Origin of the sequence: Colwellia sp. MB02u-14 (genome assembly GCF_014076915.1) — a bacterium.
Lineage (GTDB): Bacteria > Pseudomonadota > Gammaproteobacteria > Enterobacterales > Alteromonadaceae > Colwellia_A.
In genome coordinates, this window is sequence record NZ_JACGUX010000087.1 from 461,371 (window position 1) to 512,268 (window position 50,898).

44 protein-coding genes and 2 riboswitches (1 of these 46 only partly in view) are annotated in these 50,898 nt (G+C 37.6%); of the genes, 23 read left to right on the forward strand and 21 right to left on the reverse strand.

The annotated features are described in order from the left end of the window. Positions 1–623, forward strand: partial view of a recombination-associated protein RdgC gene (gene rdgC / locus H4J52_RS18415; protein WP_182181810.1) — the 3' portion only. 298 nt of this gene lie to the left of the window's left edge; only the last 623 of its 921 coding nucleotides appear in the window; the start codon falls outside the window, past its left edge; it ends in the stop codon at positions 621–623. Positions 624–741: 118 nt separating this feature from the next. Here the strand turns inward: rdgC and hldE are convergent, their stop codons facing one another. Then, positions 742–2,166 carry a bifunctional D-glycero-beta-D-manno-heptose-7-phosphate kinase/D-glycero-beta-D-manno-heptose 1-phosphate adenylyltransferase HldE gene (gene hldE / locus H4J52_RS18420; protein WP_182181809.1) on the reverse strand — a complete coding sequence of 475 codons (1,425 nt, stop codon included), beginning with the start codon at positions 2,164–2,166 and terminating at the stop codon, positions 742–744. An 84-nt stretch (positions 2,167–2,250) separates the two neighbouring features. On the opposite strand from hldE, the gene lpxL reads away from it, so the two are divergent. Continuing rightward, a complete protein-coding gene (gene lpxL, locus H4J52_RS18425) occupies positions 2,251–3,189 on the forward strand; it encodes an LpxL/LpxP family Kdo(2)-lipid IV(A) lauroyl/palmitoleoyl acyltransferase (RefSeq protein WP_182181808.1) in 939 nt (312 codons plus the stop codon). A 118-nt stretch (positions 3,190–3,307) separates the two neighbouring features. Further along, entirely contained in the window at positions 3,308–3,988 is a 681-nt protein-coding gene (locus H4J52_RS18430) for a TcpQ domain-containing protein (protein ID WP_182181807.1), read from the forward strand. Positions 3,989–4,022: 34 nt separating this feature from the next. Here the strand turns inward: H4J52_RS18430 and glnE are convergent, their stop codons facing one another. Continuing rightward, on the reverse strand, positions 4,023–6,896 hold the full coding sequence (glnE, locus tag H4J52_RS18435; protein ID WP_182225361.1) for a bifunctional [glutamate--ammonia ligase]-adenylyl-L-tyrosine phosphorylase/[glutamate--ammonia-ligase] adenylyltransferase: 2,874 nt from the start codon (positions 6,894–6,896) through the stop codon (positions 4,023–4,025). 229 nt (positions 6,897–7,125) lie between these two features. Between glnE and H4J52_RS18440 the strand changes: the two genes are divergently transcribed. The 10 genes from H4J52_RS18440 (at position 7,126) to H4J52_RS20170 (ending at position 14,805) form a co-directional block, all read left to right on the forward strand. Further along, complete coding sequence (locus tag H4J52_RS18440) at positions 7,126–8,103, forward strand: hypothetical protein (protein WP_182225362.1); 978 nt, start codon at positions 7,126–7,128, stop codon at positions 8,101–8,103. A gap of 22 nt (positions 8,104–8,125) precedes the next feature. Further along, positions 8,126–9,028, forward strand: a complete 903-nt coding sequence (locus H4J52_RS18445) for a DUF350 domain-containing protein (RefSeq protein WP_182181804.1) — start codon at positions 8,126–8,128, stop codon at positions 9,026–9,028. Positions 9,029–9,397: 369 nt separating this feature from the next. Beyond that, positions 9,398–11,104, forward strand: a complete 1,707-nt coding sequence (locus tag H4J52_RS18450) for a polyamine aminopropyltransferase (RefSeq protein WP_182225363.1) — start codon at positions 9,398–9,400, stop codon at positions 11,102–11,104. A gap of 136 nt (positions 11,105–11,240) precedes the next feature. Beyond that, positions 11,241–11,654, forward strand: a complete 414-nt coding sequence (locus tag H4J52_RS18455) for a YjfI family protein (protein ID WP_182181802.1) — start codon at positions 11,241–11,243, stop codon at positions 11,652–11,654. A 23-nt stretch (positions 11,655–11,677) separates the two neighbouring features. Continuing rightward, the gene (locus tag H4J52_RS18460) at positions 11,678–12,367 is read left to right on the forward strand and encodes a PspA/IM30 family protein (protein ID WP_146796233.1); all 690 of its coding nucleotides are present in this window, start codon (positions 11,678–11,680) and stop codon (positions 12,365–12,367) included. Between the two features lie 98 nt (positions 12,368–12,465). Continuing rightward, complete coding sequence (locus H4J52_RS18465) at positions 12,466–13,104, forward strand: hypothetical protein (protein WP_182181801.1); 639 nt, start codon at positions 12,466–12,468, stop codon at positions 13,102–13,104. Further along, complete coding sequence (locus tag H4J52_RS18470) at positions 13,105–13,434, forward strand: hypothetical protein (protein ID WP_404851866.1); 330 nt, start codon at positions 13,105–13,107, stop codon at positions 13,432–13,434. A gap of 36 nt (positions 13,435–13,470) precedes the next feature. Continuing rightward, entirely contained in the window at positions 13,471–13,947 is a 477-nt protein-coding gene (locus tag H4J52_RS18475) for a potassium channel family protein (protein WP_182181799.1), read from the forward strand. 106 nt (positions 13,948–14,053) lie between these two features. Next, the gene (locus H4J52_RS18480) at positions 14,054–14,314 is read left to right on the forward strand and encodes an Lpp/OprI family alanine-zipper lipoprotein (protein WP_182181798.1); all 261 of its coding nucleotides are present in this window, start codon (positions 14,054–14,056) and stop codon (positions 14,312–14,314) included. Between the two features lie 365 nt (positions 14,315–14,679). After that, a complete protein-coding gene (locus tag H4J52_RS20170) occupies positions 14,680–14,805 on the forward strand; it encodes a hypothetical protein (RefSeq protein ID WP_259366507.1) in 126 nt (41 codons plus the stop codon). Positions 14,806–14,841: 36 nt separating this feature from the next. Here the strand turns inward: H4J52_RS20170 and H4J52_RS18485 are convergent, their stop codons facing one another. Beyond that, positions 14,842–16,110, reverse strand: a complete 1,269-nt coding sequence (locus H4J52_RS18485) for a hypothetical protein (RefSeq protein ID WP_182181797.1) — start codon at positions 16,108–16,110, stop codon at positions 14,842–14,844. Positions 16,111–16,535: 425 nt separating this feature from the next. On the opposite strand from H4J52_RS18485, the gene H4J52_RS18490 reads away from it, so the two are divergent. After that, the gene (locus H4J52_RS18490; protein ID WP_182181796.1) at positions 16,536–17,723 is read left to right on the forward strand and encodes a lipopolysaccharide assembly protein LapB; all 1,188 of its coding nucleotides are present in this window, start codon (positions 16,536–16,538) and stop codon (positions 17,721–17,723) included. A 45-nt stretch (positions 17,724–17,768) separates the two neighbouring features. Here H4J52_RS18490 and H4J52_RS18495 read toward each other — a convergent pair whose 3' ends face one another. The 5 genes from H4J52_RS18495 to H4J52_RS18515 form a co-directional block, all read right to left on the reverse strand. After that, complete coding sequence (locus H4J52_RS18495) at positions 17,769–19,106, reverse strand: PAS domain-containing sensor histidine kinase (protein ID WP_182181795.1); 1,338 nt, start codon at positions 19,104–19,106, stop codon at positions 17,769–17,771. Beyond that, positions 19,099–20,499 (reverse strand): sigma-54 dependent transcriptional regulator, encoded by a 1,401-nt coding sequence (locus H4J52_RS18500; RefSeq protein ID WP_182181794.1) that lies wholly within the window; start codon positions 20,497–20,499, stop codon positions 19,099–19,101. Before H4J52_RS18500 ends, H4J52_RS18495 begins: the two co-directional genes overlap by 8 nt. A 76-nt stretch (positions 20,500–20,575) precedes the next feature. Then, positions 20,576–22,999 (reverse strand): FtsX-like permease family protein, encoded by a 2,424-nt coding sequence (locus H4J52_RS18505; RefSeq protein WP_182181793.1) that lies wholly within the window; start codon positions 22,997–22,999, stop codon positions 20,576–20,578. A gap of 8 nt (positions 23,000–23,007) precedes the next feature. Further along, on the reverse strand, positions 23,008–23,742 hold the full coding sequence (locus H4J52_RS18510) for an ABC transporter ATP-binding protein (protein ID WP_182181792.1): 735 nt from the start codon (positions 23,740–23,742) through the stop codon (positions 23,008–23,010). A 51-nt stretch (positions 23,743–23,793) separates the two neighbouring features. Further along, entirely contained in the window at positions 23,794–25,050 is a 1,257-nt protein-coding gene (locus tag H4J52_RS18515; RefSeq protein ID WP_182225364.1) for an efflux RND transporter periplasmic adaptor subunit, read from the reverse strand. A gap of 328 nt (positions 25,051–25,378) precedes the next feature. Between H4J52_RS18515 and H4J52_RS18520 the strand changes: the two genes are divergently transcribed. Then, positions 25,379–26,053: an alpha/beta hydrolase gene (locus tag H4J52_RS18520; RefSeq protein ID WP_182181790.1), complete on the forward strand. Its 675-nt coding sequence runs from the start codon at positions 25,379–25,381 to the stop codon at positions 26,051–26,053. A gap of 310 nt (positions 26,054–26,363) precedes the next feature. Here H4J52_RS18520 and H4J52_RS18525 read toward each other — a convergent pair whose 3' ends face one another. Then, positions 26,364–27,572: a lytic murein transglycosylase gene (locus H4J52_RS18525; RefSeq protein ID WP_182225365.1), complete on the reverse strand. Its 1,209-nt coding sequence runs from the start codon at positions 27,570–27,572 to the stop codon at positions 26,364–26,366. A gap of 152 nt (positions 27,573–27,724) precedes the next feature. On the opposite strand from H4J52_RS18525, the gene H4J52_RS18530 reads away from it, so the two are divergent. Both H4J52_RS18530 and H4J52_RS18535 read left to right on the forward strand, forming a co-directional pair. Continuing rightward, the gene (locus tag H4J52_RS18530; protein ID WP_182181788.1) at positions 27,725–28,051 is read left to right on the forward strand and encodes a DUF6172 family protein; all 327 of its coding nucleotides are present in this window, start codon (positions 27,725–27,727) and stop codon (positions 28,049–28,051) included. Between the two features lie 24 nt (positions 28,052–28,075). After that, on the forward strand, positions 28,076–28,933 hold the full coding sequence (locus tag H4J52_RS18535; RefSeq protein WP_182181787.1) for a PA4780 family RIO1-like protein kinase: 858 nt from the start codon (positions 28,076–28,078) through the stop codon (positions 28,931–28,933). 5 nt (positions 28,934–28,938) lie between these two features. On the opposite strand, the gene H4J52_RS18540 is transcribed toward H4J52_RS18535, so the two are convergent. The 3 genes from H4J52_RS18540 to H4J52_RS18550 all read right to left on the reverse strand — a co-directional run bounded on the left by H4J52_RS18540 (position 28,939) and on the right by H4J52_RS18550 (position 30,670). After that, on the reverse strand, positions 28,939–29,721 hold the full coding sequence (locus H4J52_RS18540; protein ID WP_182181786.1) for a pseudouridine synthase: 783 nt from the start codon (positions 29,719–29,721) through the stop codon (positions 28,939–28,941). 109 nt (positions 29,722–29,830) lie between these two features. After that, positions 29,831–30,196 carry a hypothetical protein gene (locus H4J52_RS18545; protein ID WP_182181785.1) on the reverse strand — a complete coding sequence of 122 codons (366 nt, stop codon included), beginning with the start codon at positions 30,194–30,196 and terminating at the stop codon, positions 29,831–29,833. Positions 30,197–30,292: 96 nt separating this feature from the next. Further along, the gene (locus H4J52_RS18550) at positions 30,293–30,670 is read right to left on the reverse strand and encodes a hypothetical protein (RefSeq protein WP_182225366.1); all 378 of its coding nucleotides are present in this window, start codon (positions 30,668–30,670) and stop codon (positions 30,293–30,295) included. Positions 30,671–30,957: 287 nt separating this feature from the next. Here H4J52_RS18550 and H4J52_RS20320 point away from each other — a divergent pair, with 287 nt between their 5' ends. The 6 genes from H4J52_RS20320 (at position 30,958) to H4J52_RS18580 (ending at position 39,147) form a co-directional block, all read left to right on the forward strand. Next, positions 30,958–32,523, forward strand: coding sequence for a HAMP domain-containing sensor histidine kinase (locus tag H4J52_RS20320; protein ID WP_182225367.1), 1,566 nt, complete (start codon positions 30,958–30,960; stop codon positions 32,521–32,523). Then, entirely contained in the window at positions 32,520–33,110 is a 591-nt protein-coding gene (locus tag H4J52_RS18560; RefSeq protein WP_182223307.1) for a hypothetical protein, read from the forward strand. The genes H4J52_RS20320 and H4J52_RS18560 overlap by 4 nt, the downstream gene beginning before the upstream one ends. Before the next feature lie 5 nt (positions 33,111–33,115). Further along, positions 33,116–34,525, forward strand: coding sequence for a sigma 54-interacting transcriptional regulator (locus tag H4J52_RS18565; RefSeq protein WP_182181781.1), 1,410 nt, complete (start codon positions 33,116–33,118; stop codon positions 34,523–34,525). 17 nt (positions 34,526–34,542) lie between these two features. Further along, positions 34,543–34,989 carry a MarR family winged helix-turn-helix transcriptional regulator gene (locus H4J52_RS18570; protein ID WP_182181780.1) on the forward strand — a complete coding sequence of 149 codons (447 nt, stop codon included), beginning with the start codon at positions 34,543–34,545 and terminating at the stop codon, positions 34,987–34,989. 408 nt (positions 34,990–35,397) lie between these two features. Next, positions 35,398–35,569, forward strand: a riboswitch (cobalamin riboswitch). Positions 35,570–35,664: 95 nt separating this feature from the next. After that, a complete protein-coding gene (locus H4J52_RS18575) occupies positions 35,665–37,662 on the forward strand; it encodes a TonB-dependent receptor (protein ID WP_182181779.1) in 1,998 nt (665 codons plus the stop codon). Continuing rightward, a complete protein-coding gene (locus H4J52_RS18580) occupies positions 37,663–39,147 on the forward strand; it encodes a cadherin repeat domain-containing protein (protein WP_182181778.1) in 1,485 nt (494 codons plus the stop codon). A gap of 631 nt (positions 39,148–39,778) precedes the next feature. Here H4J52_RS18580 and H4J52_RS18585 read toward each other — a convergent pair. The 9 genes from H4J52_RS18585 to H4J52_RS18625 form a co-directional block, all read right to left on the reverse strand. Continuing rightward, positions 39,779–40,630, reverse strand: a complete 852-nt coding sequence (locus H4J52_RS18585) for a cobalamin-binding protein (protein ID WP_182181777.1) — start codon at positions 40,628–40,630, stop codon at positions 39,779–39,781. A gap of 48 nt (positions 40,631–40,678) precedes the next feature. Beyond that, positions 40,679–42,175, reverse strand: a complete 1,497-nt coding sequence (locus H4J52_RS18590; protein WP_182225368.1) for a cobyric acid synthase — start codon at positions 42,173–42,175, stop codon at positions 40,679–40,681. After that, positions 42,172–42,807: a bifunctional adenosylcobinamide kinase/adenosylcobinamide-phosphate guanylyltransferase gene (gene cobU, locus H4J52_RS18595; protein WP_182181775.1), complete on the reverse strand. Its 636-nt coding sequence runs from the start codon at positions 42,805–42,807 to the stop codon at positions 42,172–42,174. Before cobU ends, H4J52_RS18590 begins: the two co-directional genes overlap by 4 nt. Next, positions 42,807–43,640: an adenosylcobinamide-GDP ribazoletransferase gene (locus tag H4J52_RS18600; RefSeq protein WP_182225369.1), complete on the reverse strand. Its 834-nt coding sequence runs from the start codon at positions 43,638–43,640 to the stop codon at positions 42,807–42,809. The genes cobU and H4J52_RS18600 overlap by 1 nt, the downstream gene beginning before the upstream one ends. Further along, positions 43,641–44,738, reverse strand: a complete 1,098-nt coding sequence (gene cobT / locus H4J52_RS18605; protein ID WP_404851963.1) for a nicotinate-nucleotide--dimethylbenzimidazole phosphoribosyltransferase — start codon at positions 44,736–44,738, stop codon at positions 43,641–43,643. After that, a complete protein-coding gene (locus H4J52_RS18610; RefSeq protein ID WP_182181772.1) occupies positions 44,735–45,754 on the reverse strand; it encodes an iron ABC transporter permease in 1,020 nt (339 codons plus the stop codon). The genes cobT and H4J52_RS18610 overlap by 4 nt, the downstream gene beginning before the upstream one ends. Then, a complete protein-coding gene (locus H4J52_RS18615) occupies positions 45,747–46,631 on the reverse strand; it encodes an ABC transporter ATP-binding protein (RefSeq protein WP_182181771.1) in 885 nt (294 codons plus the stop codon). The genes H4J52_RS18610 and H4J52_RS18615 overlap by 8 nt, the downstream gene beginning before the upstream one ends. A 127-nt stretch (positions 46,632–46,758) precedes the next feature. After that, a riboswitch (cobalamin riboswitch) is annotated at positions 46,759–46,916 on the reverse strand. A gap of 63 nt (positions 46,917–46,979) precedes the next feature. Continuing rightward, complete coding sequence (locus H4J52_RS18620; RefSeq protein WP_182181770.1) at positions 46,980–47,591, reverse strand: histidine phosphatase family protein; 612 nt, start codon at positions 47,589–47,591, stop codon at positions 46,980–46,982. Between the two features lie 205 nt (positions 47,592–47,796). Next, positions 47,797–50,868 carry a TonB-dependent receptor gene (locus H4J52_RS18625; RefSeq protein WP_182181769.1) on the reverse strand — a complete coding sequence of 1,024 codons (3,072 nt, stop codon included), beginning with the start codon at positions 50,866–50,868 and terminating at the stop codon, positions 47,797–47,799. Positions 50,869–50,898 lie beyond the last annotated feature (30 nt).

Here is a 50,898-nt window from a genome sequence, read left to right on the forward strand (position 1 = left end):
AAAAAGAAAGAGAACAGTTTAAAGAAGATATCATCTTTGAATTACTGCCACGTGCATTTTCTCGTGTCACCGACACGCATGCTTATATTAATGCCGAGCATAACCTGATTGTTGTAAATTCAGGGAGTCGTGGTAAAGCTGAAGATTTATTAGCACTTTTACGCAAAGTTATTGGTACGTTACCGGTTACCAGTGTTTCGCCAGAAAAAGCGCCTGATGAATTAATGACAGACTGGCTAAACGAGAAAAATATTGGCGACAACTTTACTTTAGGTATGGAAGCAGAGTTTCATGCCTTAGGTGATGATGGCGCAGTGGTTCGTGTTAAAAATCAAGATCTTGATAGTGACGAAATTAAAACTCACTTAGACGCTGATAAATATGTTGTAAAATTAGCACTTGAATGGGATGAAGCCATGTCGTTTATTCTTTGTGACGATTTAGCCATTAAACGTTTAAAGTTCTTTGATGTCCTTCAAGAACAAAATGACGATATTGATAGTGATGACGTTATAGCAAAACTTGATGCTGACTTTGCTTTAATGGCTGGAGAAATTAATCGTTTGATTAATGACTTACTGGCTGAATTCAATGTTAAAGCGACAGATTACTTAGAGAGCTAATACGCTTTAGGTTACTGATGTATTTAAAGAAAAAAGCAGCTAATATAGCTGCTTTTTCATTGATTCGCTTTATTACTTCAGTATTAATCGAGTTAAAAATATCGCTAAAATAAATGGACTACTTCAACCGAATAGAATTAATAATATCAGTCGTTGAAATACCTTCTTCGAAGTTAAGTACTTTTACGTCACCACCATTGGCCATCACTTCTTTACCACCAGCAATGTCTTCAACTTTATAATCGCCACCTTTAACCAAAATATCAGGCAGAATATTGCTAATAATTCGTTGTGGAGTATCTTCAGAAAAACTCACTACCCAATCAACAGCGCCTAACCCAGCTAACACCGCCATACGTCTATCGGTAGGGTTTACTGGTCGGCCACTACCTTTGAGCCTTTTTACTGAAGCATCATCGTTAACCGCAACAATTAAACGTGTACCTAAGGTACCTGCATGGGTTAAATATGAGACATGACCCGCATGTAAAATATCAAAACAACCGTTAGTCATAACAATGTTTTCACCACGAGCTTTTGCTAATTTAACGGCAATTTTTAATTGCTCTTCGGTGACAACACCAAAGCCACTTTCTTGCCCTGCTGATATTTCAGCGAGTAATTCTGCTTCACTTACCGTTGATGTACCCAGTTTACCTACAACAATACCGGCGGCAATATTGGCTAAAGCACTGGCTTGGGTATATTCAGCCTTTGCTGCAATAGCTAAAGCAAGCGTTGCAATAACGGTATCGCCAGCGCCAGTTACATCATAAACTTCACGTGCTCGGGTCGGTAAATGGAATTCGTCATGGTCACGGCGAAGTAAGGTCATCCCCTGTTCGCTGCGCGTCACTAACATTGCGTCTAAATCAAGTTGCACTAATAATGCCTGACCTTTACTGACAATATCATTTTCTGTTTTACACTCACCCACTACCGCTTCAAACTCTGATAAATTTGGCGTTAATAGTGTAGCACCGCGGTAACGTTCAAAATCAGTTCCTTTAGGATCGACTAAAACCGCTTTCCCTTGTTTTTTTGCTATAGCAATTAAATTCTGTACTTCAGATAGTGTGCCCTTACTGTAATCTGACAACAAAAGTAGATCATGATTTACCAGCTGGGTAGCCACTTTTTCTTCCAGCAATGTTTTATCAACATCACTAAGTGACTCTTCAAAATCTAAACGAATTAATTGCTGATTACGACTCATCACACGTAACTTGGTAATGGTAGGAATATTAGCTTGTTGATCAAATTCACAGTGAATATTTAATGCTGATAATTTTTTTTGTAAGTGCTGTGCGGCTTCATCTTTGCCCGTTATCCCAATAAGAGTAACGCGTCCACCGATAGAAGCGATATTTAATGCAACATTTGCAGCCCCACCAGGACGATGTTCATCTTGGTTAATTTTAACGACAGGAACAGGGGCTTCTGGCGAAATACGCTGCGTGGGCCCATACCAATATCGATCTAACATAATATCGCCAACAACCAATACACTTGCTTGCTCAAAAGCGGGAATCTCTACTTTCATCCTATGCCTCTTAACTCTTTACGGATATACAGATATAATGCTTAATAGTGTATCACATGAATTTCAATGAGTTGACATCATCCCGTGAGTAAAAATAAAGTTTTGCAACCTGATTTTAAAATATCCTTTCTCTTACCCAAGTATTGGCTAACTTGGTTTGGCGTAATCATTCTCTATACCATTTCATGGTTACCGTATAAATTACAACTGATGTTAGGAAGGATCCTAGGGCGTTTGCTGTATAAAATAGGCTCAAGCCGAAAAAGAGTGGCGATGAAAAATTTAGAACTCTGCTTTCCTGAAATGTCGCAGCAAGAACGCACACTCATTTTAAAGAAAAATTTTGAAAATACCGGTATCGCCTTGTTTGAAACAGGAATGGGCTGGTGGTGGCCAGATTGGCGAGTTAAAAGAAAAACAAAAGTAGTCGGCCTTGAGCATTTAGAAAAAGCGCACCAACAAGGCAAAGGTGTTTTATTATTAACAATGCATTATTTAAGTGTAGAAATTAATTGCCGGGGTATTGGCACTGGACACCCTATGGTTGTTTTTTACCGACCTCACAACAATCAACTGATGGAGTTTTTTCAGTTTAGAGGACGAGGTCGCTCTAATAAGTACATGTTAGGTAAACGTGACGTTAAAGGATTAATGAAAGCACTTCGTGATAAGGAAGTCTGTGTTTATTTACCCGATCAAGATTACGGACGACGCCGGAGTTTATTTGTGCCATTTTTTGCGGTTCCTGATGCTGCCACTACCACGGGGACACTCATTTTTGCTCGCCAAAAGAACGTTCAAAATCACATGTTCATTCCAACGAGAAATGATGATGGCAGTGGTTACACTCTCGAAATTAAGCCGATGATGGAAAATTTCCCTACTGGCGATGATGAAGCTGACGTTATTCGTATCAATCAAGAGCTAGAAAAAGCGATATTGTACAAACCTGAGCAATATATGTGGTTACACCGACGATTTAAAACCAGACCTCATGAAGATGATCCCTCTCTGTATAAATAATCTCAGACTAAAAATCATCAACATTGTATAAATAACAACTTTTCAGTATGGTATATACTTATTGTATTTACACCATACTGGAATTTTCCATGTGGCCTCATAAGAAAGAAAGTACTCTATGAATTTTTGGTTACGTAACATTATTTTGGGCTCAATCTTAATTGTTTTAGCTTTTCTATTATTTGACAACCAAGAAGAGCTTTTCTCTACTTTAAATGAAGAAAGTACAGTAACAGAACAAGTCACTGTCATTGACCCTTCAGATAAAGCAACAATAACAAAAGAGATTCCTCGTCCAATAAAAAAAAGTAAGAATGCAGCCGCTGATGGCTTATCTCGTTTTTACGCTAATTTACATGGCGATGATGGCAGTTCAGGTCCGAAGATCCGTAATAACATCGTTTACTTAGAACCTCCAAAAGGCGATATTGTCAAACTACTGGAAGCACGTCGCATGGTCACTCGCCCATTACGAAAAAACTGGCGTGGTACCAATGAAAATCACCCTTTTCGTTTGGGTGAAACGCTGTTTCAAAAACTATCGGAATACGCAAACGATCAAGGCTTAGAAGTGATTTGGTGGCTAAATAGAGACTTTTTAGTTAAAGACCCTTTTCGCATCAATAAAGAAATCGTCCAAACAGCATATCAAGTAGGTAAAGCTGTTGAAGGACACTTTCCAGAAGGTATTAACGTTTATTTTTGTCATCAACAGCGCGCACTCGTACTGATTGATTTGAATATACCTTACCTTGATGAAGAGTGCATTTTACTCCCAGTAAACGCTCAACGAAGATAAGCACTCCCTTAATCAATGATTACCCTGTCATTATTTAGCAAGGTTTTTCATATAAGGATTGGCAAATACCGTTGACATTTTCAGCGATATCCTGGAAATCCACCTTGGTTAATAATTGTTGCTCATTTTTCAATGTGGCGTGATGACCATAATCACGTAAAGTGCAATAACTGATCGTTAACTGCTTTTGCTGCTCGATACTAATAACACCGAAGTGCTGAAGTGCTTTAAGCAAATGAAAATTATCAGAATACTTACATAAATCAGGGTATTTCGAGCTTTCACTAAGTACCAGAAACTGCACTAAAAACTCAATATCAACTAATCCACCTTGTCCTTGTTTAATATCAGTGTTATCAGATGTTGACTTGTCTAAATGGGTACGCATTTTCTTTCGCATTTTTAACACGTCAGTACTGACACTTGCCCGTTCACGTACACGAGTCAGGATCTCTTTCCTTATGGTTGTAAACTTGTTTGCTAACTCAGGATAGCCAAAAACAGTTCGAGCCCTTACTAAAGCTTGGTGCTCCCATGTCCATGCATCATCTCGTTGGTATTGTGCAAAGGTATCAATATGTATAACCAATAAGCCAGAGTTTCCTGATGGGCGGAGTCGCATGTCTAACTCATATAAAATACCACTCGCCATACGCGTGTTAAAAATATGCATGATACGTTGTGCGAGTTTCATATAAAATTGCGCAGCGGGTATTTGCTTTAAACCATTTGTCTCTTCATTACTTTGGCTATTGTGCAGAAAAACCAAATCTAAGTCTGAACTATAACCTAATTCTATTCCGCCCATTTTGCCATAACCAATCGCAGAAAAACCTCTATGGTCTTGACCAACCGTTGATGCTGGCACGCCAAAACGTTGTGATATTTGTTGCCAAGCCAAATGTATAACTTCTTCAATAATAGCTTCGGCAAGTGCCGTTAAATGGTCGCTAACCTTAGTTACAGGTAGTATTCCACAAATATCTCCGGTAGCAATACGTAAGTGTTGTGCTTGTTTGAATTGACGTAATCTGTCCATTTGCGCTTCTTGATCATCTTCGGGTATTCGCAGCATGGCTTGTCGTAAATCAGCGGAGTAACTGCTAAGTTCAGGAGGATTATTTAATAATTTCGGATCAATTAATTCATCTAATAATATCGGGTATTTAGCAATATGCTCTGCTATCCAGCTACTTTGATGACACAACTTAATTAGGTGCTTTAACGCCCCTTCATTTTCAAACAATAATTCAATATAAGCGGTACGCGTTGAAATTTTATTAAAGATGATGAGCACACGTTCTAGTGTGAAATGCTCGCTATATTCTTGTTGTATGTGCCACATTAGAACAGGTACTAATTTGTCGAGTACAGCACGCCCTCGATGACCAATACTGCGTTTTTCCATATCTGCTCTAAATTCAACAAGCAGCCCCCAAATTTTCTTAGCATCAACAAAAACACTAACTTGTTCTATCCAAGCAATACTTTCTTCATCTGACCATTGGCTGTCCCACAAAGCAGTCCAATGTTGATCTTTCGCTTGATGATTTGGGCTTTCTTCACCAATAAGTGCACAAAACTCAAGATGAACGCCATTCATTTGCAGTGCTAAATATTCAAGGAAAGCTAACCACGTTTCACATTTATCATGACGAAGTGCCCATATTAAGCGTGCTTGGTCAAGATCGTTATCAGGTAACGTCTGTGTTTGTTGATCATTTAGCGCTTGAATAATATTCTCTACTCGCCGCAAAAAACAATAGGCATTGGTGAGTACCGCTTCATTCTCAGTGGTAATTTCTTTTTTCTCAACTAAAATAGGCAGCACAGTTAATAAACGTCGGTGTTGCAATTCTTTTATACGTCCACCACGGATCAGTTGAAAAACTTGTACTATAAATTCAACTTCTCGAATACCACCAGCACCTAGCTTTATATTATTTTTTAACTGCTTACGACGTACTTCTTGGGCAATCATCATTTTCATACGTCGTAAGCTATCTATTACGCTAAAATCAATATAGCGACGATAGACAAAAGGACGCAGTAAGGTAGAAAGTTGATCATGATATATTCCTTGCCCAATGAGACGTGCCTTAAGCATGGCATAACGCTCCCAATCACGCCCTTGCTCTTGATAATAAGATTCCATCGCATTAAAAGTTAAAACGAGTGGACCACTTTCACCAAATGGACGTAATCGCATATCAACCCGATAAACAAAGCCATCAGCTGTTTTTTGATGCAAAGCCGTTATTAATTTTTGGCCTAAACGGATAAAAAATTGTTGATTATCAAGACTTCGCCTAGCACCTTGCGTTTCGCCCATTTCAGGATAAGTGAAAATAAGGTCGATATCAGACGAAAAATTTAACTCGCGCCCCCCAAGTTTACCCATGCCGTATACAAGTAGTTGTTGAACCTCTCCACTTTGACTGGTCGGTATTCCCCATTTGTCTTGGCAGAATAACGTTAACCAATTTAACGCCGCTAAAATAAGCTGGTCAGCAAGTTCAGATAAACGCTCTAACGACAAGGTTAACTCAAGTTCAAAAAGTAAATCAGCAACCGCGATATTCACCATTTCTTGCAGACGAAACTGTCTTAAGACCTTATGTAACTGATCTTCACTTTCACAAGGCGTTATTAGCTTAGCAAGCATTTGTTGATAATTTGGACAATCAGTTTGGTACACCCGCTCACTTGAAAATAATGACACCACAATTTCCGGACACTGCAATGTACTGTTTAAAATAAAATCGCTAGCCATTAAAGCGTGTTGAAAATCTGCTAATTGCTGCTCAGACAAATGTGCAGTTGCATCAGGGTATTGCTGATTAAATAATTGAGTACTTTTTTGCTTTTGAAGAGAAAGGAGCGCTGACAAGTTAGTTGATTTATTCATTTAATGGCCACTTTATTGACGATGTAAAAGATAAGGAGAAATAATATAAAATGAAATCACGAATCAATAGACATATTATGTCTTTAATGCTATTAATATCGGGTTATTATATACTCTTACCAATTCAAGACGCAGGTTTTAGCAAATTGAAAAAGGCAACGGATATACATAACAAATTCGTACTCAAACCACCTGAGTATATATTTATTATAGCATTTTTGAGGACACTATGGCAGGAATGCAGCACATCAAATACGCTTTTTTAAGCTTGGTTATTTTCTTAGTCGGTTGCTCTGATCCCTTTGAAGAAAAAATTAATCAACAAACGCCGATCACTGAACTTCGCATTCAACAATTAGCCGACGCTTTAACCGGTGGTCAGGTACGTAATGCCAGTTTAATCCATCAATACGCTGAAAAACTGAAACAGCAAAAACCTCATCTTACACAATTAATTGATCAATTTGACAAAGATGCAACGACAAAAGGTCCGATGTATTTGTCGTTACTCGACCGATTAACAACCGTTAAAAATCAACCCAATATGTTTGCCCGTAAAGAAGATATATTCAATGAACTGGTTAATATCTATCTTGCCGCCGATCCGATACTTTATTCAGATGCTTTAAGCGACCCCCTGAATGTACTTGCTGATATGTCTGATGGTGTCTTACCACGAGTCAATTCATTATCTAAAGCACAAAGCAAACAAGCCAATAACGCTCAAGATTTCGGTACAGGTGAACAACTAATTGGTAACCCAAGTTACGGTAGTTGGACGCAAGGCAGTAATGGTATGTCTTTTTGGGCATGGTATGGCATGTATTCCATGATGGGCGATGTATTTGGCTCTCGTCGTACTTCGTATAATGATTGGGGACGGTCAAGGAACTACAGCTATTATAATGATTATGGTCGCACTCGGTATAGTTCGCCAAGCCAGTTGAAAAAACAGAATAATTTAGATACGCGTACGAAGAAGTCATTCCAAAGTCGCGGACAAAAATACAATAGCACTTACAGTAAAAGTAGAACGGGCTCATCTAGCCTTTCCAGACAAAGTAGCACCGCACAAACAAGTGCCAAGCGTTTTAGCACAAATAGTATCAACAAAAGTTCATATGCAAAAAAATCTAGCTACTCAAAAAACTCAAGCTTTAGAAACAGCAAAAGCACGACATCTCGCAGTTTTAGACGCGGTAAATAACGGGTAGGATATAGGAATTAACATGAATAAATTTTTTGAAATTACAGCCTTAAATCAAGATCTATTAATTTACTTAGTTATTGATATTACCATCGCGATTGTTTTACTGGGCGCCATGCGCTTTATTTCAGGCTTATCCGCTAAAGTTAACTCAACGCAAGAACTCGCCCAAAAAGACAACTTTGCTTTTGGTATAAGTGTCGCGGGTAGTGTCGCCGCTTTAGGTATTGTTCTTACGGGCGCAATAAGTGGTGAAAATGCGCCAAGCTATTGGATGGAATTTGTTGGCATGTTGGCTTATGGGACATTAGGCTTAATATTGATAAAAATTGGCCGTGTTATACATGACAAGTTATCACTACAACATATCAATAAAACTGAAGAAATTTTAAAACAAAACTTAACCATTGGTATAGTTGATGCCGCAGGCGCAATTGCTACCGCGATTATTATCCGCGCCGTTTTATTGTGGGTACATGGTTTAGATGTAGATACATTTATTGCTATTATTGCCGGTTTTATTATTTCTCAAGCTATCTTATTATTGGTTACTCGTTTAAAAGAACGCCAGTATGCCAAAAATAATCAAGGTAATTGCTTACAAGAAGCTTTCTCAAAAGGACAAACTGCCATTGCCATTCGCTATGCGGGTCAGTTAATAAGTACCGCTTTAGCCGTCACTGCAGCGAGTCATTTTCTCACGTACTCACCTGATACCTTATTCACGAATTTAATCTCTTGGTTTGTATTTGCAATTGTAATGACATTACTCGTGGCTGTTTTAACGGCTATTGCCAAACGTATCGTCCTTTGGGGTATCAACTTGGTTGAAGAAGTTGATCAACAGCAAAACATTGGTGTTGCTTGTGTTGAAATGGCAACCAGTATTTCAATTGCGCTTATTCTTACGGCCTTAATGGCTTAATCTTCATTTATTCAATAACTAAAAAGCTTTAAGAGCATAAGCTCTTAAAGCTTTTTTATGTTCAGGATGAACGGTATGTCGTAATGCCATGGATGGCAAAGAACGACGATGTTCAGGATGGCCTTTCTCAGACATCCTGTCTTTCAAGGCATTAGTGCATCTTTGCACGTCAACGGTATGTCGTAATGCTGTGACTTCAGGGATGAAGGAAGTAGAGTAACGCAGGAGCAGTTACCAAGATGGCAAAGAACGACAATGTTCAGGGTGGCCCTGCTCATACATCCTGTTTTTCAAGTCATTAGTGCCCCCCAGCACGTAAACGTTAAGCCGCGATCACAAAAAAGTGAAAGAGCGAGAAATTATATTAATATGAATAAAAAACAATTATTTTGGAACGACACACTACTTATTCTAACCATGGCTGTTTTAGCTGGTTGTGGCTTAATTTATGAATACCTTTTATCTCATTATGCTGGACGTGTTCTAGGCGCTATGGAGAGCACGATTTATGCAATGATTGGTTTGATGATCGTTGCCATGGGGATAGGTGCTTTTGCCGCACGAGGCATTAATTGTGCATTCAAAGGTTTTGTCTGGCTAGAACTGATTATTGCTTTTTTAGGTTGCAGTTCAATTTTGATTATTGGTGGGTTAATAGCGTTAACTCAAACATTCCCACAAGTATTAGCAGACACCTTTAATTTACCCCCCGACTCGCTTCCCCAAGGTGGTTTTTTTAAACAACTTTCGCAGATCGCTTTTAATAGCCCCTATTTTTTTGGCTTTATATTAGGATTTTTCATTGGTATGGAAATCCCTTTAATTGCACGCATTAGAGAATCGATCCACCAAAAACATTTAAAAAATAATTTAGGGACTATTTATGGTGCTGACTATGTGGGGGCTGGAATCGGCGCTGCAGTATGGGTTATTTTTCTCTTATCTATTGATATTAGCAAAGCCAGTGCGTTAACTGCCGCGTTAAATCTTATTGTGGGTGGCGTTTTCATCTTTCATTTTTGGGAAAAACTGACCTGGCGAAAAACCTTAGTAACACTTCATATTATTTTACTCCTTGCCATTGGTATTATTTATCACTCGGGTAATAGCTGGCTAAACCAAATGAGCAACCTACTCTATTTAGATAGCGTTGTTTACACAGATAAAACTCGCTATCAGCAACTTACCTTTACTCAACGCCATATGGGCACTGAACAGCCGAGTGTGATAAATTTTTATCTTAATGGCCGTTTACAGTTTTCATCTTCCGATGAATATATTTATCACAGTTATTTAGTTAATCCGGTTATGGCCGGTTCAGCAAGACACGATAATATATTAATTATTGGTGGTGGCGACGGATTAGCATTACGTGATGTCCTGAAATGGTCACCCAAAAAAGTGACATTAATTGATTTAGATGCCGAATTAATGCAGATATTCATAAATCCTGCTGAAAAATTAAAACCAGCGTTAGCCGCTCAACTTAACCTATTAACACAAAAAAGCTTACAAGATCCCCGTGTCACTATTCTCAATGAAGATGCTTTTTTAGCGATTGATCAGTTATTAAAACAACAAAAAACTTTCGATAGCATCATTGTTGACTTGCCTGATCCTAGCCATCCAGATTTAAATAAACTTTACTCGGTGAATTTTTATGCACGTTTACAACAGTTACTCGCGGGTGACGGCTTGATCGGCATACAATCAGCGAGTCCTTATCACGCCAAAGACGCTTTTATTGCTATTGGAAAAACCGTACGCGCTGCAAAATTCGCTCATGTTGAGCAATATCATGATAACGTGCCAAGCTTTGGTGAATGGGGCTGGACAATAGCCTCAAAACGCGGAGCTAGCCCACTTAATCGTTTGAAGTCTCTAGAAAGTCTACCTATTGAACATCACTGGTTAAGCTTACCGATGATTATTAATTCTTTTGAGTTTTCAAAAAGCTTTTATACAAACCAAGCTGATGTACCTATTAATTATTTAGGTAGCCATAGTATTTATCAATTACACCAAAAGGCATGGCGAGATCAACAAGGTTTAAACAACGCATATTTACAAGAATGATAAAGAAATAGAAAATAATGCAAATTGACGCTTGACATATTATGTCAAACTGCTAAATTTACCTCAACGACATAATATGTCTGAGAGATATTAACTTTTAGATTTATTAACGAAGAAAAACAGACTAAGGAATCACATGAACATTCATAAAATTGCTGATCACTTAAATAGCTTAGCAGACAACTCTGAAACCGGAATGGTTTTCGATTGCCAGCCTATTTCAGGCGAAGTTGACGTTTTACAGATCACTGTTATCGACCGTGAAGAATTACCTATTTTTGTTTCTGTAACCGATGACCAAATACTGTGTATTACCTACTTATGGGGCGAAGAAGAAGTTAAACCCGATTGCCTCCAAGATATGCACGTTAGTATGTTAGAAATGAATATACCGATGCCATTATCATCATTTTCAAAAATTGGTGAGAAATACGTCATCTTTGGTGCCCTTTCTATTAATTCATCATTTCATGACATCGAGCATGAGTTAGGCGTTTTAAATAATAACGCAATGGAGATTATAGATGACATGGGCGAGTACCTAATTTAATTAACCACCCTAAGGAAAAAACTATGAGTATTTTTAAAAAGATAATGACCGCAATTCGAGGTGGCGCTTCAGAAGTTGGAGAATCAATTGTTGATTCAAATGCTACCCGTATTTTTGAACAAGAAATTCGTGATTCAGAAAATCACTTAACAAAAGCTAAACGCGACCTTACCGGTGTCATGGCTCAACAAATGTCATCAAGCCGTGAAGTTGACCGCTTAAAACGTGAAGTGGTTGAACATGAAGGTTATGCCGTTCAAGCCTTAGAAAAAGGTGATGAAACATTAGCGTTGGCTGTAGCTGAAAAAATTTCTACCTTAGAAAATGATCTCGCATCACAGCAGCAAGCGCTTGATAGCTTTTCAGGTAGTGCCAATCGCTTAAAAGAATTAGTGAAAAAGAGTGAACGTCAGGTTGGTGAATATAAACGTCAACTTTCGATGGTTAAAACCACTGAAAGTGTACAAAAAGCAACATCGGCAATCACTGATAACTTTTCATCAAGCAACTCTAAGTTATTAAATGCTAAAGATTCTTTAGAGCGCATTAAAGCAAAGCAACAAAAATTTGATGATCAAATGAAGGCTGCAGAAGTCCTTGAGTCTGAAAATTCAGATAATTCATTAGCTGCGCAACTTAAGCAAGCTGGTATTGGTGGTACGGATAATAGTGCAAACTCAGTATTAGACCGTTTAAAAGCGAAACAAAAGTAATATGTGCCCGCTAGTGAGCCATTATTGGCTTACTAGCACCGTTTTAACCGCCTAGCTGTTATCCTCCCAACAACTAGGCGGATTTTTGGGATCTGAATATGAGCTTTCTAAAACGACTATTTAATAAGAAAGAAGACGAACGCCAAGTTAACTCAGCTGAAGAGTTAAAGATTAAAGATATTATCGTACTTACCGATAGTTTCGCGTTACCTGAATCGTTACGAACACAACAGTTTCAAGTTTCAGCTATCAACTGTTACGAGTTTGAGAGTAAGACAGAGACTGAATGGGTATTGCAGGGTGAAAACAACCTTGAACTTTACTTAACCATCGAAAAAGACGATCAAACTTACCTTAAATTTGCCCTTAAAATTCAGCATGAAGATATCGAATCTCTCTTTGATCTAGATGAGTTTGCAACAATATTTGATGATCCGGGACAAGCATTTCTAGAGAGAAAGTCTGATTCATCATTAACTTCAGGCTGGAGTAGTTCACAATACCAGCAACGCGTTTTTGCAAAAGTAGGTTACTTTCATCGTAAAGATAATCGCACAGAAAGCTTAAGTGCATATGAAGGCAATGAAGCCGGTGAGCAATTTGAACTTTATAGCTTACTTGATGAAGAACAATCACGCGGTATTGATATTGAAGTATGGCAAGATGGTGAAACCGACCTATTTATCACATTATATCGTCCAACTTCTGATATTATTGATATTTTCCCAGGGAGCTAAATTGTGAGCAGAATATTACCTGAGAAATGGCAATCTTCAATACAAGCAGTCAAAGCTGTGCAAGTGGCTTTTGATATGGATGAAAAAATTCAATTAGCGATCCGTACTCAAGCACTACATGCTGGCTTGAGCCCATCTGATCAAATTCGTGATATTTTAGGTCTGCCAACAAATAAAAGACCTAAGCGACCTCGTTTAACGGTAAGCTTAGGACACGATGATTACAAAATATTAGCGTTAAAATATAATCTATCTCCAGAACAACAACTTGAAATAAAGCGTAAATTAATGGATGATTTAATTTTACACGTTACACAATACAGTGAATAGTAAGCGCTATTGCACAACAGCGAATTTATAAAAATTATGATGATTACCCATAGACTTAAACATTACACTATCGATGAATTTGGTATTAAGAATTACAAATCTCGATATATTTTGATCTTAACTATTTTCACCTTGTATTTGATCATGGCAGGGGCTGCACAGCTTTTACTGCATTTTGAATTGCCCGCTCCAACAGCAAATATTAAAACCTATAACGATGCCTTTTGGGCGCTTCAAATGAGCTCTAGCACTATAGGTTTTGGTGATTATTACCCAGTAACAACCTCGGGTCGAGTCGTTGTTATGTGCATGTTTTATATTGGTGTAGGCTTAATGAGTTTTATTGGCGCACAATTTATTAATCGTTTTTTTGGTTTTTCTAACACTAATGTTAAAAATAGAGAATTACGCAGACAAAATAAAGAAATATTAGATCATAATAAACAACTCGAAATAAAAATTGATTTATTAGTCAGTAAGATTGAAGAAGTTATTCACAAATCAGCTAAGTAAATAGTAAACAAATTTTCTATAAAGAGAGATAAGTTACAATTTTAGATTTTTGTATATAATTTTGTGCCATAATACTCTACAAGCGTGATAATAAAGGGAGAACACTATGTTAATCAGAAATATTGCTCTAGTAGCACTGGTAATGACAGTAACAGGTTGTGCTAACACCGACGCTTTAGAAGCAAGTGTAAGTAGCCTAAACCAAAAAGTTGATACACTAACAAATAAAGTTAATGCCTTAACTGATGATGTTGCTGACGTAAAAAGCCAGCAAAAAATGACTAAAGCAACAATAGAAGATGTTAAATCATCTGTTGATAATGCTAATGAACGCATGGATAACATTGCTTCTACTTATAAAAAATAATAGATAGACTGTCCATAGACTAAATAAACACGAGTATGATTATGTCATCCTCGTGTTTTTTTATGCCTAAAAGAAGGTAGGTATTTATGTTTTTCTAAAAAAGTTCCTTGCCATCTAGGTAACTGCTCCTGCGTTACTCTACTTACTACATCCCTGAAATCACATCATCACGACATACCGTTGACGTGCAAGGATGCACTAATGCCTTGAAAGACAGGATGTCTGAGAAAGGCCATCCTGAACATCGTCGTTCCTTGCCATCTCGGTAACTGCACCTGCGTTACTCTACTTCCTGCATCCCTGAAGTCACAGCATTACGACATACCGTTGACGTGCAAGGATGCACTAATGCCTTGAAAGACAGGATGTCTGAGAAAGGCCATCCTGAACATCGTCGTTCCTTGCCATCCATGGCATCACGACATACCGTTCATCCTGAACATAAAAAAACCAGTGGCTTTGCAGCCTCTGGTTTTATATTTAATAATTAACAACGGTCGATAAAAAGTGTTGACCCGCTATTACCTTTAGCCAAAAATGGCGCGCATTAAACCTATAGCTTGTTCAACACTTTTACCATTCTTTACCTGAATAATAATTGAGTCACGTTTACCCAATAGGTAGGTTGGTAGATCTTCTGAAGTAAGCGCTTTATCTACCAAAATTTCAGCTGACTCTTTGCTACGTTTTTTAGGTACAGCTTTTGACTTAGTTTTCGCTTTGTTAAGCATTTTATCGCGCAAACGAATATAGTTTGAGTTTGGCGCTAAGTCAGCATCAGCAAATAAAAATAAATCGATGAGTACAGCACGATTTTTCCATAACGTCTGCTCACGTTTACTTTTACTCTCTGGCGTTTCGCTTTCGTTATTGTCTGATTCACTTGCTTCGCTATCACTTGCAACACAAGTTTCTTCAACAATTTCTGGTTGTGCTTGATGCCACCATGCAAAAGTACGCATAGTACCGATCATGTCATGCCAGTATGAAGAAAAATCAGTATTTTTTAGTTTAGCAATTGATAAACCTTGGCAAAGAATATCAATTTTATTATTGTTTAATGCAATAAATTGATCCGGTCGGCGCATTGCTAACAAGCGTGTAGCAGCCGCTAACGGTGCTTTTTCACCTTGAGATTTAACCTGTGTATATTCTTTAAAGATTTGTTGGAAGTCACTAACAAACCGTTGATAATCAGCATGATTTACATCACCTGTTAAAGGGATATGCGCTAATGCAGCATCAAATTTTTCTGGTGATTGCTCAAGTAAGGTATGAAAAACCTTGGCGCCTTTAGTACCAGCAAACCATTCAACATCAAAATTATAAATACTGTAGTCGTGCTGAGTAGTGTGCTTACCAGAAAAAGCGAGGCGGTCTTCAACAATTAAGTCTGCTAAAGGTTGTTGACGAATTTCGTCAAGATAGTTAAGCAAACGTAAACGCTCGTCTAGGGCATGTATACTAGTTTGCTGTTCAATAAAATCAGCAAATATTGTCCAAGGAGCAATTCTAGCCATTTTAAACTGGCTAAGCGTTATCCCAGCTTCAAGAATATCTTGTAGTTTTTTAAGCGGTAAAAGTTGCTCATCTTCTAAAAGATCCTTATTAAGTTCTTCACGACAAAGACGGTTTAACTCACCACACCAACCTAGAAAATCTTCTGGACGATGTGTCACTTTAACCGCCATTAAATTTAAGCTCAGCGGCGTGATATATTTAAGGGCATTTTGATAAACCTGATTTTCAGCATCAGACAGGGGCATTTTAACAGGTGACGATAACAACTTTCTCATGAAACTATATAAACTCCAGTATAAGGAACTATGACTAGTCATACATTTAAGAACCGACTAGAAATAATGTAAAAAAAATCGCGAAATTTACGCGGTTTAATTAAGGCATTGCAATTGATAATACCGATTATAGCAAATGGGGAGTGTTTTGTTGATTTAATCTGCGAAAAAAAACGCTCGCTAACTTTAATCTTTATGCAGTGATGTAAATGATTAGGCATCTACTACACCCAACTTATAATTAGCATCGATTAAGCAAAGCGTGTAGTTAAGTGGAACGGTTAAAAGTGACGTGTAATGATTAATTTTCAACAACACTTTATTATAAGTTATTATTCTGTTAATTTAAGTACAGAGTTTTTCGTAGTTAAGTTATCCCGTGGTAAGACGAGATAGAAAATATACCCGAATGTTAAGGATGACAAATGCATCGCATAAGAATAATTTTACTTTTGATATTATCTTTTGTTTTTTCAGCCTGTTCAACTACGTCTATAGATGGCTCAAAATCTGATCTTAAACAACACATCAATATTCCTATTAATTACAATTTATTTGAACAAACAAAAATAGCACCATTAAATGAGCAAGAACTGTTTTACCTAACGCAAGACCAACAGAAAAAGGTAAAAATAGATTTTGAGAAAAAAGTAGCTATGGGCTATGAACCTCACAAAGCACTCTATCAGATACTTACCGAGAACATGGCCAATTTCACCTATTATGGTGCAACATATAATGCCACTACCGCAATGCGTCTTAATAAAGGGAACTGTATGAGTTTGGCTATTTTAACCACTGCTTATGCTAAGCTGTTGGGATTGGATTTCTCATATCGTAACGTGTATACCTTACCTATTTATTCTAAAAAAGAAGATGTTATTTTATCCTCTTCGCATGTACAAACAGTAATTTATGATCCCTCTTTTGTTGCTGATGATAACTTTTTCTATTTTTCTCCCCCCGGTATAGCCATTGATTACTTCCCAAGTAAAAATAATCGCAGAAAAGGAACGTTTTCTTATAATACCTTTGTAGCGATGTATTATAAGAATATTGCTGCTGACGCTTTAGCTGATAAAGATTTAGCGAAATCCTTTATGTATGCTAATACCGCCTATAAATATGACACTAAAAATATCGAAACAATTAATTTATTAGCCGTTATTCACCGAAGGGCTGGTGATGTAAAAACGGCAGAAGCAATCTACAAAATAGGTCTAGATCGAGGAAAACCAAACATAGCACTATTAAGTAATTATATTATGCTACTTAAGTCTCAACAGCGAATGGAAGAAGTGAGTTTTCTGCAAAGTAAGATGGAAGAATTAGACGATCCTAACCCCTATAAATCGTTAACTCAGGCTTATATCGCAACAAAAAATAATGATATTAAACAAGCAGAAAGACACTTTAAAAAGGCATTGAAGAAAGCGCCCTATTTAAATCAAGCCTATATGGGGCTATACCGTATTTATACAAAGCAACAAAAAATGGAGATGGCCCAAGCTATGTTAGTTAAAGCACTAGAGTGGACCTATGAGCTTGATGAAAAAAAGCTCTATAAGCAGAAGCTCTATAATATTAACCAAAGTATTGCTGGAAATATCTAAACGGTAATATTGGTATATATCGAGTGTAACTGATAATTTATCGTATCAACCTTTAGGAAGCGATATGACAGCTTCAACCCCTGCGACATTTTCTCTGTTTTTTAACGATAAAAGTCCATCATGATTAAATAATATTTGTTTGCATAACGTTAAGCCAATACCACTGCCTTGTGGTTTTGTCGTATAAAAAGGGACAAATAAGTTATTTTTGTTAGCTATCCCGCTACCTGAATCACAGACGTGAATGTGAAAATATTTATCATCCACATGACAAAACACTTCAATAATTTTGTCTGTGCTACGAGTTCTCTGCATGGCTTCTTTGGCGTTTTTAAAGACATTGATAAAGACTTGCTCAAGCTGAGCTTTATCTGCGTAAATATTTACCTGTTCTAAATCAATAGAATTATCTGGAAATAGAATACGACAATCACTAAAGAGCGCAATACAATGGCTAATAAAGCCTTGCAGGGCAAATCTACTTTTATTGGGTTCAGGCAAGTGAGAAAGCTGACTATAGCTGGCAATAAAGGAACTAAGCGAACTTGCTCGTTCGTTAATAATATCAACCCCCGTTAATAAAGACTCTCGATTTAAGGCTTTCTGCCCGTCTTGTAATTTAGAACTTATCGATTGGCTAATACTAGAGATAGGTGTTAAAGAATTGTTCATTTCATGACTTAAAACACGCAATAAACTTTGCCAAGATTTGCGTTCTTTTTCTAATAACAATCGTTGTGCTGAGGTGATTAAAAAGAGTTGATGTTGCTTGCCTTCACTTAAAAAGTATTCTTTAAAAAGGAAGTGTTCACCACTAAGCTGGGGTTGTTCAAAATCAATAATACCGCTTTGTGCTTCACTAATAACTTTCCCTATCATTAGGCTTGTCAGCAATAAATGAGCATGTTGAGACATATCTATTTGTAATAATTTTTGGGCCGAATCATTTGCCAATACAATCCGACCTTGTTCATCAACCGCTAAAACCATTGCATCCATTTGTTGCATTATTCGCTCAAGCAACTGCCGACTCTCTTTCGCTTCAATTTTACTTAATGCCAGTGTGTCTGCGAGATTATTAACGAGTGTGAGTAGTTCTTGAAAAGCCTTATTTTCTTGCTCTCGGCCACGCAAACTATAATCGCCATCAATCATTGATTCCAGAATATTAGCCAAGGTTCTTATTTGTTGTTGAGAACGTTGCTCAGAAATGACAACAATGAAAACAGCAATTAACGCCAAAATAATAAGTATAAAAGCAATTAAATAAGCAGATACATTGGCTATATAAAGTGCTACGGTGGTTATAATCAAACAAGGCAAGCACAAAAAAAGAGCTAACAAGCTATGATCATTTTTTTGTTTTCGTTGTCGATTAGTCAAGGCCGTGTTTACTCATGCGACGATAAAAGCCACTGCGACTTAACCCTAAAGATTTGGCCGTTTCTGTGGCGTTACCTCTATGGTGTTTCAAACGGCTGATTAGCGATATTTTTTCTATTTCATCTAAAGATAATGACGAATGATTAGCGAGTTTATCACCTCTATTCTCATCAAGTTCACTTGCTGAAGGATGAATATTCTCAAGTAATAAATCTCGTCCACCTATCACCGTTTTTTTACAGGTAAAAAGCAGTTTTTCCATAAGATGGCTTAGCTCACGAATATTACCCGGCCAAGTATACTGTTGTAACTTATTAACAGCATCCGATGATAACTCAGGGGCGACAATATTATATTTAGCACTAAAGCGTTGTAAAAAATAATGGGCTAAAGGCTCAATATCTTCAATACGTTCGTGCAATGAAGGTATACGTAATTGAATGGTATTTAAACGGTAAAATAAATCTTGCCTAAATTGCTGTTCACTAATAGCTTTTGCCAAGTCACAGTTGGTGGCTGAAATAATACGTACATCCGCGCTCAGCGATTTACTACTTCCGACCACTTCAAATTTTTTCTCCTCTAATACTCTTAATAACTTAGCTTGTTGAGCCATTGGGATATTGGCAAGTTCATCCAGAAATAACGTGCCTTGCTCTGCCATTTCAAAACGGCCAACCCTGTTTTCTTTAGCATCTGTAAATGCCCCTTTTAAATGACCAAACATTTCACTTTCAAATAAGCTTTCTGGAATAGCGCCCATATTCACCGGAACAAAAGAATTTTCAGCTCGCGATGACTGTTGATGCACATAAGAAGCAAGCATACTTTTCCCCGTGCCATTGTCACCGGTAAGTAAAATGCTCATATCACTTTTTGCGAGCTCTTCTAACGATGACAACAATGTTTTCATTGCGGGTGATTGCGCAATAATGCCATTATTTTTAGGAAACGATTGTGAGCGGAGTAGCTTGTTTTCTTGATTGAGTCGGTTGAGCTTTTTATCGATACTGGCTAATTTCAATTGCGTATTAATAGCGCTTAGCATACGTTCATTGTTCCACGGTTTCTGGATGAAATCTTTTGCGCCGGCTCGCATAGCATCAACGGCAATATCAATAGTTGCCCAGCCGGTCATAACAATAATAGGCAGAGTTTCGTCAAACTGTTGAATAGCCTCAACTAACTGTAACCCTTCACTACCAGAGGTTGTATCTTGCTGAAAATTCATGTCAATTAAAACGAGATCTACATTTTCACGCTTTAAATTTTCCAAAACAGCTTCAGGCGTGGACATCGCTAAAATATCAAAATTCTCTTCTGACAACATATATTTTAAGCTGGCAATAATATTGAGGTCATCATCAGCAATTAAGATTTTATTATTTTTCACAGTATTATAGTTACACCATTGATTAATATTACTCTATCGCCCTAACATTAAGGGCGATAGCTTTTCTTCCTTCGTCTTATTCGTAACGAAGAGCTGAGCTTGGTTCCATTTTAACGGCTCTGCGCGTTGGTGCATATATCGCTAACATTACAATAGCAGATAATCCAATAACTACCGTTACTGCAAGAACCACATATAAATACGTTGGGAATATACCTTCCGACATTTTATTAAAACCAAAGGCAATTAATACAAAAATGATTAAGGCTAAACCTAATCCTTTAATTAATTGTTTCGCCCCTTGTTTCATAAACATATTCACAATACTTTTATCAGTAGCACCCACTGCGCGTCTAATACCAACTTCATGAGTACGTTGTGCCACCGAATTAGCGGTTAAACCATAAATGCCAACCAGTGCTAAGATTAGGGCAAAGAAGCCTGTACCAAAAGTGATATTAGACGTTAATTGCATTACATCACGCATCATACCTCTATTTTTCTCTGCCGGTTCAACCGCATAAAAGAGAGCAATATTTCGATCTATTTTATACAAGGCTTGATAAAATATTTCTTCACTATTAATTAATTCGCCTTCTATTAGATAAAAAAAGTTTTGAAAAGCCGTCATAAATTGTAAACCTGAAGTATAAACTTCATCGGCGCTATCAAGCTTACCGAGCATGGTTTTAGGATTCATGCGATTTGTTACAACGCCGACGATAAATAGTTTTTCGTTTTTTTCATCGATCTTAAGTTGAAAGCTTTTACCAATGACAGATTCCCCAGGCCAGTATCGACTCGCCATTGACTGACTAATCAAAGCGACGTTACGATTACCTTTTTTGTCTTGATGGTTTAAGAAACGCCCATCAACCAGGTTAACACCAATGGTATCTGTTTTCCCTATCACACTTAGCGTATCAACAGATGGCTTACTTTTTTCATCGGTGTAATCAATTCCCTCAAGTGTTAGGAGAAAATTTCCAAGCCAATTGTTCATAACGACACCCGCAACGCGAGGGTGACTTTTGATGTCTGTCATTAAGTTTTGATAAAAAGCAATTTGCTGCTGTGGTTCTGCATACTTATTTTCAGGTAGGCTGAGCCTAGCTCTCATCACATTAGTGTAATCATCTCCCGTTTCTAAATTAACCAGTTTATTAGATATATACCCTGACATCGAACCAATAAGCATTAATATCGCGACAAGAAATACTTGAGTCGTGACTAAGAATCTTGATAAACGCCCTGCTTTTTTACCTTGTGCGCCACGAGTTCCATCACGTAATGTTGTATTAATGTCTTGATTGGCAGAGCGCCAAGCGGGTAAAAATGAGGATAAAAAAATTGTCACTATAGTAAAGACGGCCGCCATTAATAGTGTTTCTTTGTCCATACCCCAACGCCACCAAAACACTAGCGTTTTGGAATTCCATGAATGCAATATAATATCGGTGTAATGTAAAGCAGCACCTACAAGTAAAACCGATAAAACGCCACCTAATAAAGTAATAATAACGCCTTCCCACATTAACTGACTCACTAAACGAGTGTTTGATGCGCCTAATGCTGCTCGTATCGCGGTTTCTTTTTGACGTTCTATAGCCCGAGCAAGTAAAAGATTTCCAACATTAATACACGCAAGTAATAGGATCATTCCAGCGATCACATTTAAAAAGGTAAAAATCACCGTACCTTCACCTCCCATTTGCGCAAAAGGAAATGACCAGAAACGTACTGACTTATCACCTTTTTCTAAATCGTATTGCGTAGCATTTTGTTGATAAATCGTATTAATTTGCTGGCTTAAGGCTTGTTCAGCTTTAGCTCTACTGATATCAGGTTTAATACGACCGTAAAGATGAACATGATTAGGGTTGTTCGCTGTCTTTTTTATGAGTGATTGTTCTATCGGCAGCCAAACATGACTCGAACCAGGAAAAAGATACCCTTGGGGCATAACACCAATAATTTCGGTAACAATATCATTCACAATAATAGTCTTACCAATAATGTCTTTGCTAGATGAATAATCACTCGCCCAAATCTGAGTGCTGATAACGGCAACGGGAGAAGCACCTGCTTCTATATCTGCAGCTTGCAGTGTTCGACCTAGCACCGCTTTTGTGCCACTGAAATTAAAAAATCCTTGGTCAACATAAGTCCCATAAACATTCTTTCCACTATCTTCAAAAGACAATCTAAAGTCTTGTTTATCATAAATACCAAATTCACTGAGTACTGTTTGTTTTTCCTTTATCATAAAGAATTCATAGGAAGTCCATAACTGAAATTCACCATTAAATTCTGCATTAACCGACAGCATGCTTTCCCCGTTAGGTAAGTTTAAGTCTTTATGCATAGTTGAATACAAAAATGAAAAGGTGAATAAGCTGATGGAAAGCCCCCCAACAAGAACAGCTAAAGTCATCGCAGTGAACTTAGGTGACTTAAAAAGTAATCTAAAGGCATATTTGATGTCGATAAATGTAGACATGTATCCTCCTAACCTACCACTAATGCAGGTGCAGGTATTGAACCTGCATTGTTTTTTATGTTGATATTATCAGCAATTAAACGGCCATCAAACATCTCTAAACAGCGGTCTGCTCTTTTTGCAGAAGAAGGGTCGTGTGTCACCATACATATTGTCGATCCTTCTTGATGAAGTTTATCAAGCAAGGCTAATACAGCTTCAGCATTTCTTGAATCTAAATTACCGGTTGGTTCATCAGCAAGAATAATTGCGGGGTCGTTAACTAAAGCACGAGCTACAGCGACTCGCTGTTGTTGACCACCAGAAAGCTGTGATGGGAAATGATCTTTTCGGTGAGACATTTCAACTTTTTCTAATACCTGCTGTACTTTGCCCTCTATTTCACTTTTTGATAAACCTTTTTGATACGTTAACGGTAGCATCACATTTTCAAAAACCGTCAAATCAGAAATTAAGTTAAATGACTGAAAGACAAAACCAATTTGTTCACTGCGAATTTTTGCTCGTTGATCTCTTGATAATGATGAAACATCAACACCATCTAGTGCATAAGTGCCATGGGTTGGAGAATCAAGTAAACCTAAAAGTGATAATAATGTAGATTTACCACAGCCAGACTGTCCACTTAATGAAATATACTCACCCTTTTTAATCGTTAAATTAACCGTATCAATAGCGCGTGTTTCGATTTCTTCAGTCAAAAACCTTTTACTGATTTCTTTCAATTCGATTAATGTGCTCATTTTTATTTCCTTTAATTTGTCTGTTACTCTTATCTTCATAAATAATTATGATTAGTTAATCATCACTTCTTGATGCTCTTGCCAACTCCTTGTATCGGAAATAATAATTTCATCTCCAACGGCTAAACCAGAAAGTATTTGAATTTGGTTGACTGAACTCTGCCCTAACTTCACCTTTTGTTTTTGAGCAAATTTTTTATCATTAATCAATTTATATAAACCTGCATCACTATAACGAGGGGCAAATACCGGACGTTGGACATAAAGTGTATCCGCAATATCACTTACCTCAATTAAGCCATCTACCGTTAAATCAGGTCGGGCATCATTGGGTAATTCACTATTTAGCTGCACATCAATTTGAACCATGCCAGTATTTACTGCCGGGTCAATGCGAATAACGTTACCAAAAATTTTATTACTTCTCGTATCAACAACAACGGCTTGACCTAATGCAATATCACTCACTTTATTTTCTTGTACTTGAAGCTCAGCAAACAACGAACGTTGATCCGCAATCAAAGCGACACTACCACCGACTTGAACTTGCTCGCCTAACGCAAGAGAAACCTGCTGAACCACCCCATTAGTTGTCGCTTTTACGGCTAAAGCATCGACTTGATCTTTAATACGCTGATAGTTATTTTCAACTAAGCCCAATCGTGCTTGTTGAGCAGTTTTAGAGGCAAGTAAACTCGCTTTCATTTTTTCAACTTTTTGCTTTTGTGATAGCCAGTATTGATTTTGTTGCTTAACGGTCAGTTGGCTATGCTGATAATCAAGCGCTGATACGGTGGCATTTTTTTGCGCGATTAATTGTGTTTCAGCATCAAGTTTTAACTTGCTGATTTGGTAACTATAGTCAGCTTCAACGACTGAATTTTCTAAGTCAAGCAATTGAGATTCAAGCGCAATATAAGCAGCATAATTTTCTGCTTTTTTTGCCTCGAATTCCCAACGGGCTTTTTCTAATTCACGGTGTAATTCAGGGTTAGAAAGTTGCATCAGCATCTGCCCTTTAATGACATGAGCGCCTGCTTTTACAAAGGCTTGTTCAACACGACCAGAAACTTGTGCTGAAACCCAACGAATATAGACAGGTTTTAAAACCCCTGTTGCGCGAACATTCACTTGAAAACGACCTTGTTCAACAACAGCGGTCACTAATTCATTTTGTTTAACAATAAAAGAAGCATCACCCATCACACTTTTTAATTTATACGTTGCAAAAGCTAACATCAGTACAACGGGTACATACCAGTACTTACGCCACAAAGGTATTATTTTTTTTTCTCGTTGGATATCCATACTCTGATGATTTCATTTTAGTAAATAATAATTAAGTAAGGTAATACAAAGGACATGCCAACTTCAAACTAGATATAAGTAACTGTTATTTAATAACAAAAACCCAGACTAATTACTTTAGCATTAAACTGTGTCGAAAACGACACAAAGTAAAAGTTAAGATGTGGCATTTATGGAACAAGCTAAAACGCGATCCCATCAAAAAATAAATCCTACAGTGAATAGGTCTTAAATTTTTGGTCTATTTACTCTTTTTATATAGATTTTTAATATTAACTCAAGCTGTTATCATAGAGTAAATATCAATTTATTAAGATAAGTAAAGTAGATGTCAATAAAACCCTTAGCGCGCGTTACGGTAGAACCAAAATCAACAGCCACATCATGTGTTATTTGGCTACATGGACTTGGCGATTCAGGCGATGGCTTTGCGCCGATTGTTCCTGTATTAAATTTACCAAAAAATCATGGTATTCGCTTTATTTTTCCACATGCACCAGAGCAGGCCGTAACGATTAACCAAGGCTATGTGATGCGTTCTTGGTACGACATAAAGAGTATGGATTTGCATAATCGTGCAGATATGGAAGGCGTGTTAGCATCAGAAAAAGCGATTCATGTGCTTATTCAGCAGCAAATTGATTTAGGTATTTCAACTGATAAAATTATACTTGCCGGTTTTAGCCAAGGTGGTGTGGTCAGTTTATTTACGGGACTCAGGTTTCCTCAAAAATTAGCCGGTATTTTAGCGCTATCGTGCTATTTACCTACCGCTGATAAATTACCTGATAACTGTCACACTGCTAATAAACAGACACCTATTTTACAAAACCATGGTGAGCAAGATGACGTAGTGCCAATGAGTTCAGGTGTTATGGCCAATAAGTTACTGATTGATGCTGGATATCATGCAACATGGCAAGCATACCGTATGCCTCATAGCGTATTGCCAGAGCAACTGAGCGATATTTCAGCTTGGTTAGTGAATACCCTATTAAAGTAATCAACCTTATTAAGCTATAAATGAACTCAATAAAAATAAAGCCGGCATATTGTCGGTTTTATTCATTTAGGTCAGGTAGGCAATAACGCGTTAGTTATTAACGAACAATTCATTTAAACGACAAAAGAAAAATTACGTTAAAGACATTACTGGGCATAGACAGACTCAGTAATCTCAACCTACTTAACACTTCCCCTTTCTTCGGCGCCATCTTCTTAATTGGGGCATATAAGCGTCTTTATAATACTTAACCAGAAAGTACTCACTCAATTATATAACCATAAATATCTTATCTAAGAGATAAAAAGAGTTATCCTTTAATACCCGCTTTATTTAATACCGCTCGGCTAGGGAAACCATCACCAACTAAGCCATGTTGCAATTGATATAAGCGAATGGCTTTTCGACTTTTTGGCCCCCAGATGCCATCGGGATTACCAACATTGTACCCCATCATATTAAGCTTTTTTTGTAGGGCTTGTAATTCCACAGGTTTATATAAATTACGCTGACTTTTATCGCTTATCTTTAATCCCGCAGCGCCTTGAATACGATTCGCTAATAACCCAACAGAAAGCGCATAATTCTCAGATAGGTTCCATTTCATAATGACATTAAAATTAGGGTAGACTAAAAATGCAGGTCCACCAGCGCCAGCAGGTAAGACTAACTCAGCATCAATTTTATAATCAGATAAAGCACTACCATTAGTACGTGTTACACCTAAAGCTTTAAAGGTTGCTAAGGGATAGAACTGATCAAACTCGACTTGTTGAAAAGCAAAGTTTTTTGGCAGCTGTACTTGTCGACCCCAACGCTCTTTTTCTAACCAGCCAATGCTATTTAAATAATTAGCGGCACTCGTTAATGCATCGGCTTCACTTTGCCAAACATCTACTTTACCGTCATCATCGCCATCTAAGGCATACTTTTTCAATGCTGAGGGCATAAACTGCATATGCCCCATGGCTCCAGCCCAGGAACCAGCGAGTTGCTTGGTGGTGATCGCTTTATTATCGATCAAATAAAACAGATCAAATAATTCAGCGGTAAAGTATTCACTACGTCGCTCATCACAGGCTAATGTGGCTAAAGAGTTTAACACCGACATTTTCCCTTTGTTTCTACCAAAGTTAGTTTCTAAGCCCCAAAAAGACACTAAGTACTGTGCAGGAATGCCGTATTTTTTAGACAGTTTATCAAACAACTCTTTATGCTCAGCTAATTTCTTTCTACCAGTTTGGATATGATAATTAGTTAAGCGTAATTTTAAATAATCAGCAAAGCTTTGACTAAATTCAGGTTGGCGTTGATCGAGTTCAATTACGCGTTTTATCGGCGCAAGCGCTGGAATAATATCATTAACAATATAACCTGAATAACCAGCAGATTTGGCCTTGACCTGCAAATTATTGATACATTGAGTAAAATTGTTATTACCCGAAGCATTCACTACTAAGGGCAATGTTGTTAATGAAGCAAAAACTAACTGAGAGAAACGTTTAATAACGGATGACATAACAGAAAAACCTTATAAAAAATTGAATAAAACATCGAAAAATATAACCAAGTTCACTTTAGCAAAGAGTAACTGTCGCACCCAAGGAAAAATTAACGTAAAATGCGGTTCATATGTAACAAATTCTCTTAACAATATCATTTAGGAACGTCATGAAAAAAACATTCAACATCACTCACCCAAAAATTAAAGTTGCTCGCTTATTTGAAGGTGTAAAACATGATGTGAAAAAATACATAAAAAGAGAAAGAAACAAAAAATTGCCTACTGGCGTTGATTTTTGGGATTTTGACTCTAAATATGGTATTACTGAAGCAGACGCAGAAGTTGTACACTTATCTGCACTCAATAAACATATCGACGAAGCTGAAAAGCTTGGCTTAACTTCATTCTATTTAGAAATTGTCGTAAAAGAAGGTTTCCGTTCGATAAAACCGCTTGGTGAAGACGAAAACTTCGATGAACTTGACGAAGAATAACTTCAAAGCCGATTTAATTAAATAATGAAAATACCTAAAAGACTACAACCCCTGGTTGACGACGGACTGGTTGACGAAGTAATCAGTCAATTAATGAGTGGTAAAGAAGCCACTGTATACATGGTACGTTGTGGCGATGAGATTCGCTGCGCCAAAGTATATAAAGAAGCCAATAAACGCAGTTTCAAAAAAGCCGCTCAATACCAAGAAGGTCGAAAAAGCCGTAATAGCCGTCGTGCACGCGCGATGGAAAAAGGCTCAAAGTATGGTAGAAAACAACAAGAAGATGCTTGGCAGAATGCCGAAGTTGAAGCCCTTTATACGTTAGCTGCTGCTGGTGTACGTGTTCCACAGCCCTTTGGTTGTTTTGAAAGTGTGCTATTAATGGAGCTGATCACTGATGGGGAAGGCGATGTTGCACCGCGCCTAAATGATATTATTCTACCAAGCGAACACGCTATAGAAGACCATCTAATTATGATGAATTATGTAAAGATCATGCTTTGTGAAGGTATCATTCATGGTGATTTGTCAGAATTTAATGTACTTGTTGACGAATACGGCCCGGTAATTATTGATTTACCACAAGCGGTTGATGCCTCGGCAAATAATAATGCTAAAAGCATGTTACTTCGCGATGTAAATAATATCACCGAGTATTATGCTCAATTTGCTCCTGAATTAGCAAAAAGCAAATATGCTCAGGAAATGTGGGCATTATATGAAAAAGCAGAATTAACACCTGAAACTCAATTGACCGGTTTATTTAAAGAAAATACTAAATCAGCAGATGTTGATACAATATTAGAGGAAATAAAAGCGGCATTTGCAGAAGAACAGGAGCGATTAGAGCGAATTAGTGATGCCGATGAACTTGATTAAGCTTATTATTCTGATTCTGTAACAGCCGTAGTAAAAATGTCCCTGATTTCTTTGTCAGTTAAAAATCGGCTCTTTCCTAGAGCCAAATCTTCATCAAGTAATAAGTTTCCGATGGCTTGTCGATGCAAGCCTATAACGGGATTACGAAATCGGCCAAACATCCGCTTAATTTGATGATATCGCCCTTCTGTTAATCTAACCTCTGCAACATATTGATGACTTTGTTCATTAGCCTGATTAGTAATAATCTTTAGTTTTGCTGGTTTAGTGGTAATCTTTTCAAATTCAAAAAACATCCCCTTCGCAAATGCTAGGGCATAATCATCCGTTAATGGGTTTTGTAAGGTAACCTGATAACATTTTTCTACTTTATGCTTGGGAGAGGTGAGCCGTTCTGACCAACGACTGTCGTTAGTCAGCAACAATAAACCTGAAGTGTTTAGATCAAGGCGACCAACAATATGTAAATTGTTTTTGTCTTCACTGGTATCCTCAGAGAATAACCTTTGTTCTTCAAGTAAATTAATAACAGTTTTATGTTGCTTATCTATCGTCGCACTCACGACGCCAATGGGTTTATGCAGCATTATATAGAGCGCTTGGTTATCTTGTAACACTTGACCATCAAGTGTTATTTTTGAAAATTTATCAATACGCTCGCCAATATCACTTGATACACAGTCATCTACGCATATCCGTTTTTGCGCTAACATCAATCGTACAGATCTACGGCTAATATTGCAGTGTTCACTGATAAAGCGGTCGAGACGAGCGGTGCTTAATGACATAAGTAGGAATTTATTTTATCGCGCTATTAAAGTGCTGGCTATGTTATACCTATTACATTAAAAATAAAGTGAATATACGTACTTAATGTATAAAGTCAGTAAGAGGGCTTTAACGAACGAGCTTAAGTATCGTTTGTTGTTTCACTGATTTTACTGGCGTGATATCGACACTCTCAGCAATCAGTTTATTGTTTTTAAAGCGGTCAAAGTGTGCTTTTTTTATTGTCATTTGTTGACAAACTTTATAAAAGGCTTGGAAATCTTTGCGACTAAATTTTTCATCCTCACGTGTCAGCAAACCATCAATATAAGCGTTATCTCCATTTACCGTTAGATTGGCAATGGCCGTATAAGGTTTACCGTACTCCTCAACACGAAGAGCGCGCACAGTTTTTATCTCAAAAATCCAATCATCAACTTGTACAAATCGAGGCATTGATTCTACGGGTACTTTGTTAGTGAGTTTGTTGTCCATAATAATCTTCTACTGGGTATGACATGTGAGAAAAAATCCAACTGCGTAGGTGGCAACAGTCGGAAGTTCGTGTCTAATAATGTTAAAAAGATACAGTTAATTTTTCATTTTCATTTTCATTTTTAACGCAGCCAGATAACTTTTTAGCTCACCTTCACTGATTTCAGTATCCGCATTTTTGTCAATATCTTTAAAGTGCTTCACTAATTGATCATCTTTACTCGCAATAACTTCTGCTTCATTAAGTGAACCATTTTTATCATGGTCAAGTTGTGTCAATAATGTAGGGATACTTTTGTCGACCTTAACCCATTTATCAGCAGACAACACTTGAGTCGCAGCAGGCTTAGTAACAACTTGTTCAACCACGGAAACTTCAAGACTTGCAACGTTATCTTCTGCGCTTACAAAATACGAAGCTAATGCACAGGTACCAACAAGTAGAGTGACTTTTTTCAAGCTAATAGAATTCATTTTAATTCCTTTATTCATAGAGTTCATGGATTTATTTTAATCAATATAAGGGTTAACACAATAGACATAGCAGGAATTGAACCATAAATATAAAACGCTGATATTATTAGATAAATACTTAAAAGCTACCCAAGAACTTCTCCAATGTGTCGCCATTTGGCAACAGAAAAACTGTTGATAAAAATAATGAGCAAACGTTAACACTAACAATGGATAAAATAATTGAAGTAAAACAGTAACTAACTCATAATAAAATTTCAAAACCCGCTATTACAGGGTTTAAAGTAGTGTCTCAAATAAACGACATGGTTGTTTTTTCTTTTAATAAAACTAAACTACTCATCTCATTAATCGTTGTGGCATCCATGAAACAATTAAACTTCCCTCATTTTCTAGCGATTAACGCGTATTCTATTAAAAAGCTCAGCATTTTAGGCTTTTCTTTGGTTGCTTTGCCGTTAGTAATAGCTTTACTGTATAGTGCGAATCAAATTTCATTACTTTCTCATCAAAGTACATCGGCTATTTTTAATGTCGCTGAGCTCGTTAAAACAAATCGGCAAATAAATTTTACCTTAGCCAAAATGGAAAGAAGTGCTAGTCAGTTTTTGATACTAAAAGATCAAGACTTATTAACTGCTTATTTAAGACACGAGCAAGCTATTTTAAAAGCCATGGCTAGTAATCCATTGTTTAATAAAGACAAAAACTTAAATCGGCTAAGTAAAGAATTTTCTCAAGCGATTGAATTAGTTCACCGTTATTTAACGTTGCACCCATTGGAAACGTCGTCATTAGCATCGCTACAAGTACATTTTACTGAACTTGTCTCTATCCGAAAAAAAATAGCTGAGCAAAGTAACAATTTATTAATCTCGCAAGCACAGCAGATTAAAGCATCGGCCAACGATGTTAGACACGACATGCTAAAAAGCCTGATGATCATTCCCTTCACTTTAATCATCGCAGCAATTTTTATCTTTTTAATAACTAAGCCGCTCAAACAATTATTAAAGAAAATACAGCATTTAGCATTAGGAAACTTCGACAGTGAAGTCACATTTAACGGCTCCCCCGAAATGAAAGAAATTGCTGACGCCTTAGAAGTTATGCGTAATCGCTTGCACGCACTGGAGTTACAAAAATCAAGTTTTATTCGTCATATCTCTCATGAGCTAAAAACACCACTGGCGGCAATTAGAGAAGGCACCGAATTACTTTATGATCACAGTGTTGGGGAATTAAATGCTGAACAACAAGAAATTTCTAATATTATTCGTCGTAGTGTTACCCGCTTACAACGCTTAATTGAAGACCTACTAGACTTCAATATTGTGCTTGATTCAACCAGTTTGCAAGATGCTGAAACCGTTGAATTATCATTATTAGTTGCGCAAGTATTACAACAAAGAAGTTTAGATATTAAACAGAAAAACTTAACAGTTGTGTATAAAAGTGCGGCAATAAAACTCAAAGCTAACGGGAAACAATTAAGTGTTATTTTAGATAACCTCTTATCAAATGCGATTAAGTACTCTGATGAAAACAACGTTATTAACATAGTGTGCTCACTCAATGATAATACGTTGTTGTTGAGTATTATTGACCAAGGTATCGGTATAGCTGACGGCCAACAAGAGAAAATATTTGATGCTTTTTACCAAGGCATTCCTGCAAAAAATGCAAAAATCAAAGGCAGTGGTCTAGGACTAACCATTGTAAAGGAGCTACTGATGCGACTCAATGGCACCATTGAAATAAAAAGTAATACCGGTATAAATAGTGGTACCGCAATGACAATCACCTTGCCTCATGCTTTTCTAGTGGAAACTAAAATGGGAGTAAAGGCTTGATGATATTTTCAACCAATAAAAACCTTCTCGTTATTTTTACACTAGCGTTACTCTCAATATTAAGTGGTTGTCAGTTACTAAATAAAACAACTCCAGATATAACTGTTGAAAGTAAAATCATTGACTATACGCAGTATTATTTATCTTTAGTAACCTTAACTGACAGTCAATTGGCAGATAAAGTTCGCCAACATCAGTTAGTCTTATTCGACAGTAATGAAGCTGTAACGCAAAATAAAATGAATAATAACGATGCTATTCAATGGCAATTAAAATCAGTATTGCTTTTTTCACTGCCTCATTCGTCTGTTCACAATCCGTTTACCGCAAAAAGTATCTTAAACAAGCTTTCACTCATTGATCTCAAAAACAGCGATATAACTGAGGCCGACTTTGCCTTTTATAGCATGCTAAAAATACAACTCAATGAACAAGTGTTACGTCTCAATGATCTATCACAAGCAAAGAAAGCGCTTAACGCCATAAAAGAAGCTTCCGTGCAGCAACAGCAGCAATTTAAAGCATTACAGCAGCAGATCCTTCAGCTAAAAAAAATAGAACATACTATTAATGAACATGGACAGTAAAGACGATGGTTTTAACCAATAATCACAAAAAAATCGATGAAAAACAACGCGAGAAGATACTGCTTGTTGATGACGATCCCAGCTTATTAAGATTACTGGGTATTCGGCTATCAGCGGCAGGTTATCAAATCGAGTCAGCAAGTAGTGCCAAAATGGCATTAGGCATATTAGAAACTTTTCCTCCACAATTAGTGATCAGCGATCTGCGCATGGAAGGCATGGACGGTATGGCACTTTTCGAAATAATTCGTCAACAACAACCCAATTTACCTGTCATCATTATGACCGCCCACGGTACTATTCCTGATGCTATTAGTGCGACAAAACAAGGGGTTTTTAGCTTTTTAACCAAACCTTTTGAAAGCCAAGAGCTGTTATCAACTGTACAAGAAGCCATACGTTTACAACCACAAAATAGTGCGCACAATACCAATGCAAAAGCTGACATTTGGCGTAAAAAGATAATTAGTCGCAGCGCTGTGATGTCGTCATTATTACAGCAAACCTATCAGGTTGCTCAAAGTGATTTTAGTCTATTGATCCATAGCGCAAGCGGAACCGGTAAAGAATTATTAGCGAAAGCGGTTCACTTAGCAAGCAAGCGTAACAGTAAAAAATTCACCGCCATTAACTGTGCGGCCATACCCGAACAATTGTTAGAGTCAGAGTTATTTGGTCATTGCAAAGGCGCTTTTACTGGCGCTGATAAAAACCACCAAGGACTTTTTCAGTCAACCGATGGCGGCACTTTATTTCTTGATGAAGTGGGTGATATGCCAATGAGCTTTCAAGTGAAATTATTACGAGCTCTGCAGGAAAAAGAAGTTCGCCCGGTCGGGAGTACACAATCAATAAAAGTTGATGTACGTATTATTGCTGCAACCCATAAAAACCTTCAAGAAGCCATTATTGATAAAAGCTTTCGTGAAGATCTTTATTACCGCTTAAATGTGGTTGAACTCACCTTACCAACACTCGCTGAGCGCCGTGAAGATATTCCTTTACTTGCCCAGCACTTTTTAAGTGTAGCGATCGAAAATACGTCTCATAAAATTAATGGTTTCTGCCAAGAAGCGATGGAAGTTTTAATCAGGGCTGACTGGCCAGGAAATATTAGACAATTACAAAATGTCGTTGAGCAATGTGTCGCTTTATCAACAGAGCCATTAATCAGTGAAAGCTTAATTAATAATGCATTGCGTACTCAAAGTGCACAGCTGCCTTCTTTTCAAGAAGCGAGAGAAAAATTCGAGCGCGACTACTTAGCCAAATTATTAAAGACTACCGAAGGTAATGTTTCACAAGCAGCCAAAATAGCACAGCGGAATCGTACAGAGTTCTATAAACTATTGAAAAAACATCACTTGAATGCAGAATTATTTAGAGTGGATAACGATACACCTTCACAAGATTAGCTGAGAATACATAGACGATGAAAAGCTTACACTTAACAGAATTTTTTCCTTATCAGCTCACTCAACTACAAGCAAAAGTGAGTGATAATATTGCTGAAATTTATACAGGAAGGTTTGAACTTTCTCGTCAACAATGGCGTGTTTTAGCCAGTTTAGGTAACGGAGAGTTGCTATCAGCAAAGCAAATAGGCGAGCAAACAAATTTAGAAAAAATGCCAGCAAGCCGCGCAATAGCAAAAATGCAGACCCAAGGCTTGTTAGTTAAAAATACTGATAAAAGCGATAAACGATCTTCATTGTTAAAACTAACAGCGCATGGCTTAGCTATTTATCAACAATTAATACCGATGGCTTTACAACGTGAAGAAGAATTATTGTCTGTTTTGAGTGTTGAAGAAAAAAATCAGCTCGCTAATATTATTGAAAAATTAACCTTAAAATCAGTGGATATATCGAATAAATAACAATGACTATTATCGCTGATAATGACTAGCCAAACTCACCATTAAACAGCCTAGATAAAATTAATAGAGATTAAAATAGACAATAAAAATCTACAGCAGAGCCTAGGTTTTATCGGTTGTCATTAAACGACTCGTTATTAATTAAAAAGAATAACTTCCCGTAACTAAAATCTCAGTAACTTCAAAAAATTCCTCGCCAGATCATCGTTAATGCCATCAGATAAAATAGTCTGACAACAAAGTTTTCTGATGATAGGTCATGGTTTACGTCTGAACTTAAAGGGCTGGATCAAAATAAAGAGTAAATGACGTTGCTTTAAAACCAGTCAAACGATTAGAGCTAACTAGCCATAAACTATAGATTTAATACTCTAACTATTGACAAGCTATATCAATCAACTCAGAATAGCGCCTTAAAATTGATTAGGTGCTCAACACTTATACTTTAACAAGGTATGAATTAGAGATAATCGGGAAGTTAGTACATGCAATGCATAATTCTAACGCTGCCCCCGCAACGGTAATACTTTACGCTACGTGAAGTTAAGCCCGGAGACCGGCCTAAACAATATCAAATGACTTGCAGTGCGGTGGGCGCTACGGAAATCTAATGACATTAGCAATAGCTATTTGTTATAACCCTTCCGTACCTCCCTCAAAATTTTTTGAGGTGTTATGTTTTCTTATTTACGTTATACATTTGTTATTATTTCCATCGTGATGCCTGCACTTGCGCAAGCAGAAGTTGTGTTAAGTAATGATATAGAAGTCATTGAAGTTGTTAATGACCAGTCATTTAATACACCTAATTATCAAGTATTACATCGCGAAAGCTTTATATACTCATCGCAAACGCTTGCTGATATTTTACAGTCGATAAATGGCATTCAAATTCGGGAAATAAGTGGTATTGGTAACCCTGTATCTATTTCAATTAGAGGGTCGAGCAGTAAGCAGGTACAACTTTATATTGATGGTCAACTTATTAACGATAGTCAATTCGGTGGTTTTGATTTAAACCAAATACCCACTGAACAAATAGAAAGTATTGAAATCAGTAAAAACCAAGCGATTGGTACTGGCGCTACCCCTATCGGTGGAGTCATTCGCATTAACACTTATAACCCCACTGAAGACTCGAGTAAATTAACCCTGGCCATGGGCTCCTTTGGCTATCAAGAAGTTAATGCGCTTTATAATAAAGCATTTAAAACTCACAGCCTGTCTTTTGGTGGTCATTATATTAACAGTGACAACGATTACGATTTTATCGTTCCTGCGGGCTTTAGTAATAGTGATACGCCTGATAGGCAAGCATTAAGAAATAATGAGTTTACAAAAAAGTCTTTTTTTATAAACAACATATTCCAATTTAATCAACATCAGATCAGAGTCAATGTACAATATAACGATCAAGATAAAGCACTGCCTAATTACCAAAACAACTCCCCTGAAAACAATTCGACGTTAAGCTCTGAAAACTTACGCTATAGCTATCAACATCAATGGTTAAGCAAATCACCCTGGCTAAATTCAATTGAATTTGAAGCCTACGCTGAAAATAAAGATGAGCGTTATATTTCAAGTCCCGACTCGATAAAACTTGATATCAATGATTATGAAACAACAAAAAAACATATCGGCTTTAAACCTTACCTTACATGGAAAGACTTTAATCTATTGCCATTTGTCAGTTTTAATAAACAAAATTTCAGCTCTGTTAGCGAACACAACGGAAAACCAACACAATGTAATGGTATAGCGTCATGTGATATTTCAGCAAAACAAGAACAACTCAACATAGGCTCCCGCATCGAGTGGCAACCCGAGTCACTCCCCATAGAAGTGTATACATTGTTCAGTAACCTACAAGAGAAAAACTCAAACATAGCGATTAATCATTCCAGTGCAGCTAAGTTTGTAGCCAATGATAATTATCAAACAACTGAAGTCGGGTTAAGCTTTAAACAAGGTAATTTAAAAGTTACCAGTAACTTAAGTAATGGTGTAAGAACACCGACATTGTACGAATTATTTGGTGATAGAGGCTCCTTTAAGGGTAATGATAATTTATTGCCAGAAGAAGCAAAAACACTCTCAATGGGCGGGCAATACCTTTACAAAAATCTGTCTATATCTTCATCTATTTACCAACAAAAATTAGAAAATTCAATTGTCGCCATTTTTAATTCAAGTAATGTCGGTAGCTATAGAAATGTCAGTAATGCAGACTTGTTAGGCATTGAAATTCAAACAAATTATCAATTATTAACACAATTATCTTTCGCGCTACAAGCCAATATTATAGACAGTGAAACCACATCAAAATTTGTCGCATTTAATAAGAAGAAACTACCGGGTATATATCATCAACAGTACAGCGTAGCGTTGAAATACAAGGTAAATTCCGCATGGAACATGTCATTTAAAGTCAGTAAAGATAAAGACTTGTACTTCAATCTCATTAACAGAATTCAAAATAATAACGGTCATATAGGTAATGGTAATCCAGCCAACCGCACCGTATCAGATTTTTCAGTCAACTGGAAAAAAGGCAAACATAGAATATCTTTTGCCGCCAATAATTTATTTAACGATAAATACCAAGATCTTGCAAATAGAACATCGCAGGGTCGCAGCTTAAAAATAAAATACACCATTAAGGGATTTTAAATGTTAACTCGCTTTAAAAAACACATATTACCATTAAGTTTAGTACTGGGCACTGTTGCTCTTGCAGGCTGTGGCGGAAGTTCAAAAAGTAATGTCGCACCCATAGTTACCGGCGCAAGTAGCCCAACGATAGAAGAAAACACAACCGCTGTTGGCACCTATAGTGCTACTGATGCCGATGGAGACGCTATAGTACTTTCACTTACGGGTGATTCAAGTGGTTTATTTAGCATCACACAAAGTGGTGAATTAAGCTTTATGGATGCTCCTGATTTTGACAGCGGTGAAGTCGGTCCTTTCGCCATCACAATTGTTGCAACGGATGACAGTAAAAAGAACTTAACGGGAGAATTGGCTATTCAAGTAAGTGTAGGTGATGTGAAAGACACACCATCGTTCGCGGTTGTTCAAACAGTCGCACCTGATTTTTCAGGCTCTGAAGTTGTGACCTTAGACCCAATTACAGAGCAAGTCACCAAAGGCTATTATATTAAAGATGCCTCTGACTATACTGTTCGTAGCTACAATAAAGACGTTTTTCACCTTGGCCGTTATAACATTGATTCTATCTCAAAATATAATGCTGATGCCCTTGATACAGAAGTTTGGTCATATACAACCCAAGATACTGGTGATTCAAATACTCGAAATCCCTATGACTTAGTGTCGGTCAATGAAAGCAAAGCTTATCTTTTACGTTACGGTTCAGACAAAGTTTGGATTGTTAATCCTCAGGCAACACAATTTGAAGATTTCAAATTGGGTCAATTAGATCTATCTAGCTACATCGCTGATAACAATAGTAATGGCACACCAAACCCTGCCTCAGCGACAATTGCTGACGGTAAACTGTTTATTGTTATGCAACGTTTATCAGACTCTTTTTCACCAAACACCGCTTATGTAGCCGTTTTTGATACAGCGACAGACCAAGAAATTGAAACAAATGCTAATGAAAATGATAATCTTAAAGGTATTCCGCTTCAAGGCTTAAACCCACTGAGCCATAGTATAGTGAGTCAAGGAGATACGGTATATGTTACAACACGTAACTCATATACCAGTACTGACTTAACTATGAGTCGCATCGAAGCGATTGCAACAAGTGATTATAACTTGAGCAGTGTTTTGTCTGCTGCAGATATTGAAAATAATACCGGTGCTTTTATTGGTTCAAGCGTCGTTGTATCCGAAACAAAAGGCTATTTTGTTGCCAGTGAAACATTTTTTACGCCAAGTTATTATGAGCTTTCAACGGTATATACCTTTAACCCAACAACGGGTGTTATTGCTAATGAAAAGATAGCCGCTACGGGTACTGAACAAATTAGCTATATTGCTTTAGATGCTGCAAACTTTCTTTGGCTTAGCGTAAGTAATCCAGAGAAGCCAGGCGTTGATGTTATAAATACTGAAACTAACCTTAAAGCATTTCCAAGACTTGCAACAGAATTAAACCCATCTGCCATTGCCTTTATTGAATAAGATTTGCTTAAAAATAAGACATTAAAAAATAATTTGATTTAGGGCACATACTTAAGTGCCCTTTTTTTATTTTTACTCTGTACTATACCGAGTAAGTTTATCGCATTTGGTTATACTGCCTTTATTATCATATGGCTATAAGTTGATAAAACCTAAAAAATTAATAATCATTTTAGTCAACAAAACTCAATCAGCAATAATTGTTAATACCGCCAAGGTATTTTAATTACGTTATCTGTGGGAATTACGCTAGCTTCATCGTTAAGCTTAGCCTTATCTATTTTATTTTCACTGGCTAATTTTATCTCATCATTACTATATTAAGTGTTAGTTAACGCACCATATTAAATGGTTTAACTGCATTCACCCGTCTTACTTCGAGAACGACCTTATTTAACGTTATATCACGTGTCTCTTGCTGTAAGCCTACCAATAACTAGTTGAACCTTATAATACAGTCATAGCAATTACGTCTGCAGAACTAATACAGTAGCTAAACTCAGCAGATACTTTTTGTTGTATCACTTTGCCATTTAAGATGAATAACCTGCGGTGATAGTACTCGCTAGCTCGATGTAATATGAAAGTTTAATTCATCAAGACCTGATCGTGTAATAACAGCATAGTGGACTTAAATTAAGGGCCATCTTTGCTGATCAATTTTTTCACACATATCTTCAACACCGCTTAACATTCTGGTACTAAATCTATGTAATAAATCTGCATCCACGTGAATAAACTTATTGTTTTTCACTGCGGGTATTTCTGGCCATTTTTGCCAGTTAATAATAGGTTGTGGCTTATCCGAATTTTCATCCGGTAAAATCATTAAGTGTGGCTGAGCAACAATCACATTCTCCGTACTTATTTTAGGGTACGGTGTAGCATTACTTTTAAAAACATTTACCCCTTGGCACACTTCAATTAATTGATTTATCCATGTTGTGCCATTAATAGTCATCATCGGCTCTGACCACAATTGATAAAAAACAGTTATCGGTTGTTTGTTTATATTTTCAAGACGTAACTTTTTTAACCGTTGTTCATAGGCTAAAGCGACCGTTTCCGCTTGCTCTTTGTGTCCCGTTAATTTGCCAAAATAACGCAGTTCGGTGGCAACATCATCGATATCTTTAGGGTTGCTAAAAACGACATTTAGGCCTAAACGATGCATTTTATCAATATCACTTTGCGAATTACCTGACTTCCAAACAATCACTAAATCAGGATTTAATGCCAACAATTTTTCTATTTGCATGCCGTGGTAGCTACCCACACGTGGAATATCTAATGCCGCTTTTGGGTAGTCAGCGTAAGAAACAGTACCAACAATTTTTTTACCTGCGCCAATATCAAATAGCATTTCAACGATGTGTGGCGCTAAGGCGACTATGCGCTGCTTAGGTTCTTCAGCAAAGCTTTTAGCGGTTATTACTATTAATAATAAACTTACCAGGGTCAGCGATAAAAATCTTTTGGTCATGTTATTTAGCCTTTTATGTTTGTTGAATATGCGTTTTTCACCGCTATGCTATGCTTTGGTCCTTTTACTGTCTTTTATAATATCTTCGATGACTGATATTTTTAAGTGTTTTTGGCAAACATCAGCCAACCGTTCAAGCTGATGCTCTCGATGCTCATCAAGATGAATAGTCTGTTGAATGTCATTATTACTGTCGAGCCAATTAACTAATAATTGTGTTGCATCGCCTTCATCGAAAATACCGTGCAGGTAGGTGCCTGCTATTTTGTTGTCATCTGAAATACAGCCATCAGTTGCTTGATTATCACTTTTATTAACAAGGAGTGGCACCACCATTTTCTCCTGATTTATCATAACCTTAGAAATACCACAATGAATTTCATAACCTTTAACAAGGCAACTATCATTACCTAACGTCATGGTAGCCGTTATTTGTGCTAATATTTTTTTGGGGGTTAACTCCGTAACAAGATCAAGTAAACCTAGCCCTGTTATCGACTTAATATTTGACTCAATACCGTGGGGATCGCTGATGGTTTTTCCTAACATTTGATAACCACCACAAATGCCAAAGACCTTTCCACCATAACGTAAGTGACGCTCAACATCACGTTGCCAACCTTGCTCTTTAAAAAACTTAAGATCAGATATTACATTTTTACTGCCAGGTAAAATAACTAAGTCACAATCTGTGATACGTTCGCCTATTTTGACATAACGTAAATTTATTTCGGGGTTTAAGCGCAAAGTGTCAAAATCAGTATGGTTACTAATATGAGGCAATAACGGCACAACAATGTTTATTTTTGCTTGTTCAACCTTGTTTTCAATCACGACAGCATCTTCAGCATCAAGGGCTAAGTCATGTAAATAAGGTAATACGCCCAGAACGGGTTTGCCGGTTTTTTCTTCCAGCCAATCAAGCCCTGATGTTAATAATGTAATGTCTCCACGAAAGCGATTAATAATAAAGCCTTTAACACGATTTTGTTCAGAAGCTGATAATAATTCTAAGGTTCCCACTAGGTGCGCAAAAACACCCCCTCGGTCAATATCAGCGACAAGAATAACAGGACAATCAACGGCTTCAGCATAGCCCATATTGGCAATATCATTTTCCCGTAAATTTATCTCAGCGGGGCTACCTGCACCTTCAACCATTAACAGCTCAAACTCTTTAGCTAAGCGATGATGAGAATCGAGTACCGCGTCCATCGCTACTTTTTTATAATCGTGATAACTAGTGGCTTCCATATTCGATATTGCTCGCCCATGAACAATAACTTGTGCACCTGTATCACTATTGGGTTTAAGTAATATTGGATTAAAATCAACACGTGGCGCAACATTCGCCGCAATAGCCTGAAGTGCTTGCGCACGGCCAATTTCGCCACCATCGCTAGTAACGGCACTATTTAACGCCATATTTTGTGGCTTAAACGGTGCAACTTTATAACCTAAATTTACAAATACTCGGCATAAACCCGCAACTAAAGTACTCTTTCCTGCATCAGACGTTGTGCCTTGCACCATTAATGTTTTCATACGTCTTTTTCATCCACTACGTTATGCTGCGAAATGTTAGCTTTCAATGTCATGGGTAATCCCGCCATAACAAAATCAACTTGATCGGCTAATTGGGCAAGCTCTTGATGCAACCAACCCGCTTGGTCAACAAACTCTCGAGACAATTCACCCATAGGCACTATACCGTGGCCCACTTCATTACTGACAAAAATAAGCTTTTTCGCTTTATAAGGGCTTTTATCGCTAAGGAAGTTTTTTAAAAAGTCGATGAACATTGCTTTTTGTTGTTTATAAAAGTCATTATCTTGATGACACAAACAATTACTTAACCACAGTGTTAAACAATCAACTAAAACACAATCACTTTCCTGTAATGCTTGTGTAAGCGCTTGGGCTAAATACAGTGGTGATTCAAGTAAGGACCAATGGTCGGGACGATCATCTTGGTGGCGTAAAATACGCTGGCTCATTTCTTTATCATGAGCTTGTGCTGTAGCGATATAACAAATAGTTCGCCCTTGTGACTCAGCTTGTTTCGCTATATTTTCAGCTAAGCGAGATTTTCCAGAGCGCGCGCCACCTAAAATAAAATACAGGTTGTTCTCGTTGTTATGGCTTAAAGGCGGGCAGCTAAAGTTAGTATTGCTCATTAGCGCACCTCAGCTAAAAATACTGTTGAAGGTAAAACTAATACCAACAAGATAATATAAACAGCAACTTCTAAAATTTGTTGCGCTGCCCCTAAACAATCGCCGGTAAAACCGCCTAACTGACGATTAAACCATAAGATAAGTAAAATGCGTATTATCCATAAGCACACAATCATCACAAAGGCGTGTAAGAGCGGTAAGAAGGTAAATAGCACAACTGCGCCAGTTATTAATAAAATAGTTAACCCCTTTATTGATAAATGTTGCGCTAAAGGTTTTACCTTTGACTGTGCATCTTCGCTAACATAAGACATGCTAAAAATTAGACTCGTACTTACCGTTCGACTCAAGGTATGTGCTAAAACTAATGCGAATGAGAGGGATAGCACCGGGTTTTCGTTGTGCGTGCCTAATAAAACTAAGCTTTGATATTTAGTCATTAAAATAAAAAACAGGCTTGCTGCACCATAAGTGCCTAAACGGCTATCTTTCATAATATTGAGTTTTTGTTCGACGGTCCAGCCACCGCCAAATCCATCCCACACATCAGCCCAACCATCTTCGTGAAAAGCCCCAGAGAGTAATAAACTACATGCCATTGAAATGAGTACCGCTAAAGAAAGTGGTAGGAAACTCGCCAACAGCACTAAAATTAAGGCAGTGACCGCGCCAATAAACACACCAATCAAGGCAAAATATCGACTCGCTTGATGCAGCATCTCAGGTTTAACAACCTCAGGTAAACGTACCGGTATACGAGTAAAAAAACTCAATGCCAGTAACAATAAATAATATTGCTGTTGGCATTGTTGCCCAAGTGATTGCTTAGTCATTTAATGTTCAACCCCACTCGTTTTAATATCGGTTACATCAGTGACTTCAGCTTGAGCAAAGCTTGCCATATCATTATAAAAAGCGGCTGAAGCTTGAATTAAGGGTAAAGCTAATGCTGCCCCCGTACCTTCGCCTAAACGTAAACCTAAATTTAATAACGGCTTAACCTGTAAATAATCGAGCATGCTTTGGTGCCCTTGCTCGCCAGAGCAATGGGCAAATATCATATAGTCTTTTACATTTTTGTTAAGTGCTATGGCCAGCATGGCTGCTGCTGTACAAATAAAACCGTCAACAACAACTAGCATTTTTTGCTCTGCAGCGGCTAACATTGCTGCGGTAATTTGTACAATTTCAAAACCACCTAAGCACCGTAAAATGTCTTTAGCGTTGTTGAGTTCATCTTTATGAAGCGTTAATGCCTGTTCAATAACCTGCTGCTTTCGTTTTATAACTTCATCACTTACGCCGGTGCCACGCCCGACACTTTCTTGAGCGGTGATATTCATTACCGCTGACATAATCGCCGAAGCAGACGTTGTATTACCAATGCCCATTTCGCCAAAAGCAATAAGATTACAACCACTTTTATGCATTTTCTTGATTAAAGTCGTCGCTTTTTCAAAACCTAATTCAACTTGCGCTTCGCTCATTGCTGGCGATACATTTAATGGCTCAGTAATAGTCCCTAAACGCTGGTCAATTACACCTAAATAACTTTCTGGCGGTGATAATATCCCGGTATCAACCACGCTTAATTGCCAGCCAAGTTGTTTACAAAAAACATTAATTGCCGCGCCACCCGTAGCAAAATTAGCCACCATTTGTGAAGTAACGTCACTAGGCGCAATGGAAACACCTTCGGCTGCCACACCATGGTCACCGGCAAAGATCAATAAACTGGGTTTGTTGAGTTTAAGCGATGATGAAACACTATTTAACGATGAGTACTGCACACGCGCTATTATTTTTGCTGTATTTTCTAATTGCCCTAACGCGCCAAGTGGCTTAGTTTTACCATCAAGGGTTGTTTGTATATGTTCATCAAATTCATTAGTTATTTTTTTAATAGCAAAGCTCATCAATCGTCCCTTTATGCTTTATTTTTGCGGAAGTACAACAAGGATAAAAAGAATAAACTCCCCACAGCAGAGGTAATGACGCCTACCGGAAGCTCTTGATTCTCAAGTACAATACGCGATAGTACATCAACCCAAATCATGAAAATACCACCAACAAGTGCAGTTAATAAAATGCCAAAAGTAGTGCCCTGAGAAACAAAAAATCGCACAATATGTGGGATCATTAACCCTACAAAGCCAATGCCGCCGCACAAAGACACTAACGTTGCGGTGATCAACGAGCTCAGCACTAACATAACGAGTCGAAAACGATTAACGTTTATACCCAACGTCGTTGCGCTTTCATCACCGAGTAACATGGCATTCAATTGGCGTCGATACGCTAACATCATCACCACACAGCTAATAATAACGACAGCTGGAAACCAAAGTGTTGCCCATTCAGCACGAGAAAAGCTTCCCATCGTCCAGAATAAAACAGCCGTTACCGCCTGGGGATCAGTGTGGTAAAGCAATAAACTGGTAAACGAGCTAAACAGGAATGACAAAGCGACACCTGCCAATAACATCGATTCAACTTGTTGGCTTTGCCGGCGACCAGCGATCATCAACAACATTAACATCGCAATTAAACTGCCTGCAAAAGCGGCAACTGGTGTGACCAAAGAAATAGTACTGCCCAGTAAAACAATCGAAATCACTACACCTAAAGAAGCCCCAGAGGAAATACCAAAAAGATAAGGATCAGCTAAAGGATTTCGCGTTACCGTTTGTAAAATAAGCCCCGATACCGCCAAACCACTGCCCGCTAAAAAAGCCAAAATCGCCCTAGGCATACGTAATTCCCAAATAATACGTTCAAAAAACAAGATGTCTCGTGCGTCTTTATCTGTTGAGAAGCTCGCTAATAAGCTTGAAGTTACATCACTAAAACTAATATCTGCTGCGCCTAAAGATAACGACGCAATAAAGCTGATAATGCCAAAACTTAAGGTAAGGAAAATAATCAACGAATGATTCATTTTAATCATGCGTTAACTCACTGCTCTGTGCTGTTATATCTTGAATGTCGTAGCCGTAAAAATAAGAAATATGGGGAACCTTGTGTTGTGTATGTGTTGAAACTTGCGCGCAAACACCAAAAACATTTGATAACATCTCAGAGGTGATCACCTCTTGTGGCGTTCCTTGCTCAACAAGTTTACCTTTGTCTAATATAATAAGTTGGTCGCACATCGCACTCGCAAGATTTAAGTCATGAAAAGTGGCAATAACAGTTATACCTAATGATTTTGCTAACTCTATAACCTGTATTTGATAACGAACATCAAGATGACTGGTTGGTTCGTCCATGATTAGCAAGCTTGGCGATTGCACAATCGCGCGAGCAATGAGTGCACGTTGCTTCTCGCCACCAGATAAATGTTCAAAATTTTGTAAGGTTTTAGCGACTAAACCCACTTGCTTAATAGCACAGTCTATCTTTTGTTTATCGCTAGGTTGTTCGCGGGTAAATAAACCTTTATGTGGCAGTAAACCCAACGCAACAATGTCGTGCACGGTTAAATTAAAATGGGTAGGAGTTTCTTGTAAGACCACAGCAATATCTTGTGCATATTGATAAGCGTCGTATTGTTGCCAAATATCTTGTTGCTTAAATTTAACCGAACCTGAATCAGGTTTTATGTAGCGATATAAGCAACGAAGCAGACTTGATTTCCCCGCACCATTGGGACCAAGAATACCGGTAAAGCTGCCTTTATTTATAGCAAAAGAAATATCATCTAAGATTAACTGGCCGTCGGCATGCCAATAAACATGCTGCACAGAAAGTAATTCAGTGTTAACTGGAGGTATTGATGAGAATTGCTCGTTGCTACTATTCAAAAAATTGCTACTCCACGTCATTTGCACTTTGGGAGCAGACAAACAGAGCACAATCAATCTCTTAGTCTTTGAAAAGAAGACAAGAGTCGAGCATACAATGTTCGAGTAAACCCGCTCGACTTTGTTGGTTATGCCTACCCTTTAGATAGACTTGTGACTCTTAATTAATGGGTATCCTGACTCAAGCTTTATGGTGTTTAACAAACACTAAAAGGCTTTTACAGTTGCGGGTACAGTTGTGGATTTTTACCACATTCCCACATTAAAAATGAGTTATTTAATTTTATCACGCGATTATGGTCAGCTAGCTAAAAATAGCAAGGTTTAATTGCTATTAAAGCTGATATTATAGACGAACGGTCAACATTTTTACCAAACAATTCTTGGCCAAGCTCTACCTTGTTCATCGGTATAAACCTCAACTTTCACTAAGCCCGCATATGGAATATCAATATGACTCATGTGAGTTGTTCCAGGAATAGGCAGTTTCAGTATTCGTGCAATAAGGTGTTTAATAACACCGCCGTGTGCGACAACTAGAGTATTTCCATGTGGCGCAGTGACTAACCATTGTTGCCACCAAGCATCAACGCGTTGAACAAAATCAATCATTGCTTCGCCATTAGGCGGATTATTTTTCCAAGGGTCTTGCCAAAAATCACCGATGGAAGGTTGTTTACCCATTGGCTTTATTTTCCATAAATCTTCATATTTTTTTCCATCCCAATCACCAAAATCCATTTCTTTAAGCTGACTATCTAGTTGAAGGTGAATATTATTTTTTAATGAGTACCCTTCGGCAAAAATTCTGCAACGTTGCAGCGGCGAACTTATACAGTAAGATATTTCAGGTAATTGCTGGCTCGATTTCCATAGCTGTTGTAAGCCATTTTCAGAAAGTGCCATGTCAGTTTTACCAGCTAAAATACCTGGAGTAGCAATTTCGCCATGGCGTAATAAATATAAAGTGTGTTGATGCACCGCCCATTCCTCTTATATTTTCATCTATACATACTTTACCGGTTAAGTGGCCGTTAAAGTGAACCCGGTGGAAACTAGAGCGCAATAAAATATATTAGCCCATAAAAAACGGCCTTGAATCAATTTTCATTGAATCAAGGCCGTTTGCACATGTTAGTTAACTTTTACTGTTACACCATAAGTGTTACAGATGAGTTAATAACGATTAAAACTTGTAGCGAGCTGTAAACCTTACACTACGAGGTGCTTGGAAGCTTGTAGGCGCTAAAAAGTTTGGATTGATTTCGCTGCCACCACGTGAATAATCTTTCTGTTGATTAACTTCTGTAGCTTCATCAAAATCAAAGATGTTAAATACGTCAATTTTTAACGTTAACTGATCATCTGCCCAATTTGGGATGTAGCTTAAACCAGCATCAACCATATAAGTCCAATCAGTGTCGCCGTAATCGCCACGACTAGATAGCTCAGATTCACCAGTTTCATTTACACAGTAAAAACTTGAAGCGCCGTAACGATCGAAGTTACCTTTATCGAATGATGTAGAACCATCACCTACTAAGAAAGCAGCTTCGCCATTTCTAGCATCTGTTGGTAAGAAACCGTTACAACTTTGTGGTGTACCTGACATAAGGTTAACATTAGCGGTTACCGTTAACTCTTCAGTAAACTGGTAAGCACCATAAACTTTAAACTGATGACGACGATCGTTAGGTAAGTAACCATCAGAACCATCTTGGAAGCGTTTGTGATCGAAATCTTGAGTCGCGCCCGCATCTTCTTGGCCTAAAGTAGAGTTTACATAACCTTCGATGTTACCTTCACTCTTAGAGTAAACATAAGAAGCGTTCATGTACCAACCGTCAGCAAATGCTCTTTCTAACGTTAGTTCAAGACCTTTGTAAGTACGTTTATATTCAGGAATATCAAAGTAATCATTTGATACTGTTTGAGCAGTTACGTCGCCGTCACCATTAGTATCAATGAATAAATTAAGATCTTTACCTGGGTTAACTAATAAACAACCTGACATTGAGTGAACGTCGAAGCCACCTTCTGGAGTTTCCCAATCATTGCCTTCATTAGCCATAGCAAAGCCTTGATCAACACCCCAGTTGTAGAATCCATCATGTGAACACATGTCATCCATACCGTCTTGAATTTCACGGTACATCAACTTAACGCCAGCAGTCCAGTTTTCCATAACTTCTTGTTGGTAACCTAGAATATATTCATCTTGGAACATAGGATCTAAATCAGAAACAGCAATTACACGAGGATCAGGTATTTGATCATCAGTGTAACCACCACCAATTTTCTCGCCTAAACCAATTGGAGCACCGGTAGCAGCATCTATATCGTCATATTTGTAGTAGTACTGAGAACCGGCTTCTTCACGAGTTGCACGGATGTTAGTGTTTGATGCAATTGGAATGTATGAACGACCAAAGGTACCGTAAAATTTCTTCGTTGAATCGCCATCAACATCCCAAGAAAAACCAAGGCGTGGTGCCATTAACTCGTCAGCTTCAACAAACACTTCGCCATTTGCAGCATAGTTAGTGAAAGTTTCATTACGAACACCAAGGTATAACAAAATGTCGTCAGTGATTTGCCAGTTGTCTTCAATGTAGAAAGCTGTGTTTTCTACTTTAAAGCTACCTGATTTTTGATCATTATAAATAACACGAACAGCTTGAGTGCCTATTGGTTGCTCTACACCGTTGATACTTGTACTTGTAGCAGCGTTTGACTCAAAGTAACGGTAGTAAACACCACCAGTGTACTGTGAACCAAGGGTATATGAAGTAAATTCTTCATTGTTGTAACCCATACGGAACTCGTGATCGCCTAACGTGTAGCTAACATCAATTTTATAGCTTGTACGTTCGTCGCGATCTGACTTTGGTTCTATATCAAGAATTGTAGATTGTGCTGTGTTCCAACAACCTAAAACTTCTCTAGCGCCCCAAGATTTATCACCTCGAGTGTCAAAAACTCTTGGACATAATGCAGCGGCTTCGTCAGGGTTACGCGGGTTCTTATTCGAGTTTCTGTTTTCCAACTCACCATACATAAGACTAACGCTTAAATCGTCAGTAATTTGACCTGAGTAGTTGAAAATCATGATGTCGCCACCATTTTCTTCGGTATATCGAGTTGACTCTTCACCGTGCTTACCAGTGTAGTATTCGTCATCAGCGTTAGTGTAGAAAACGCGGTCGATATCTTCTTCGTTCTGAATATATGTACCAGAAACTAAATGATCATCGTTGATATACCAATCAAGCTTAATTAGGCCATTTGGATTGGTTGTGCTACGTTCATTACTTTCAGTACGATTGTAACTGTCACGCTTGTTATCTTGAAATTCAAGATTGGCATAAATGAATAGCGTATCTTCAATAATTGGACCGCCAACACCGATATTATAAGATAACGATTCACTGTAATCGTCTGCTCTGTAGCCCGTAAATAATGAGCCATCAGGTTCTTCTAAATCGATAGTATTTTTACCATCAGTTCTTAAAGAGTCTGGCGTGTAATAAGCTGCTGCAGCAAATTTCCATTCGTTAGTACCACTTTTCGTTACTGTGTTAGTAACACCGCCTAAAGAACGACCGTATTCAGCACCGTAACCACCGGTTTTAACTTCTGTTTGAGAAATAGCGTCAAACGGTAATGTTGCAAAACTTAAGAATGAACGAATGTTAGTTACATCAAAACCATCAATGTAATAACCATTTTCAGCAACTGATGAACCACCAAATGAAGGTAAATTACCGAAATCGTCATCACCTGGCACTGTACCAGGAGTTAATAAAGCAATTGCTGTACTGTTACGACCAACAGGAAGCAATTCAATTTGTTCGTTAGTAAATACAACTGAAGACTCAACAGAGCTAGTATCAATTGCAGAGATTGCAGAACCTCTTACTTGAATTATTTCAGTATTGTCACCTGAAAATATAACAGATGAACCAGTACCAATAGTTACCATTACCGTTGAAGTGCCACCGTTACTACTTTTAACCGTGTAACGTCCTGGAGGTACATTTTTAAAGCTAAACTTGCCGTTTTCATCAGCAGTTAATGTACGACTTAAACCTGTAGCATTACTTTTAAATGTAATGGTAGCGCCAACTTTTGCTTCACCGTAAATAGAACCAACAGTATTACTAGCAGCAAATGTCATAGGAGATGTCGCTAAACATGCCCCTACTGCAACAGCAGCTAATGAGCGATTAAAGCTTCGCTTGATAGTAGAATTTTTCATTATTATGTTTATCTCCAGTATGTATTAGTA

What these genes read in the sequence shown, in the direction of transcription:
- hldE (WP_182181809.1), bottom strand. Translation starts at nt 2,166, where the DNA reads ATGAAAGTAGAGATTCCCGCTTTTGAGCAAGCAAGTGTATTGGTTGTT.
- H4J52_RS18430 (WP_182181807.1), top strand. Translation starts at nt 3,308, where the DNA reads ATGAATTTTTGGTTACGTAACATTATTTTGGGCTCAATCTTAATTGTT.
- glnE (WP_182225361.1), bottom strand. Translation starts at nt 6,896, where the DNA reads ATGAATAAATCAACTAACTTGTCAGCGCTCCTTTCTCTTCAAAAGCAA.
- H4J52_RS18440 (WP_182225362.1), top strand. Translation starts at nt 7,126, where the DNA reads ATGGCAGGAATGCAGCACATCAAATACGCTTTTTTAAGCTTGGTTATT.
- H4J52_RS18445 (WP_182181804.1), top strand. Translation starts at nt 8,126, where the DNA reads ATGAATAAATTTTTTGAAATTACAGCCTTAAATCAAGATCTATTAATT.
- H4J52_RS18450 (WP_182225363.1), top strand. Translation starts at nt 9,398, where the DNA reads ATGAATAAAAAACAATTATTTTGGAACGACACACTACTTATTCTAACC.
- H4J52_RS18455 (WP_182181802.1), top strand. Translation starts at nt 11,241, where the DNA reads ATGAACATTCATAAAATTGCTGATCACTTAAATAGCTTAGCAGACAAC.
- H4J52_RS18460 (WP_146796233.1), top strand. Translation starts at nt 11,678, where the DNA reads ATGAGTATTTTTAAAAAGATAATGACCGCAATTCGAGGTGGCGCTTCA.
- H4J52_RS18465 (WP_182181801.1), top strand. Translation starts at nt 12,466, where the DNA reads ATGAGCTTTCTAAAACGACTATTTAATAAGAAAGAAGACGAACGCCAA.
- H4J52_RS18475 (WP_182181799.1), top strand. Translation starts at nt 13,471, where the DNA reads ATGATGATTACCCATAGACTTAAACATTACACTATCGATGAATTTGGT.
- H4J52_RS18480 (WP_182181798.1), top strand. Translation starts at nt 14,054, where the DNA reads ATGTTAATCAGAAATATTGCTCTAGTAGCACTGGTAATGACAGTAACA.
- H4J52_RS20170 (WP_259366507.1), top strand. Translation starts at nt 14,680, where the DNA reads ATGTCTGAGAAAGGCCATCCTGAACATCGTCGTTCCTTGCCATCCATG.
- H4J52_RS18485 (WP_182181797.1), bottom strand. Translation starts at nt 16,110, where the DNA reads ATGAGAAAGTTGTTATCGTCACCTGTTAAAATGCCCCTGTCTGATGCT.
- H4J52_RS18490 (WP_182181796.1), top strand. Translation starts at nt 16,536, where the DNA reads ATGCATCGCATAAGAATAATTTTACTTTTGATATTATCTTTTGTTTTT.
- H4J52_RS18505 (WP_182181793.1), bottom strand. Translation starts at nt 22,999, where the DNA reads ATGTCTACATTTATCGACATCAAATATGCCTTTAGATTACTTTTTAAG.
- H4J52_RS18510 (WP_182181792.1), bottom strand. Translation starts at nt 23,742, where the DNA reads ATGAGCACATTAATCGAATTGAAAGAAATCAGTAAAAGGTTTTTGACT.
- H4J52_RS18515 (WP_182225364.1), bottom strand. Translation starts at nt 25,050, where the DNA reads ATGGATATCCAACGAGAAAAAAAAATAATACCTTTGTGGCGTAAGTAC.
- H4J52_RS18520 (WP_182181790.1), top strand. Translation starts at nt 25,379, where the DNA reads ATGTCAATAAAACCCTTAGCGCGCGTTACGGTAGAACCAAAATCAACA.
- H4J52_RS18525 (WP_182225365.1), bottom strand. Translation starts at nt 27,572, where the DNA reads ATGTCATCCGTTATTAAACGTTTCTCTCAGTTAGTTTTTGCTTCATTA.
- H4J52_RS18530 (WP_182181788.1), top strand. Translation starts at nt 27,725, where the DNA reads ATGAAAAAAACATTCAACATCACTCACCCAAAAATTAAAGTTGCTCGC.
- H4J52_RS18535 (WP_182181787.1), top strand. Translation starts at nt 28,076, where the DNA reads ATGAAAATACCTAAAAGACTACAACCCCTGGTTGACGACGGACTGGTT.
- H4J52_RS18540 (WP_182181786.1), bottom strand. Translation starts at nt 29,721, where the DNA reads ATGTCATTAAGCACCGCTCGTCTCGACCGCTTTATCAGTGAACACTGC.
- H4J52_RS18545 (WP_182181785.1), bottom strand. Translation starts at nt 30,196, where the DNA reads ATGGACAACAAACTCACTAACAAAGTACCCGTAGAATCAATGCCTCGA.
- H4J52_RS18550 (WP_182225366.1), bottom strand. Translation starts at nt 30,670, where the DNA reads ATGAATTCTATTAGCTTGAAAAAAGTCACTCTACTTGTTGGTACCTGT.
- H4J52_RS18565 (WP_182181781.1), top strand. Translation starts at nt 33,116, where the DNA reads ATGGTTTTAACCAATAATCACAAAAAAATCGATGAAAAACAACGCGAG.
- H4J52_RS18570 (WP_182181780.1), top strand. Translation starts at nt 34,543, where the DNA reads ATGAAAAGCTTACACTTAACAGAATTTTTTCCTTATCAGCTCACTCAA.
- H4J52_RS18575 (WP_182181779.1), top strand. Translation starts at nt 35,665, where the DNA reads ATGTTTTCTTATTTACGTTATACATTTGTTATTATTTCCATCGTGATG.
- H4J52_RS18580 (WP_182181778.1), top strand. Translation starts at nt 37,663, where the DNA reads ATGTTAACTCGCTTTAAAAAACACATATTACCATTAAGTTTAGTACTG.
- H4J52_RS18585 (WP_182181777.1), bottom strand. Translation starts at nt 40,630, where the DNA reads ATGACCAAAAGATTTTTATCGCTGACCCTGGTAAGTTTATTATTAATA.
- H4J52_RS18590 (WP_182225368.1), bottom strand. Translation starts at nt 42,175, where the DNA reads ATGAAAACATTAATGGTGCAAGGCACAACGTCTGATGCAGGAAAGAGT.
- cobU (WP_182181775.1), bottom strand. Translation starts at nt 42,807, where the DNA reads ATGAGCAATACTAACTTTAGCTGCCCGCCTTTAAGCCATAACAACGAG.
- H4J52_RS18600 (WP_182225369.1), bottom strand. Translation starts at nt 43,640, where the DNA reads ATGACTAAGCAATCACTTGGGCAACAATGCCAACAGCAATATTATTTA.
- H4J52_RS18610 (WP_182181772.1), bottom strand. Translation starts at nt 45,754, where the DNA reads ATGATTAAAATGAATCATTCGTTGATTATTTTCCTTACCTTAAGTTTT.
- H4J52_RS18615 (WP_182181771.1), bottom strand. Translation starts at nt 46,631, where the DNA reads ATGACGTGGAGTAGCAATTTTTTGAATAGTAGCAACGAGCAATTCTCA.
- H4J52_RS18625 (WP_182181769.1), bottom strand. Translation starts at nt 50,868, where the DNA reads ATGAAAAATTCTACTATCAAGCGAAGCTTTAATCGCTCATTAGCTGCT.